The organism is Sphingorhabdus sp. EL138 (genome assembly GCF_945890115.1).
In the GTDB taxonomy this organism is placed as follows: domain Bacteria; phylum Pseudomonadota; class Alphaproteobacteria; order Sphingomonadales; family Sphingomonadaceae; genus Sphingorhabdus_B.
The window spans coordinates 1-56,848 of the sequence record NZ_CAMDCK010000018.1 but is presented as its reverse complement, the minus strand read 5'-3'; the positions used below and the strand labels follow the sequence as shown (position 1 = coordinate 56,848).

Here is a 56,848-nt window from a genome sequence, read left to right as displayed (position 1 = left end):
TGCTGTGGAAGACAGAATTTCGAGCTGCAGCGCGATGCGGAATAGGCTTTACCCCGTCATGCCGTTTGTGCCAATTGCCGCAGCGATGCAGAACCTATTGCAATTCAACAAGCTGGGGCTTCGGCCAAGTCGCGGCGTAGAAGCCATAACAGGCGTTACGTTCTATAAGGGATTTGCCCATAACGGATGGGCGAATGCTCTGCTTGGTTTGTACTCAAGCGATGCCACCTCGGTTTCGGGATGGGCCGTCCGCACGCGCATGCCGCTTGCCGTGACGGCGCTTGCTATACTTAGGGCATGCGTCACGGTGATTTCTGCGTTAAAGAAGATGTTATGATCAGTCGCTTCATCTCTTGCATATTGTTGGTCTGGATGCTGGGCTTTGCATGGTTTGCGTTGCTGTTGCCGCAGCCAGCGTCCATATCGCCAACCGATGGCGTTGTCGTGCTAACGGGTGGCGCCAACAGAATTGATCGCGGGCTGGAAATATTGGAATCGGGCAAGTCCAAAAAATTGCTGATTTCCGGTGTGGACCGCGATGTGAAACCGCCCGAGCTTGAGGCGCAATATCCAAAATCTGCCCGATATTTTCAATGCTGCATCGCGCTGGGTTTCCAATCGGTGGATACGCGTTCCAACGCGTTGGAAACGGCAGCATGGGTAAAGCGGAACAATATGCGCAGTATTCGACTTGTTACCCATGATTGGCACATGCGCCGTGCGCGCTTTGAACTTGACCGGACCTTGCCCGACGGCATCACCGTCACCAATGACGCGGTGTCGACGCAGCCGTCCTTTGGCGGCTTATTCAAAGAATATAATAAATATTGGTTGCGCGCGGTCGCGTCGCTTCTTGGGCTTTAAGCCATGATCGCAGTCATCCGGTCTGCTGTCTACGTCGTGATATTTTACACTGGTTCGGTATTTTTCGTCGTGACCGCGTTCTTGGCGCAATGGTTCTCCATCCCGCTGATGCAATGGGCCGTGCGCGGCTGGTCGCGCTGGCAATATAGTTGCTACCGTGGGATATTGGGCATCAACATCAAGATTGAGGGCGAATTACCCCAAAAACCTGTGCTTTATGCCATCAAGCATGAAAGCATGTTTGAAACCATCGACATGCCCCGCATGTTTCGCAAACCCGCGGTGGTGACGAAGAAAGAGCTGTTTGATATCCCTTTATGGGGTCCCGCCGCGCGGGCCTATGGCATGATCCCTGTGGACCGCAATGGCGGCGCGGCGGCGTTACGGGCCATGCTGGTTCTGGCCAAAAAAATGATCGCCGACGGACGGCCAATTGTGATCTTCCCCGAAGGAACCCGTGTTGCCCCCGGCGATCAGCCGCCATTGCAGTCGGGCTTTGCGGGTCTGTATAAACTCATCAACCTCCCCGTCGTGCCGATTGCAGTGGACAGCGGCACTTTAAGCCCGCGCAGAGCGGGTATTTGGAAATCAGGGACGATTACTTATAAGGTGGGGGAAGAGCTTCCCACAGGCTTGCCACGCGCCGAAATTGAGGCGCGGGTGCATGCCGCCATCAATGCGCTGAACGTTTAACGGCTTAAGTTGTGGCTTAATGTTTGCGCCCAAAATCGGGCGCGTCATCATCCTGACCCTGTTCCACAATCGACCGCCGGATATTGCGGGTGCGGGCAAATAATGCCTCTAGCTCGTCGCCTTTGTCATACCGGATCGCGCGCTGCAGCGCGCTTAAGTCCTCGGAAAAACGCTGCAGCATTTCAAGGACAGCGTCCTTGTTGGACAAAAACACATCGCGCCACATCACTGGGTCGGAGGCGGCGATACGGGTGAAATCACGGAAACCACCAGCCGAATATTTGATCACTTCGCTTTGTGTCACGCCTTCCAAATCATCCGCCGTGCCAACGATGGTGTAAGCAATTAAGTGCGGCAAATGGCTGGTGACGGCCAGAACCATGTCATGATGACGCGCGTCCATAATCTCGACATCGGCGCCAAGCTGCTGCCAAAAAATGCGCAAGCGCTCAACAGCGGCCTCCGGCGCATTTTCGGGCGGCGTCAATATGCACCAGCGGCCCTTGAACAAGGTCGCAAAACCAGCGTCTGGCCCGCTTTTTTCGGTACCCGCTACTGGATGGGCCGGAATGATGATCGCGTCAGGCAGCACCGCAGAAAGCGCCTCTACCACGCTTTGCTTGCAGGACCCCACATCGCTGACAATCGCATCGGCAGACAGGTCCGCCGCGAATTGTGCCGCTACCGCGCCCATTGCACCCACAGGCACGCACAGGATCACGAGATCCGCATCCATCACTGCCGCGCCAGCGGTGGCCGTCACATCATCGCAGATACCAAGCGCAGCCGCGCGTTCGCGCACAGCCGGATCGGCGTCATGCCCGATGATGCGTACTGACGGCATCTGCGCCCGAGCCGCGCGCGCGACCGATGAGCCGATGAGCCCAAGGCCAATGATCGTGAGGTGCGCAAAGGGCAACATTAGGCATGCGCATCCAAAATCTGGCGCAAGGCAGACATAACGCCCCGATTTTCGTCTTCCGTGCCGATGGTGATCCGCAAGCCATTGCCAAGCCCCTGGCCCGGCAACCAGCGGACGATATAGCCTTCGGCCATCAACGCATGATAAGCGGTCTCTGCGCTGCATGCGCCTTCAAACAAGACCATCAGGAAATTTGCCCAAGATGGAATGACCTTCAATCCGTGGTTGGACAATGCCGCAAACTCCGCCGCCATCCAGTCGCGCCATACGGCATTATGCTGACGGCTACGCGTCACAAAATCTGTGTCCGCAAGCGCAGCAATAGCCGCCGCCTGTCCCGCGGCCGTCACGTTGAACGGCGCACGCACGCGGTTGAGCGTCGCGATAAGGCCCGCATGGCCATAGCACCAGCCAATGCGTTCTGCCGCGAGGCCGTAAATTTTAGAGAAGGTCCGCGTGATCAGGACATTGTCATGGCGGCGCGCCAGTTCCAATGCGGCGGGACCGTCATCGTCAAGATATTCGCCATAAGCTTGGTCCAGCACAAGCACACAATTTCCGGGCAAGCCCGCATGCAGCCGCGCAATTTCGCTGTCGTCGGCAAAAGTGCCCGTCGGATTATTTGGGTTCGCCACAAAAACCACGCGCGTCTTGTCGGTCACCAGCGCCAGCAGGGCATCGACATCCGTGCCATAATCCTTGTCCGGCGCGACAATCACATTGGCCGCCGCTTTGCGGGCCGCAATGTCATAGACCGAGAAACCATAACGGACATAAATGATATCATCGCCTGCACCCGCATAGCCCATGGCGATAAGGTTCAGCAGTTCATCCGAACCCGTGCCGCAGACGATCTGGTCGCTATTAACATCATATGCCGCGCCCAATGCTGCGCGCAAAGCGGTGCAGGCGGGGTCAGGATATCGGGCCAAAGACGCGCTTTTATCCACCAGCGCCGCCGCAGCGTCGGCACTACACCCCAAGGGGTTTTCGTTCGCCGATAATTTAATCATCACGCGGCCATCGTCCGACTTTGCTTTGCCGGGTGTATAGGCGCTGATAGCTTCAATCCATGGTTTGGCGATGGGTGTGTTCATGCCCGCGGCTATAGCGGTGGCGTCTGCGAAGCGCAACGTGTCGCCAAACCGCCAATGCTTCTTTTACGACTTTGGGTTGTTTCGCGCGAAACCGCTGATATGGCGGTCGTCATGCATCAGGATACGCGTTTCGGTCTGGATAAAAAAACACAGTTGCTTGGGCCAGTGCAGCTCGACAGCGGTGCACAGTTTGCGCCTGTCGAATGTGCGTATGAAACTTATGGTGCATTGAACGCCGACAAATCCAACGCCATCCTGATTTGCCACGCGCTTACCGGCGACCAATATTTGGCGTCGAACCACCCCGTTACCGGCAAGGCAGGCTGGTGGACGCGGATGGTTGGCCCCGGCAAGCCAATCGACCCCGCGCGCCATTGCATCATCAGCATAAATGTTCTGGGCAGCTGCATGGGATCATCTGGCCCCGCCAGCATCGATCCGGTAACGGGCGCGCCTTATGCCATGGCTTTTCCAGTCATCACCATCGCCGACATGGTCCGTGCGCAAGCGCTTTTGCTGAACCATCTGGGCATTGAAACATTGGAGGCCGTGGTCGGCGGATCCATGGGCGGGATGCAGGCATTAAGCTGGGCCGCTTTATACCCGGAACGCGTGCGCTCTGCGGTTATCATCGCATCGACCGCGCGACATTCGGCGCAGAACATCGCCTTTCACGAGGTTGGGCGTCAGGCGATTATGGCGGACCCACGCTGGAACAATGGCGCATATTATGGGCATGAGGCACCATCGGCTGGCCTTGCCGTTGCCCGCATGGCGGCGCACATCACCTATTTGTCCGAAGCAGGCCTTACCGAGAAATTCGGCCGTCGTTTGCAAAATCGCGATGCCAAAAGCTTTGGCTTTGACGCCGATTTTCAGGTCGAGAGCTATTTGCGCCATCAGGGCCTTAGCTTTGTCGACCGCTTTGATGCCAACAGCTATCTCTACATCACCCGCGCGATGGACTATTTTGACTTGGCCGAACCGCATGACGGCATACTTGCCAAGGCCTTTGCGGGCACCAAAACGCGTTTCTGCCTGATCAGTTTTGACAGCGACTGGTTGTATCCAACGGCGGAGTCGCGGCGCATTGTGCATGCCCTGAACGCTGCGGGCGCGGCGGCGAGCTTTGTGGAACTCTCAAGCCCCTTTGGCCATGACGCTTTCTTGTTGGAGGCACCCGAAATGAACCGCATCGTCGATGGCTTTTTGCGCGCAGGGGAAAGCCGGTGACAGCGCTGCGCTCCGACCTTGCGATTATCGCCCGCGAGGTGCGCGCCAACGCGCGTATCTTGGATGTCGGCTGCGGCGATGGCCTGTTGCTGGCGGCCTTGCGCGACACCAAAGATGCCGACGCACGCGGGATGGAGCTTGATGCCCGCGACGTTGCCACGGCGGTCGCGCGCGGCCTATCCGTGGTTCAGGGCGATGCAGATACCGACTTGGCCGATTATCCCGATGGCAGCTTTGACTATGCGATTTTAAGCCAGACATTGCAGACCACCAAAAGGCCTGATCTGGTGCTGGACCATCTTGTGCGAGTCGGACGGCAGGCCTTTGTCTCCTTCCCCAATTTTGCGCAATGGCGCATGCGTTTGGCCCATATGTTTGGCGGACGCATGCCCGTGACGGAGCAGCTTCCCCATACATGGTATGACACGCCCAACATCCACCATGTGACCATTGACGATTTTCGCAGTTTCCTCAACGAACGGAATATCCGGATAGAAGGCCAATGGTTTTTGTCCGGCGATAAACCGCGCAATGAACGATTTGCCAATCTGTTGGCGGAACATGCGGTGTTCCTGCTGCGGCGCGATTGATAATGCCTGTTGCGCCTGCCTACACGCTTTGCTAGTGGCCGCCTCCTACCTGTCTAGGCGCGTGCGGCCATGGCGGAATTGGTAGACGCGCAACGTTGAGGTCGTTGTGGGCGAAAGCCCGTGGAAGTTCGAGTCTTCTTGGCCGCACCATTTTTTAGGCAATTGATGTAAGGCAAAGCCAGCGCCTCAAGGTGCTGCCCCAAGGCGGCGATCGCCAAATATCCCTTTGGTATCTTCTAAATCCTATCACTCTGCTGCGCGCAGCAGCTTTGCGATTTCGGCGTCATCCCATGCGACGCCGCCCGCAATCCGCCAGACCTCTTTGCCTGCGCTGTCATATAATATGGTCGTGGGCAAAGCGATGGCGTTGTTGAATGCGGCCAATATGGCGTTATCGGCGTCGGTATAGGGCTCCAAATTCTTGACCTTAGTCTCCTTGAAAAAGGCCAAGACGGGCGCGCGGCCTTCAAGATCTTGGGATACTGCAATTACCGCCATCCGGTCCTTTTCCAGCTTTGCCAGCGCGTCCAGCGTTGGCATTTCGGCCTTGCATGGCGCGCACCAAGTCGCCCAAATGTTGAGCAGCAACGGCTTGCCTTCAAAATCTGCCAACGTCACATCCTGTCCGTCGGCGTCCGCAAAGGGTGCGGTCGGTGCCTTTTGGCCCGCAAATGCGTAACTGAGCGTCGCGCGCGCGCCATGGGCCGTTTCCAATAGGATGTCGGCCTTGCCCGTGGCACCAGAGTTTGCAGCTAATGCGGGTTGCGCTTGCCCCTCGGCTGGGGTTTCTTTATCGCACCCCGTTAACACCAGAAGGATTAGGGCAATTACAAAACGCATGTCGGATTCCAATAGCATGTGGGGCGGCCGGTTCGGCGAAGGCCCCGGCGCAATCATGCGCGAGATAAATGCCTCCATCCCATTCGACAAGCGTCTTTGGCAAGAGGATATTGCGGGCAGCAAAGCGCATGCCGATATGCTGGCTGCGAACGGCATTATTTCCGATGCGGACAATGCTGGGATTCAACAGGGACTCGATACGATCCACGCCGAATATCACGCCAATGGCGTGCCCGTTGATCTGACGCTTGAAGATATTCACATGGTCACTGAAACGCGGCTGCGGGAGCTTATCGGCGAACCTGCCGCGCGCTTGCACACCGCCCGATCCCGCAATGATCAGGTCGCGACCGATTTTCGTCTATGGGTGCGTAACGCCACGCAGGAAATCGATAGTGGCCTGCGCGCGTTCCAATTGGCGCTGGTTGCCCGCGCCGACGAACATGTGGGCAGCATCATGCCCGGCTTCACCCATTTGCAAGTGGCGCAGCCAGTGACGCTTGGGCATCATTTGATGGCTTATTATGAAATGGCGAAACGCGACCGCAGCCGCTTTACCGATTGCCGCAGCCGCCTGAACCTCTCGCCTTTGGGGGCCGCCGCTTTGGCGGGTACATCCTTCCCGATTGATCGCGCCGCCACCGCCTCCGCGCTTGGCTTTGACGGTCCGATGGGCAACAGTCTGGACGCCGTATCCGACCGCGATTTCGCGTTGGAGTTTCTGACGGCGGCGGCGCAAACCGCCTTGCATCTATCGCGTCTGGCCGAGGAAATGATTCTTTGGGCATCGCAGCCCTTTGGCTTCATCGCTTTGCCCGATGCTTGGTCAACGGGCAGCTCGATCATGCCGCAAAAGCGCAACCCCGACGCCGCCGAACTGGTGCGTGGCCACAGCGGGCGGATCATTGGGTGCATGAACAGCCTGATGATCACCATGAAGGGTCTGCCCTTGGCCTATTCCAAGGATATGCAGGACGACAAACCTCCGGTGTTTGAGGCCTATGACCTGCTCGCTTTATCGATTGCGGCGATGACGGGCATGGTTGCCAATGTGACGTTCAACACAGACCGCATGCGCGCAGTCGCCGATACCGGATTTTCCACCGCAACCGATTTGGCCGATTGGCTGGTGCGCGCATTTGCCATGCCCTTTCGTGAGGCGCATCATGTGACGGGCAGCATCGTCAAAAACTGCGAGGCGCGGGGCATTGGCCTTTCGGATATCAGCTCTGAGGATTTGGTAGCGATCAACCCGATGCTCGCAGGATGTACTTTGCCTGACCTGTCGATTGATGGCTCCGTCGCCAGTCGCACCAGTGCTGGCGGCACTGCGCCCGTGCGTGTACAAGAAGCGATAGCGGCGGCAAAAAAGGAACTTGAGGCATGAAATTGCAACGCGCCCTGTTGGTGATTTGCGTCGCATTGGCCGCCACCGCATGCGGTAAGGTCGGCGACTTGGAACCGCGTTCGGGCAATGCCTTGCCACCAAAAGCGTATGGCCAGACCGCTGACCAATCGGCGCGCATATTGACGACGCCACCGGTGCAGGCGCGGCCCGGGCGTGCCGATGAATTGCTGAAACGTTCGGAACGGCGTGAGGATGACCCCTTTGATGTCGCCCCGGGGGCCGAGCCCAAACCGTTGACCGCCCAAGACGCGACGCCACCTGCCAGAACCAATCCAGAATAAGTATCTATCATGAACCATTTTGATCTTATCGATGGCGTCTTGCACGCCGAAAACGTGTCGCTGTCCGATATTGCGGAGGCGGTCGGTACCCCTGTTTATGTCTATTCGCGGGCAACGTTTGAACGCCATGCAATGGTGTTTCGTGCGGCTTTGTCAGGGCTTGATAACCCGCATCTTGCCTTTGCGGTAAAATCGAACCCAAATCTTGCCGTGTTGAAAGTTTTGGCGCGGCAGGGCTATGGCGCAGATGTCGTCTCGGGCGGCGAAATGGACCGCGCGCTGGCCGCCGGCATGGCAGCGAAAGATATTGTTTTTTCCGGCGTTGGCAAAACCGCCGAAGAAATGACCCGCGCATTGAAGATCGGCATTGGCCAGTTCAACATTGAATCGGAAGAAGAAGGTCAGGAGCTGGCGGCGCTGGCCGCTGCGCTTGGCCTGACCGCGCAAGCCGTGTTACGCATCAATCCCGATGTCGACGCTGGTACCCATGGCAAGATTTCAACGGGCAAAGCGGACAATAAATTCGGCGTCGGCATTCACCGCGCGCCGGGCATTTACGCACGGCTAAGCATTTTGCCGCACCTGCACTTGCGCGGTGTCGCGCTGCATATTGGCAGTCAGTTAACAAGCCTCGAGCCGCTGGAAACAGCCTTTCAAAAGGTGGGCGTCCTCCTGCAGGAATTGCGGGCGGCAGGGCATGAGGTCACGCATGTCGACTTGGGCGGTGGCCTTGGCGTGCGCTATCGGGAAGGCGACAATCCTCCGGAGCCTGCCGAATATGGCGCAATGGTCGCGCGTGTGACCAAGGATTGGGGCGTGCGGTTAATGTTTGAACCCGGCCGTGTGATCGCGGGCAATGCGGGCGTCTTGCTGACGCGCGTCATTCGGGTCAAGCCCGGTGCGGGCAACGCGCCGTTTGTCATTGTTGATGCGGCGATGAACGACCTCGCCCGCCCTGCGCTCTATGATGCATGGCATGATTTTGAAGCGGTTGTGCCCAATGGGCAAAGGATGATGGCCAATATTGTCGGCCCCGTGTGCGAAACTGGCGACACTTTCGCCATGGGCCGCGACATTGACCCCGTTGTCGCCAATGACCTTGCCATTTTCCGCACCGCTGGCGCCTATGGGGCGACGATGGCGAGCACATATAACAGCCGTGGATTAGTGCCCGAAGTCCTCGTCGATGGCGACAAATTCGCGGTCGTGGCGGAACGGATTGCGCCTGAGACGATATTGGCGGCAGAGCATGTGCCCGACTGGCTGAAATAGGAAATCGCGTTGGATCAGCTACCGATTTTTGTGAATTTGAAAGGCCGGAATGTCATTTTGGTCGGCGAAGGTGAAATGGCCGATGCCAAAAGGCGCCTGATAGAACGCGCGGGCGGACTATGCGTCGATGCTGGCCATACAGACGCACGGATCGCTTTTGTCGCCATCGCGGACGAAGACGAAGCCTGCGCCGCCGCCGATGCATTGAAAGCACGCGGCCTGCTCGTCAATGTCGTGGATAGGCCTGAAATATGCGACTTCACCACGCCAGCGATTGTGGACCGAACGCCCGTTTTGGTGGCGGTCGGCACTGGCGGCGCGTCCGCAGGCATGGCCAAGGCCATTCGCCAGCGCATTGAAACCCTGCTGCCCGAAACCTTAGGCCCGCTGGCCAATGCGATATCTGGCGCGCGCGTTGCCATCCGCGAACGCTGGCCTGCGGGGCCGCAGCGCCGCCGCGCATTGGACCAAGGCTTTGCCGCTGGTGGCTTGCTGGACCCTTTCGGCAATCACGCGCCCGACGCCGTTGAAATTTGGTTGGAAGCGGCAGAAGAACCCAAAAGCGACCGGGTCATTGAAATCAATTTGCTGTCGGATAATCCCGATGACCTGACCTTGCTAACCGCGCGTTTATTGGGTGAGGCGGACCATGTTTTTCATGAAGCTTGCGTCCCGCCTGCCATCCTTAATCGGGCACGCGCAGATGCTGTACGTCATGCAGGTGCGCCTTCCTTGCCAGCGCCAGAGGGCGTGTCATTGTTCCTAAGGTTGCCGTCCACGATTGGATAGGGCATGAGGTTGGCTTGAACAATATCAAGGTCGCCATGTCCGCTTTTCCATCGAAAATCTGTTTCTACGGCTGCGGCAATATGGGCAGCGCAATGCTGCGCGGATGGGTGGCCGCTGGCGTGTCGCCTGACACTTTCCATGTTGTTGACCCTGTGGCCGAAAACCTACCCGCAGGTGTTGCGGTATCGCGATCGACGCAAGACGTTACGCAGCAGTTTGACATAGTCCTTTTGGGTATCAAGCCGCAGCTTTTGGCATCGCTCGCGCCGCAGATCGCGCCCTTGCTTGCCCCGGACGCATTGGTCATTTCAATACTCGCTGGCACCACAACACAGACCTTGTCAGAAGCCTTTCCTACCGCGCGAATTGTTCGGCTGATGCCCAATTTGGCTGCCGCTATCGGCAAATCCCCTCTTGGCGTGTTTGCGCCAAAGGACACGGCATTGTCCAAGGCGGATATGGCCGCTTGGCTCGCGCCATTGGGGGCAGTCATTTGGATCGACGACGAAGCTTATATGGATGCCGTAACCGCGCTGGCGGGGTCAGGCCCTGCCTTTATCTACCGCGTCATTGATGCGCTGACCAAAGGCGGGGAGGCAGCAGGACTGCCGCACGCAGTCGCCGCACAACTGGCCATAAAGATGACCGAAGGCGCAGCCATGCTGGCCGCGACGTCGCCCGAAACGCCGGAGACACTCGCCGCGCGCGTCACCAGCCCGGGCGGCACGACAGCCGCTGGCCTTGCGGTGCTGGACGCCGATAATGCGTTGGACAATTTGATGACGCAGACCCTGCGCGCCGCACGCGACCGGGGGGCGGCATTGGCCAAGGGAGACGTCAAATGAAATTGACATTCCTTTTGGCCTTATCTTGCGCCTTGGCACAGCCAGCCGCCGCAGCGCCAACCACCGCGCCATCAACTGCACAGGCCAGCCTCCATCTTGCCAAAGCGGGTCCGATGGAAAATCTGGACCTGTCGCAACTGGCCGACGGCATTGATAACGGCGCGTTCAATAGCGAAGCGATAACCGCCGCGTATCTCGCGCGGATCGCGGCCATTGATGACAGTGGGCCAAAACTAAACGCGGTCATTGCCACATTCCCCGACGCGCTCGACCAAGCCCGCAGCCTGGACGCCGAATATCGCGCGGGCCGATATCGTGGCCCCATGCACGGCATCCCCATTTTGGTGAAGGACAATGTTGAGGTTGCAGGCCCGCTACCAACGACCGCCGGATCACTGGCGCTTGCGGACAACATCACCAACCGCGATGCACCGTTCATTGCGCGCTTACGTGCGGCAGGCGCCGTGATATTGGGCAAAACCAACTTAAGCGAATGGGCCAACATCCGCTCTCGCAACTCTACAAGCGGCTGGAGCGCGGTTGGCGGTTTGACCAAGAACCCGCATGCACTTGACCGCAACAGTTGCGGCTCCTCCAGCGGCAGCGGCGCGGCAGCCGCAGCAGCTTTGGCGGCTGGCACGATTGGCACCGAAACCGATGGATCCATCACCTGCCCCGCTGGGGTCAATGGCGTGGTCGGGTTCAAACCGACCGTCGGCTTAGTCTCGCGTCGTTTTGTCGTCCCAATCAGCCACAGTCAGGACACCGCAGGGCCAATGACGCGTTCGGTGCGTGATGCCGCCATCATGCTGACCGCCATGGCCGGAAGCGACCCGCAAGACGCGGCCACGGCAGAAGCGGACCGTTGGCGCGGCGATTACAGCAACGGTCTTTCCATTGACGGCCTGAAAGGAATGCGCATTGGCGTCATGCGCGCACCCAATGCCGACGCAGCCTTATTGGACGCTGCCATTGCCACGTTGAAGGCTGGCGGCGCGCAAGTCGTCCTGCTCGACACCAGCAAGATTGACCGACAAAAAATCGGACAGGGCGAATTTAAGATATTGCTCGCAGAACTTAAGGCCGACCTCGCATCTTATTTGCAAGGCCTGCCTGACGGTCTAGTCCGGCACAAAACGCTCGCAGATATCATCGCGTTCAATAAGGCGCATGCAAACACAGAATTGCACTATTTCGGCCAAGACATTTTCGAAGCAGCAGACAAGGAAAAGGGGTTGGATGACCCCGCTTATCGGGACGCCTTGGCCACGTCACGCGGGCTGGCGACGAACGCGCTGAACCAGATGTTTGCCAGCAACAAGGTCGATGTCATCATCGCGCAGACTAATGGCGCAGCATGGGTGTCGACATTGGGCAAGGGCGATGCCTTTTCCGGGCCAAGCGCCAGCCAATTGCCCGCCGTTGCTGGCTTTCCGCATTTGACGGTGCCCATGGGCCTGTCTGGTGGACTGCCAATTGGCCTTAGCTTCATTGGCCCCAAATGGCATGACCATGCGATACTCAAAGCAGGCTTTGCCTATGAACAGCTTTCAAAGGCGCGCGTGGCCCCAGAATTTCGTACACAAATAGAGAGCAATTAAATGACGAGCGGCACAACCGACATTGGAACCTTGGCCCCGAAAGGCGGCGGCTTTGACCCAGAATTGGTGAACAAGTTCATGGGCAAGCACGGCCATAGCGGGTTTCTCGCAATGGAATATATTGGCCATGGCGAAAATTGGGTCGAACTCGCGATTGATTGGCGCGAAGATCTGGTCGCTGACCCCGAAACGGGCATATTGGCCTCTGCGGTGATCATCAGCCTTATGGATAATGCCACCAGCATGTCGATTTGGACCAAGCTGAATGAATTCCGGCCGCAAGCCACGATGGACCTGCGCATCGATTATCTTCGTCCGTCACCGTCTGGACAGCGCGTATATGGCCGTGGCATCTGCTATCATTTGACCAACAGCATCGGTTTTGTGCGCGGCTATGCCCATAATGGCAATCCTGACCAGCCATTGGCCCATGCCAGCGGCACGTTCATCAGGACCGGCGGGCAAACCGCATGAGCGCATTATATACCACTTTACCGCCTTATGCACGGGCGCTGGATATGACCGTCGTTGACGAAATCGATGGTGCGCCCGTCATCGGCATGCCCTTTGCCAACCGCGTGCAAGGCCGTCCCGGCTTCCTACATGGCGGGGCGATTTCAGGCCTGCTCGAAATTGCAGCTATCGCCGCCGTGCATCAGGCGCTGCGGGCCAAAGGCAGCGATGCCAATATTAAACAGGTCAACGTTACCGTCGATTTCATGCGCGGCGGCTTAAGCCAAATGACCTTTGCCGTTGGCGAAGTCACGCGCCTTGGCCGGACGATGGCCAATGTTGAGGCGCGGGCATGGCAGGAAGACCGGGATAAGCCCATCGCCATGGGCTATATGCATTATCTGATTAAGGCAAAGCGCGAAGGTTAAGCGCGCTTAAGCCTCGCCATGCGTTTCGATCATGGCGCTGGCAATCGCCTCTTCAGGCGTTTTGTCGCCCCAGATGATGAACTGGAACACTGGATAGAAACGCTCACATTCGTCAATCGCGACGTCGATGATGGTCTGCGCCTGGTCGACACCCAACAAGCCGTTGGACGCCATCAGGCTGCCATGGCGGAACAACAATATGCCATTGGCTGACCACATGTCAAAATGGCCAAGCCACAATTGTTCATTGATGAGGCCAAGCGCCGTATACACGCTCTGCCGCTTGTCTGTCGGTACAGTGATATCCGGCAATATGATCAGTTGGAGCGCATTATCTTCTTCACGCCAGATGGCGCGCAACTGATAGCTGGCCCAACTACCCTTATATTCAGCGGTGATTTCGTCTTCACCATCCAGTTCAAATGACCAACCGCGCGCTTCGAACAAAGCGGCAAGCATGTCTACGGGCGCGCATTCATCGCGCTCGAATTGCTCATATTGTTCGTCTGCGTCGTGCATGATGATTGCGCCTGTCGTGTTGACGTGGGTCTGCCCGCTGACGGACTCGCACGCAAGGGGCTTGCGTCAACGTGCAACACAAGGCTGTGGGCCGACTGTGGAAAAGTTTAGGCGGAACCCTTTGCCGACTTGGTCGCAGGCTTCGCCTTAGCAGGGGCGGCGCCACCTTTTGCGAGCAAAGCGGCTTCTAAAGCGGCGACCCGCTTACCAAGTGCATCGGCTTCAGCGCGGGCGTTGGCAGCAAGGGTTTTGACGGCGTCAAATTCTTCGCGTGACACAAGGTCAAGGCCGCCAGCCCATTCGCGCGCGCGTTCGCGCACACTCGCCTCGGCCTCACGGCCCATGCCCGCCACGGTTCCGGCAACGCCGTTCAAAACCTTGGCCAAATCGTCAAAAATGCGCTTTTCGCTTTGCATGTCATTCACTCCATTGCGGTCGGGGGATGGACCGATATCACCCTATTTGGGAAGTCGCAGCCGGAACGTAAAGACTTTCCGCATCAGGATTGAGCTGATCGATCTGAAAATTTAGAATGGCCGCGAAGCTGATCCATATCAAATAGGGCACCATCAGCCAAGCCGCAGCCTTGCGCACCCGCGCAAATGCGAAGGTCGTAGCGATCGCAATAGCAAGCATGATGAGGATGATGAAGAATGCGGCTGTCACCTGATGATAATGGAAAAAAACTGGCGACCAAGTGAGGTTGATCACGAATTGGGACAAAAACAGGATGATTGCCACATTCCGGTCCCGCGCGCCGCGCGCGTTCAACACCATCGCAAATGCCAAGCCCAGCATGAGATATAAAGTGGGCCAGACGACGCCAAACACCCAGCCCGGCGGCTGAATATCGGGCTTAAGCAATGTTTGATACCATATGTTTTCGGCCGTCGATCCCGACATAGTGCCTGAAAGAAAGCCAAGAAACATGATCGTCGGAATCACAAACAGCGCCAAACGCACCAAGGACATGCGCGACTGCGACGGAGGGACAAGATGGTTCATGCAGTGGCTCCAATCTTGATCATCGCGATTCGGAGGAAACGCGCTCATATTTAACATAAGCATTGACGACACATAGAACAAGGCCGCCTACCCACTCGGATAGACGGCCTTGCATTCGCGTGTCAGCGCACAACGCGCGCTGAAGCTTTTACTTGCGTGTGCCAGTCAAGCCCATTGAACCAAAGGCACCCGCCTTTACTTCGCCAGTCATGGCATCGCCCGACACCGTTGCTGTGGCGTCCAAATGCATCGGCATAGGCACCGTGATATCCATGCCCCAGCTCAACGTATCGCCATCGACAGTGCCATTGGCAATGTCCATGGCACCAAGTCCACCGGACATCTGGCCTGAAAAGCTGCCGCCGTCGCTGTTGACGGTCAAAACTGCTTTTTGGTCACCCATTGGGCTTTTGATTATTACGTCCCAATCACCATCAACTGCTGCCATATCCTTGCTCCTTATTTAGCATTGTTGCTTGCACTGGTGTTAGCAGCTTCGGTCACCATTTCAATTGGCAATCCCAGTGCTTCTAACTGCGGTTTCACCTTCGCCGCGTCACCGCCAATGAGCCATGTGATCTTGGATGGATCCACCTTAACCCGCATTGCGTCATTCAATGCGGCAGCGGTCAGCGCATTATATCTGCCCGCCAATGTTTCGGCATAGTTGAAAGGCCGTTTGTTCAGGCGATCTGCCTGCATTTGCCCCAGCACAGCCGACGATTGTTCATAATTGCCTGGCAGTTTGAGGACATTGCCCTTGATGGTCTTTTCTAGTTCCGCCGCCGTGACTGGCTTTGCGCCGTTAAAGTCCTTCAACTGGTCGATTAGGACTTTGACCGATGGTCCAGTCTGGTTGGTCTGCACTGGCGCGAACATGTAAAATGGCACGCGGTCTTCGGCGCCATTGATTTGGCTGCGTACGCCATAAGACCAGCCCTTGGTTTCCCGCAGGTCCATGTTGATACGCGACAGGAAGTCACCGCCGAAAATCTCGTTCGCTGCGCGCAGGGTCAGCAAATCGTCCGATCCCTTTGCATCCAGAACAAGGCCAGCCAGCACCAGAGATTGCGGTGAATTTGGACGGTCAATCAGCCAAATTTTTGCTTCGGGCGCTGGCAACGCAACGCCGAAATTCTTAGCGGGCGCAGGCGCGGCGGCGGGCGTCCACTTGCCGAAACGCTGCTCAAGCATGGGCTTGATTTCTTTCAGGCTGGTGTCACCCACGACAAAGATTTCCGCTTTCGATGGATGCATCCATGCCTGATGGAAATTGGCGACATCCGTCCGGCTGATTGTCGCCACGGTCTCTGCATATCCGCTGCCCGTCTGTGGTCCGCCATAAGGATGCGCTGGGCCATATAATAATGGCGGCAGACGGCGCACGGCAATGCCCTGTGGCTGACTATTTTCCGACTTGATCCGAGTCAGTTGCTGAACGCGGACGCGTTCCAACTCATTGGTCGCAAAGGCCGGATTTTTGATCACATCCGCAAGCAGATCGAGCGAAAGGCCAAGATTTGGCTTTACCGCGCGCAAGCTCGCTACCGTCCGGTCGAGTGAAGACCCCACATTGACGTCAGCGCCCAATTTCTCTTCGGTTTCGGCAATTTTTGTCGAGGTCAGCGACGTTGTGCCTTCCATCAACATGGTCGACATCATCGACGCTATGCCGCGTTTGTCGGCTGGGTCCGCCGCATAGCCCGCATTGAAGCTGACCGCGACGCGGACGGTTGGCACCGCGGCGCGGCGCGCAAAGAACACTTTAATGCCATTGCTTAAGGTTGTTTCTTCAACCGTCGGGAAATCGAGCGCAGGCGTGCTTGTCGGTTCAGGAAATTTGCTGCGATCCTGAAAAGAAATTGGCGCAGATACCGATACATCGTCTGCGCCTGGAGGCGCATAAAATGCAGGCGCAGTTAGCGTGCCTGTGCGGCTGCCCGATCCCGCAGCGACTTCTTTATAGGCTTCACGCTCACCGGGTTCGACACGGATTTCAAGCACTGGGCGCGTCAGCCATTTCTGCATCGCGGCCTTCACCGCTTCTGGTTTTGCCGACGCAAGCCGCTCCAATTCCTTTTTATAGAAGGACGAATCGCCGACATATAATTCGCCTTCGGCCAAAGCGACGGCCTTGCCGCCAAAGCCGCCGACTTGTTCAAGACCATCGATTTGCTGAGCAATGTAGCTGGTGGCAACGCGCTGTACTTCTTCGGCGGTTGGGCCGGTTTTGATATAATCGGCCAAGATTTCATCCAGACGCTTGGCCACCGCATCGGCATCACCGCCGGGCTTTACGTCCGCTTGAATGTTGACCAAGCTGGCATGCACGAAGGGAATGAGATAGGCAGAAACGCCCACCGCGCTCTGTTCCTGACGCACTAAAATATTATCCAGACGCGAACTCGACAGGCCGCCAAGGGCGCTCATCGCGATGAACAATGCATTGGCATCGGGGTCGGCAAGGCCTGGCACCACCCAATTGCGATAGATGCGCGTGGTCGGCACCTTGTCCTTCATGACGATTTTGATGTCTTTTTCGAGCGTTGGCACGGGCGCATTCACCGGCGCAACTTGCTTGCCGCGCTTTATGCTGCCGAACCATTTTTCCACCAAAGGCTTTGCTTGGACCGCATTGATGTCGCCGGCCAGAACCAAAATCGCATTATTTGGGCCATAATGGTCGATGAACCAGTTTTTCATATCATCGAGCGAAGCCGCCGACAGGTCTTCAAGGCTGCCGATCGTGCTATGATGATAAGGGTGGCCAACGGGGAACAATGTCCCTGATTGCTTGTAACTGACCAAGCCAAATGGCTGATTGTCGCCCTGACGCTTTTCGTTGGAAACAACGCCAATCTGGTTATCCAGCTTTTCCTTCGTCACGGCATTGAGCAAAAAGCCCATACGGTCGCTTTCGAGGAACAATGCAGATTCCAGCGCCGTGGTCGGCACGGTCTGGAAATAATTGGTGCGGTCCAACCAAGTGGTCCCGTTCAGGTCGGTCGCGCCGATTTTCTTGGTATATTCAAAATAATCGCCCGGCGCATTTTCGCTGCCGTTGAACATGATATGTTCGAACAAATGGGCATAGCCCGTTTTGCCCTTTGGCTCATTCTTGGATCCGACGCCATACCAGATGGACACAGCAACAATGGGGGCCTTGCGGTCTTCATGCACCAAAACGGTCAAGCCGTTGTCGAGGGTGAATTTCTCATGCGGAATATTGACCGCCTCCACCAATTTCGAAACGGGCGCTGCGGACTGTGCAAAGGCGGGTGTCTGCGCCGCGAGCACCGAGCCCGACATCATAAGGGCGAGCGTTAATTTACGGATCATATTCTGCTCCTGTACTTAAATATCACTGCCGCTAAAGATAGCGACGACATGGGCAAACACAATGTAATACCGAAGAATTTTCGACAAACGGCGTTTAGGGTCGATAACGGCGCTTTGCGTTCTGGACGGCGTCAGCCCATTCAAAATGTACTGGCTTGTACCCGCCTGCAACGAACAATTTCATCTGGTCGGTATAATGCGGAGATTTGGGGCGTGTCGTCGCCGAACCATAAGGTTGGATCGATTCCGATTGCACCTTGCCATCCTTGTCCCATCGCATCAGCATGATGTAACTATCGCCATGGCGGACGCGCATTTTGCCATCGGCTTGCTCTGATTCCCACATTGTTGTGGCGCGCAAGGCGTCACTGCCGCCCAGCATCGGCAAATCGACTTCGCCGCGCCGTAGGCGCTGAATGTCACCCAATGGCGGGTCGATGCGGCCAAAGCGCTCCTTAAACTCTGTGACCGCCTCCTGCAGCGTACTGCGGGCATCGGGCATCTTGTCACCGCGCCAGTTTGGCCGCGCGCCAAAGCGGATGATGCGTTCGGCCAAGGCGTCCGCACGGCCTTTGCCATCGCTTGACCAATCCCAGCTTGCCAGCAGCTTTTGTGCTTCGGCAAGCTCCGGCGCGTCTTTCAAATCCAGCGCAGCAAAGGACGCCATCCACGCCCCGACCCAGCTTTTTTTGCTGTAGATCATGTCCATCTTAATCGCGAGCAGCTCTTGCGGCGTGATGGAAGTATCAGCGGCCAACAACTCTGTTGCGCGCAAGCCGCGATTGGTCATGCCACGTTCAATGCCCAAATAAGGCGAATAGGCCGCAGGATCCATTTCCGACCCCGGCCCTGCAGCCAGAAATGGCGTGTTATTGGCGTTTTGGACAAAGCCAGATGCAGGATCGACAATCTTGGGATAACGGTCAAAGCCAACTGGCCCTTTCCACAGGGCCGCCGATGTGTCGCCCGGAAGCAGCTTGGTATAATCATAGCCCGGCTTACGGTCGGGGAAGAGGGCATTGTAAATATAAGCAACGCGGCCGGTCTTGTCGGCATAAATGAAATTTGTCGCAGGAATGCCGCCAATCGCCATCGATTGGGTCCATTCCTCCCAATTCGTCGCTTTGGTGTTACGATAATATTGCTCAACAACTTTTACATTGTCGATGCCGGCATAGCGGATCGCGAAATAGCCCGTGTCATTTTTGATGACCGGTCCGTGGAGGGAGCGATATATCGTCTGTGGTACGGGCAGATTGAACGGACCTATTTTCACCGGCAACCAAACCCGCTTCGATGACAAAGGCATCCATTTGCCATCATAACGATATTGATCGCCCGCCTTGTTCATCACCAATTTATAGACATCAATAAGGTCGGGGCGGTTGACGGTATTGGTCCAACCCAAATGACGGTTGTGGCCAAGCAGGACGAAGGGCGATCCGGGGAACAAGGCGCCAGCCATATCCAGCCCCTCGCCCGAATGGGTTACGGCTTCATACCACGCCACCTGACCTTCATAAGGCTGGTGCGAATTGGAAATCAGCCATGTCTTGCCATCGGCCATACGCTTTGGCGCAATCGCAAAGGCGTTCGAACCGTTCATTTCCGGATCACGCCCGATGGGCGTCATCGGCGCGGCATTTTCCTTCGGCAGCGGCTTGCCTTCGGTCAACGCGCCAATTGCGCTATCAAGGCCATAGAAAAACGGCGCGCGCAGTACGAAGCCTGTGACAATATCCTGTCCGGTTACAGGAAATAGCTTCGACAGGCGGACTTCTTCGGGATGTTTTGCGGCATAATGGTTCAAGCCAGCGGCATAGGCCTCTGCCACGGCGCGGACTTCGGGCGACAATTCCAGATAGCGCGTCTCGGCAGTCTCCCGCGCGCCCAACAGATGCATCACATAATCGACCTTGGCCCCATCGGAGCCTGCAAGCGCGCCATAGCGCCCGCGCGTCATGGCAACGACATCTTCGATTGTCGAAAAATCATCTTCGGCATGGGCAAAGGCCAAGCCATAAGCGGTGTCGGCATCGGTCTTGCCGTTGATGTGCGGCACGCCAAATTCATCGCGCACAATCTCCACATCATAAGCGCGTTTTGGCATGTCATATCCGGTGGCCGCCAACGGCTCCCACAGCGCGCCTGCACCCGCAACCACACCCACAAGCGCCAAGGACGCCCACAAAAATTTCCGCATAACATTCTCCCCTTGCAATGAGACCTTGTCACATCGGTCCATTTGCGTACATATCCGGCATAACCATGATTTACGGAAAGGAAAGTCCCCCTATGCATCGCAGCCTCTTTGCCCTTGCACTTGCAACCACCACAATCACGCCTGCATTTGCGCAGGCCGATGTCGTTGGATCGGGCATTTCGCCATCGACAGCGGCGCATTCGCAGACTCGGCCAATCAATTTCGAAGCGACAGCGCCAACATCGGGCGCTTTGGTCATCATGATGCGCGATGCGACGCTGCCAACCAATGTTGTTGATGCGGCAACGGCGCAAGCATTGAACGCGGCCATCGCTTCGGCAAAATTTGAAGGCAAAGAGGGCAGTTCCTTGTCGCTACGCGGCATCGGCAATTATGCGCGCATTGTGCTGAGCGGGGTTGGCGAAGAAGGCGACCGCGTCACCCATATCCGCAACGCATCGGGCAAGGCTGCACAGGATTTGCGCGATGAAGCGCAACCAGTCACCATCACAGGCGGCCTTAACCAAGACGAAGCGGCGGCCGCAGCTTTGGGCTATGCCATGGGGCAATATCGGTTTGACCGCTATAAAACCGTGGACCGCAAAACGCCGCCTACGAACCCCGTAACTATTATCAGCAGCGATGCGGGTAGCGCAGAGGCTTTATGGAAGTCGCGCCATGCGGCCTTGGCCGAGGGCGTTTCCTTGTCCCGCGATCTGGCGGCTGAGCCAGCCAATGTCATCTACCCAGAAACCTTTGTGGAGCGGGTCCGCGCTGCCTTCGGCAACACCGCAAACGTCAAGATTGAAGTGCTCGACGAACCGATGATGCGCAAATTGGGTATGGGCTCACTTGTCGGCGTTGGCCAAGGTTCACGCCGCCCATCGCGCCTGATGATCGTCGAATATCGCGGCGCTGGTGATAGCGCGCCATTGGCGATGGTCGGCAAGGGCATTACCTTTGACTCCGGCGGCACATCGCTCAAGCCCGGTGCGGGCATGTGGGAGATGAAGGCAGACATGTCCGGCGCAGCCAGCATCATGGGCGCTGTGTTATCGCTCGCAAAGTCAAAGGCGTCGGTTAACGTCATCGGCGTTGCCGCGCTGTCGGAAAATATGCCCGGCGGCAATGCGCAGCGTCCCGGCGACGTTGTGCGCACAATGAGCGGCAAAACCATTGAGATACTGAACACCGACGCGGAAGGCCGTTTGGTAATGGCCGACGCCAATGAATATGTCGTCGCCAATAAAAAACCCGGCGCTTTGGTGAACATGACGACGCTGACAGGATCCATCGTTGGCGCATTGAACGACGAATATGCAGGCCTATTCAGCCGGGACGAACGGTTGGCTGCAGCGGTTACCGCAGCGGGCACCGCAACGGGTGAAGATGTATGGCGGATGCCGCTCCACAAAAACTATCTCAATGATATGAAATCCGACATTGCCGACATTAAAAACGTTGCTGAGGGCAGCGGCCCCGGCGCAGGTCTTGGCGCGACCTTTGTTGGCTTCTTCGTCGATAAAGATGTTCCTTGGGCGCATCTTGATATTGCCGGCGTTAACTGGGCGGACAAAGCTGGGCCAGTGACGCCAAAGGGCGCATCGGGCTGGGGCGTCCAATTGTTGGATGCGCTTGCCCGCAGTTGGAAATAATATCGGGGTCATCGCATTTTCGGGGAATGGCCCTCGCACTTGTGTTGCGAAAATGCCGCACTACATTCTGAATAGGCATGGAGCCTTTGTGTACAAAGGCTCCATCGGCAATTTAGGAAATAGCGCATGAACCTCGAAAAATTCACGGACCGCGCCAAGGGTTTTCTGCAAAGCGCGCAGACCGTCGCCATTCGCATGAGCCATCAGCGGATTGGACCTGAACATCTCCTGAAAGCGTTGCTCGAGGATGAGCAAGGCATGGCGTCTGGCCTCATAAAGGCTGCTGGCGGCGACGCGGCGACGGCTTTGCGTGAGACCGATGCCACGCTCGCGAAGGTGCCTGCCGTGTCCGGTGGCGGCGCGCAGCAGACCCCCGGCCTCGATAATGACGCCGTGCGCGTGCTCGACGCCGCCGAACAGGTCGCGCAAAAGGCTGGCGACAGCTATGTCACCGTAGAGCGCCTCTTGCTCGCGCTGGCGCTCGCCAAGACCAGCACAGCAGGCAAGGCACTGGCCGCAGCAGCCGTCACGGCCGAAGGGTTGAATGCGGCTATCAATGCATTGCGGGGTGGCCGCAGTGCCGACACTGCGGGCGCAGAGGACCGTTATGACGCGCTGAAAAAATTTGCGCGTGACCTGACTGAAGTGGCGCGCGCAGGAAAGTTGGACCCCGTCATTGGCCGCGACGAAGAAATCCGCCGCACCATCCAAATCCTTGCGCGCCGCACAAAGAATAACCCCGTGCTGATCGGTGAACCGGGTGTCGGCAAAACGGCTATTGCCGAGGGGTTGGCGTTGCGTATCGCCAATGGCGACGTGCCCGATAGCCTGAAGCATCGCAAATTGCTGTCGCTCGACATGGGCGCGTTGATCGCGGGCGCGAAATATCGCGGCGAATTTGAAGAACGACTTAAAGGCGTGCTGGACGAGGTCAAGCAGGCCGAGGGTGACATCATCTTGTTCATCGACGAAATGCATACGCTTGTCGGCGCGGGCAAAGGCGAAGGTGCAATGGACGCCGCCAACCTGATCAAGCCAGCCTTGTCGCGCGGGGAGCTGCACTGCATTGGTGCAACGACGCTCGATGAATATCAAAAACATGTCGAAAAAGACCCAGCGCTGCAACGCCGCTTTCAGCCGATTTTTGTCGGCGAACCCACGGTCGAGGATACAATCTCCATCCTACGCGGGTTGAAGGAGAAATATGAACTGCACCATGGTGTGCGGATTACCGACGGCGCTTTGGTAAGTGCCGCCACTTTGTCGCATCGCTATATCTCCGACCGTTTCCTGCCCGATAAGGCCATTGACCTGATGGACGAGGCTGCGTCGCGTCTGCGCATGGAGGTGGAATCCAAGCCGGAAGAGATTGAAACGCTTGATCGCCGGATCATTCAGTTAAAAATTGAACGTGAAGCGCTGAGCAAGGAAAGCGATGCGGCGTCGAAGGACCGTCTGGCCAATCTGGAGGGCGAGCTTGCCAATCTGGAACAGCAATCGCTGGAACTGACGCAGCGTTGGCAGGCGGAAAAGGACAAGATTTCTGCTGAAGCCAAAATCAAAGAATTGCTCGATGGCGCGCGTATCGAGTTAGAACAGGCGCAGCGGTCTGGCGATCTCGCCAAGGCAGGCGAGCTGCAATATGGCACGATACCCGGGTTGGAAAAGCAATTGGCGGACGCGGAGGCCGCTGCGGGCAATGCGATGTTGCGCGAAGAAGTGACGGCGCAAGATATTGCCAGCGTCGTCAGCCGCTGGACGGGCATCCCCGTCGACAAAATGCTTGAGGGTGAACGCGATAAGTTGCTCAACATGGAACAGCTTATCGGCGCGCGCGTCATTGGCCAGAAGGACGCGGTGGAAGCGGTTTCCAAGGCAGTCCGCCGTTCACGTGCGGGGCTTCAAGACCCGAACCGCCCGCTGGGTTCCTTCTTATTCCTTGGGCCAACAGGTGTCGGCAAGACCGAGCTGACCAAGGCGCTCGCCTCTTTCTTATTCGACGACGACAATGCGATGGTTCGTATCGACATGTCCGAATATATGGAAAAGCACAGCGTCGCACGGCTGGTCGGCGCGCCTCCGGGCTATGTCGGTTATGAAGAAGGCGGCGTGCTGACCGAAGCCGTTCGCCGCAGGCCTTATCAAGTCGTCTTGTTTGATGAAGTCGAAAAGGCCCATTCAGACGTTTTCAATATCCTGTTGCAGGTATTGGATGATGGCCGCTTGACCGATGGCCAAGGCCGCACGGTAGACTTTTCCAACACGCTTATCATCCTGACCTCCAATCTGGGCAGCCAGCATATGGCCGCGTTGGACGACGGGCAGGATGTGAAAGACGTTGAACCGCAAGTCATGGAAATTGTGCGTGGCCATTTCCGGCCCGAATTCCTAAACCGCCTGGACGAGGTCATATTGTTCCATCGCTTGGGCGCCGACCATATGGCCCCGATCGTCGAGATTCAGGTGCAGCGCGTCCAAAATCTGCTCAAGGATCGCAAGATCACTCTGTCCTTGTCAGACGAAGCCAAAGCATGGCTCGGCCGCGTGGGTTATGACCCTGTCTATGGCGCACGCCCGCTGAAGCGCGCGATCCAGCGTTATGTGCAAGACCCGCTGGCCGACATGCTCCTACGCGGCGGCATTCCCGATGGTTCCACGGTGACAGTGGAGGAGGGCGATGGGGGGTTGAAGTTCACGGTATAGGCGGCGCTTGGCCATGCAGCCGGACCAAGCAGCGTTACTGACCGCCTGGGCGTGAAGTTCCATCCTCGACCAAGCGGCGGGCGAGATCATTGCCAGAATCTGTCATCTGGCGCCACTGCGCGAGCGTCTTACATACCTTCCCTTTTTTCACCAGTGAACCCGTCACCCTGACGGTGCGACACCGCATGGCTTGGTCTGGATCGGAAGCTTTGTCGGAGGCTTTGGCCAATTTGCCATCCTGCGATATCGGAGCCGTGACAGGCGCGGAAGTGGGTGCTTGGGCCAAAGCCGACGTCATGATGCCAATGGTTAAGGTGGTGCATAGGATTGGTCGCATGTGCAAATTTCTCCGTTGAGAGGCGACGAGCAAAATATCACAGACATTTTTCAGTGCAAGTAAAGAGGAGAAAAATGCAATAAATCAATGCGTAATTTTAAAACCTGTTGCGTCAGCCGCCGTATAATAACGGGCGATGATCCCTTGTTCGGCGACAGTTAAATGCGGGTTCCACACGTCAAAGATAAGAACGGCACGATATTTATCGCTATCATTCCACGCTTCATGTTCGATGGTATCATCAAAGGCAAAAGCCTCCCCCATTTGCCATTCGCGGGTTTCGCCGCCAACGCGAAAGCCGCAATTCTCCGGCACGATCAGCGGTAGATGCACAATCGCCCGGGTATTGGTCACGCCGGTATGTGGCGGAATTCGGGTATGCGGCTTCAATATGGAGAAAAATGCGCTGGGGGCACGACCTGGAAGCATTGTCGTCGGTAAGCTGGCCAAGGCCGCTGCCGTACGCGGGCAGCGGTCTAAAACAGCCTGATTGGGTTGCCCATATTCCCATAAAAAGCATGCACCCCAGTCAAGGGAATGGTCGAGAGATGACCATTTATTTTCAGGGATGCCCGAATCCATTTTAACATAAGGGCGCAACGCGTCGCCCGGATCGGCCAGCAACGTCTCTAATTCTGCGCGTATATCGTCGGTCGCAGCTTCAATCGCTGGCATCCAAGGGAAATGATGGCGGTCGAAAAATTCATCCGCCGGAAGGAAGGGATAATATAGACCTTCGCATATGTTCGTATAGGTCCGTCTGCGGCCCAGCGCGCTATCGACAAATGCCTTACTACGGCGCAGTTCTGCTGCATCCATGGCGGCGGATAATGGCGCTAATTCCGTGCTAACCGCATCGGCGATCTGGCGCGTCGCTTGCGACACAAATGCCTGGCCCTTCTGCAATGCAGCAGCAATATCTGGCGATAGGTCTGGTGCAACTGCCGCCATTTGAAGGACGCCGCTCCATGCGGCCAGCGCTTGCGCCTTTTCACCTATACGTTCATGCAATTCGGCCTTGCGGAGCCAACCCATAAAGTCCCGGCGGTCGATGTTAATGGCCGCATCCAGCGCCTGCATTTCCCCGTTGTCATCGCCTTGCGCGCGCCGTGCGGTGGCAACATTTCGCCACAGCGCGCTGGACATAGTGTCATGCATAATGGCCGCCACGAACAGGCGCTCTGCCTCGGCATAGCTTCCGGCCCGCAGGGCAAGCATGCCTTGGCTGTTTAATCGGGCCGCTTCGGGTGGTGGTGCGCTCTCGTTCATAAGGCCAAAGCTTGCCATTTACCGTTAGAAACGGCAAGGTCGATGACGTTATGGCGAACAATAATAGCGAAATTTGGAACGACGGGGCTTGGCTTGCGCATCGGTATGATCCGGCCGCAGACGCCTTTCATCTGCGTCCTGTAAGCCGCGCTGCACATAATGCGGCGACTTTCCTCACCGATGAATATCTTGGTGTGGAAGCAAGTCCGCTCGTCCTATCGCGGCACGAGGCCAAAGCGCGCTGCGCCGAGAATGCCGGCCTGCATTTTATTTTGCATTCCGCCTTTTGCGCATCGACCATGTTCGCCAACGGGTTTGATCTGCCGGGGCTATCGATGGGTTTGAAGGAGCCCGTTTTGCTGAACGACATTGTCGGTTTTCGCCGTCGCGGCGCGCCACCTGTGGCGGTCGGCGAACGCTTGGGCGATGCACTAGATATGCTCGCGCGTCCCTTTGGCGACGATTTGGCTGTTGTTGTGAAACCGTCCAATATCTTCAATGCGCTTGCCTCCGCATCGCTTACCATGCGGCCGACAAGCAAGGCCATTCTTCTGCATGCCCCACTTTCGGTGTTTCTTTTGTCCGTGGCCCGCAAGGGGCTATGGTGCCGGCTATGGTGTCGCGAATTGTTGGAGGGGCAGATAGCCGACGGCATAGTTGATCTTGGTTTTGAACCGGGTGATTTTTTCCGGCAAACCGATTTGCAAGTCGCGGCTGTGGGTTGGCTGGCGCAGCAAAAGCTGTTTCATGACATGGCGCGAAAATACGGGCCGGAACGTATCGCAACGCTGGACAGCGAACGACTGACCGCAAATCCCGGCAAGGCTTTGTTGTCTGCAGCCGCGCACTTTGGATTGGGCGATCATGCCGCTGCAAACGACACACATCCCGCCTTTGGCACGCATAGCAAGTTTGGCGGTAGTTTTCGGACAGAGGACCGGCGCGCCGAATATGCGTTGGCGCAAACGGCGCATGGCGACGAAATTGAGAAGGTTCTGATTTGGGCCGAAGCGGTTGCCCAATCTGCCAACATCCCGCTGACGTTGGGGCATCCGCTGCGCTTTTGATGCGGCGCGCCAGCCAAATGCTGGCGCGACCATTTCCACCTAAAATGGGCCGCCATACAAAAGGGGCGGACATCGCTGCCCGCCCCCTTGTTTCCTTATATGCTCTTCAAATTAGAAGCGCAGCTTTGCCGTTACAGCATAGCGACGTCCCAGCGCATCATATGTCGATGGGAAGGTGTTACCGCTGTTGAACGTTGTCGAACCAGCATTGTTGCCGGTCAATGGCGGAGCCTTATCCAACAAATTCTGCACCGACATCGTGATGGTCAGATTTTCGCTGGCATTAAGACGGGTTGAGAGATCAAAGTAATTATATGACTTGATCTTGCCCATGTTAACCGTCCGGCCACCAACGCCCAAGACTGATGCGCCAATGGTTCCGCTGAAGAAGGCACCACCGTCAATCACGTCAAGTGGCTCTTGCTCCATCGCAGACAGATGACGCCACAACAATGACACATCGATCTTGTCGTACGACACTGTTGTACGCTGCGACCATGAATATTCTGGCTGCAACGAACCACAGTTGGTGCTGAAATAACCGGTACAATCACGATTGACCGAATCCGGGTTGAGCACGAACGCGTTGAACGTCGATTTGAACGTGTAGTTACCGTTGAACGACAAGGCCAAACCGATTTTGTCGGTAAGATCGGTCTTGTAGTTCAAGATCAAGTCGATGCCGTCAGTTTCAATGGCACCCGCGTTCGACAGAGCCGAAGGCAGGCCAGTGAATACGTTCGGATCACCGCTCAGACCGCCATCGGCCGGGCTACGGCGAATGCTGGTACAAGCTGCTGTGGCCGATGCTCCAGCCGCTGGGCTGAATACGTTCGATCCAAAGCAAGCCGCAATTACGTCACCAGGGGTCGGGGTCGAAATCGACTCGGTTACCTTGATGCTGTAATAATCAACCGATGCACTGAAACCAGGAATGATCGCAGGCTGGAAGATCGCACCAACAGTGAAGCTGTCCGATTTTTCAGGCTTAATGTTGATGTTACCACCACCAGTCGAGTTCACTTGGCCTGCGTTAGGCTGAGGAATCGAGTTGATGTTACCCAAGCTTGCACCTTGCGCCAAGCAGACGGCACGAAGTTCACCACTTGGACCAGTTGCCGGACGTCCTGGCAACACTGCACCAGCCGTCGTCAACGTCGCACATGGATCTGTACCAAGGTTGGTCAATCCCGTGTTCACTGGTGAGAATAGTTCACCAATGTTCGGCGCACGAACGGCACGGGCGAAGTTACCACGAACAGCAAGTCCTTCGATTGGTTCCCAAGTACCACCGGCCTTAAAGGTTGTGGTGTTGAACGATGGGTTACCTGTTGCGTCGACAGTGTATGACGAATAACGAAGGCCGCCTTCAACAGTCAGGCTGTTAAAGAATGGCTTGTCGCTGACCACTGGTACAACAACTTCACCAAAGGCTTCATACACGTTGAAGCCACCTTTGATATCTGGCGTCGCACCGCCGGCACCGCCAAGATCGCCGCCTTTGGCAAGCGCGTCAGCGCCCTGACGGGCGGTGTATTTACGGAACTCACCACCGACTGCGAATGCCACGGGATCTTCAGCAAATGGGCTGGTAACGCCCGCATCGCCGTTAATTGTTCCCTTGACCTGTGCAAGCGAGGTCTTCGTAAAGCTGGTGCTTTCCTGAACCAAGAACGGGATCGCTGCTGGCTGAATGGTACCGAACACATTTGCCGCAACGCATCCATTGGAAGTGTCGAAGCAGACGGGTGCTGCTGCTGTTCCGCCTGCACGAAGCGACTGACGGAAACGCGAGTTCAAGGTATAGCCCTTAATCGTCTGAATATTTTCACTTTCGCCATAGGCACCTGTGATATCCCAGTCGATTGAGTCGGTGATCGAACCACGGGCACCCAAACGGTAATCGAATACGGTCGTGACATATTCCGAAATACGGGGGCCAGCTTCCGTTGCGCGACGGGCAAAGGTTGTCTGCGGGTTAGGGTTGAAACCTTCACCAGCTTCGATCACACCATTATTGTTGAGATCGAATGGTTGCCATGCTTGCGCTACTGCAAGTCCGTTGCCGGATGTCGTAGCAGTTGCAGACGCGCCGCCAGTTCCGACTTCAAGATAACCGGCCGATCCAGGACGCAGGCTGGGGTTAGCAGCGGCATCGCACTGCGCTTGCGAAAAGCGCGGTGTATAGATATCAGGACGTGGGTTAACGTCAAATGCGCAGAACTGGTTACGTGCAGTAGCTGGCAAGAACGGGTTGTTCAAAGGAATGTTCACGCCGATGCTGAACGCGCCCGATGGTGCGATGATCGTGTTTACAGTGTTCTTTGAGAACAAACCGCGCGTGTAGACTTCGACCGCATCGCTCACTTCGTAACGTGCCTGACCGAACATGTTGTAACGTTCGAACGGCGTCTGGAAGACGTTATATGGGTTGAAGTTGAACGTCGAGAAGGTGGGAACGATCTGACCAGCGTCGTTGATCTGGTTAGTTCCGCCATTGACGCCGCCTGCAGGGTTCGCCTCATAAATGGGACGGCCAAGGAGGAATCCTGCGGTGATGTCGGCCGCAGTTGGAGGAGTCCGACCGGTAAACAACGATTCGGGTGCTGCTGCGCCGGTTGCGCCGGTGCGGCGTGTGCCCGAGAAGCGCGACGGGAATGCCGTGCCTGAACCAAGCGCTGTACCGCTGTAAGTTTCAATGGTGGTGAGCGATACATCGCGCGCACCTTGATACACAGGGTCAGCTTGCTGATAACCGATGCCAAACACTGCGTTACCGCGGCCATCGTCGAAGTTTGCACCGATGGTCACGTCAGCGCGGAAAACATTGCCGTCACCTTCTTCGGTCAGCTGCTGCGAAACTTGTGCTTCTAAACCGGAGAAATCATTCTTCAGGATGAAGTTAACAACACCACCAACAGCGTCAGCGCCATAAGTTGTGGATGCACCACCGGTAAGAACGTCAACGCGCTCAACCAAAGCGAGCGGAACGTTGTTCAAATCGACCTGACCACCGAAACCGGCAGGAACGATGCGATCACCGTCCAACAAGACGATGTTACGGTTTGAACCGATTCCACGCAGGTTAACGTAGGACGCGCCGCCGTTGCCGTTATTGACCGCAGAACCGATCGACGCAACAACGCCTGGGATTTCGCGCAATACTTCTTCTGCCAAGTTGGACTGAAGCAGTTCCATTTCTTCGGAGGTGGTTACGTTCACCGGAGCCGAACGCTCAAGGTTCGGATTGGTAATGAGTGAGCCGGTAACGATAATTTCGCCGGCTGGTTCTTCTTCGGCTGCCGCATCCTGGGCGAACGAAGGCGTTGAGATCAACGCCAAGCCCAATGCCAGCGGTGCCGCTGCATATTTCAAATTGCTGATACGTGTTTTTTTCACGGTATAGCCCCTTTTAAAAGGCCAAAGATGGACGGTTTCCCGGCAACCAATGGCTGTTCAACTCCCCAGCTTATCCATCATCACAGCACGCGTTATACACACGCGAAGCGCGAAGTAGTCCCTCTGGGTTGGTGTCGCTTTGCCGGAAATCCAGTATTTGCGCAACAAATTGGGTATTGGTGTCAATAATATTGCAATAGTGTGTCATTCACGCAACAGTGTCGTGGCGGGCCACCGTCTGAATTAATAGGCGCTGCGTCGCAGTCACAAAAATCGTTCATGACAGCGACAGCGTCGTTCGTTAAGGAGGCATCATCCGGTTTTCAGAGGCACGTCTTTAATGTCCCTACGCTCTTTCTTCTCCAAGCTCAGTTTGCTCTTGTCCGCCATTTTTGCCTTTGTCGTGTCGCCAGCCTTCGCGCAGACGGCGGCGCTGGGCCCTGCCGTGCCAGACCTTGAGAATATCTTGGTCTTAGATCTGTCCACAGGCGGCCGTGTCACGATTCAAATGTTTCCAATCGACGCCCCTGCCCATGTTGAGCGTATCAAAACGCTGACCCGGCAAGGCTTTTATAACAATGTCATTTTTCACCGCGTGATCGATGGATTCATGGCGCAGACGGGGGACCCAAAGGGCACGGGCCAAGGCGGGTCTGAACTTCCCGACCTGAAGGCCGAATTTAACAGAATTCCGCATTTGCGCGGCACGGTGTCCATGGCGCGCACGAACGAGCCTGATACCGCCAACAGCCAATTCTTCATCTGCTTTCAACCGCGCTTTAACCTGGATAACAAATATACGGTCTTTGGCCGCGTGACATCGGGCATGCAGTTTGTGGACGCCATCGAGCGTGGCGAGCCGCCTTTGAACCCCGCCAAGGTGCTGCAGGCCTCTATCGCGGCCGATAATGTACCACCCCCTGCCTTTGCGCCGCCACCAGAGCAAGCGCCCGCAGCCGAAGCAACGATAACTGTCGACCCGTTAAGCGCTGGATAAGCGTAAAGCGTTCACCCATGCGTGTTGATCTATTTGATTTCGAGCTTCCGCCCGAGCGGATTGCGTTGCGCCCCGTCGCGCCACGGGATTCCGCGCGCATGTTATGCGTAAGCGGTGATGCTGCACTGGCGGATCATGTGGTACGCGACCTGCCGCAGATGTTGCGCAAGGGTGATTGCCTGATCTTCAATGACACGCGGGTCATTCCGGCCCAGCTTCAGGGCACGCGCGGCGATGCATCCATCGGCGCGACCTTGCACAAACGGATCGACCCGCGCCGTTGGCAGGCGTTTATCCGCAACGCCAAACGCCTGCATCCCGGCGATGTGATTGATTTCGGCCAAGGCGTCACGGCCATATCCGAAGAACGCCATGACGACGGCAGCTTCACGTTGTTTTTCGAAGGGGATGAGCCTGTCGAAATCCTGCTACACCGTGCAGGCACCATGCCCCTGCCACCTTATATCGCGGGCAAGCGGCCAACCGACGAACGCGATGCGCAGGATTATCAGACGATGTTCGCGCAAAAGGATGGCGCAGTGGCCGCGCCCACCGCGTCGTTGCATTTCACGCCAGAATTGATGGCCGCGGTGCAGGCAGCGGGCATCGAAACCGCAACCCTGACGCTGCATGTCGGCGCGGGCACATTCCTGCCCATGAAGGTCGATGACACCACCGAGCACCATATGCACAGCGAATGGGGCAGCATTGATGCGGTCACAGCGGACAGGCTTAATAGCATACGCAAGGCAGGCGGGCGGTTGATTGCAGTCGGCACAACGTCACTACGCCTTGTGGAAAGCGCGGCGGACGACTTTGGCATCGTCCATCCGTTTGAAGGCGATACCGATATCTTCATCACACCCGGTTATCAATTTAAGGCGATTGGCGGCCTGATGACCAATTTCCATTTGCCTAAATCAACGTTGTTCATGCTCGTCAGCGCCTTAATGGGGCGCGAGACCATGCAAGCCGCTTATGCGCATGCCATCGCCCAGGAATATCGTTTCTACAGCTATGGCGACAGCAGCTTGCTTCTGCCCTGATGTCGCCGCTGGCGCTGTGGGTCCGGACCTAATGCCCCTTCAACTCGTCACCCGTCAGGCGGACGATATGCAGCACATTGGTTGGTCCCGGCGTCCCAAATGGCACACCGGCCATGATGATGATCCGGCTACCTGCAACGCCCAGATGGTACCGCAACGCCATACGCTTGCCCTTGGCGACCATTTCTTCGAACGAGCCAATGTCCCGCGTCCGCACGGCAAAGGCACCCCATAATAGACCCAAGCGACGCGCGGTCGTCTGACTGGCGGTCAGGACCAACAAGGGCACGGCAGGACGTTCGCGCGAAATGCGGCGCGCGGTCGATCCAGACGATGTGAAGCAGACGATAGCGCTGGTTTCCACGGTGTCGACAATATGTCCGCTGGCCTCAGCCAAGGCGTCGGCGGTCGTGCCGTCTGCGGGGGTTTCGGTGAAATGGATGCGTTTGAAGAAATCCGGATCGCCCTCCACCTGTTGCGCAATGCGGTCCATGATCGACACCGCCTCAATCGGCCACGCCCCAGCCGCGGTTTCCGCCGATAACATCACGGCGTCCGCGCCATCGTAAATCGCGGTGGCCACGTCCGAAACCTCGGCCCGTGTCGGGGATGGTGAAACGATCATCGATTCGAGCATTTGGGTTGCCACCACGACGGGCTTGCCCATGCGCCGTGCGGTCGACACAATCTTCTTTTGCAGCGGCGGCACTTGTTCGGGCGGCAATTCCACGCCCAAGTCGCCGCGTGCAACCATAACGCCATCGGCAAGCTCAAGGATCTCCTCCAACCGTCCGATGGCGGCAGGCTTTTCAATTTTGGCCAGCAAAGCCGCCTTATTACCAATCAGCTTCTTGCCTTCGGCCACATCCTCAGGTCGCTGCACGAAGGACATCGCGATCCAGTCCACACCTTGCGCCAGCGCAAAGGCAAGGTCCGAAAGGTCCTTCTCGGTCAACGCAGCAATCGGCACCACAACATCAGGGACATTTAACCCCTTGCGGTTCGACAGCATCCCGCCGACTTCGATCTTTGTGTTGATATGTTCAGGGCAAATTTCGGTGACGCGCAAGACCAGCTTGCCATCGTCGAGCAGCAACCGTGCGCCGACTTCAAGCGCCGCAAAAACTTCCGGATGCGGCAAATGGACACGATGCGCGTCGCCCGGTGCCGTGTCGGTGTCGAGCCGGAAATTGTGGCCATGGTGCAATTCGACCTTGTCATCGGCAAATGTTCCGACGCGTAATTTCGGACCTTGCAGGTCAACCAATATCGTCGTTGGCCGGTTATAGGCTTTCTCCAGTGCGCGGATATGGGCAATCAACTGCGCCTTTTCGGCCTGCTCGCCATGGCTCATGTTGACGCGGAAAGCATCCGCACCGGCCCGAAACAGTTTTTCGATCATCTCGGGCGTATCGCTCGCGGGGCCCAATGTCGCCAAAATGCGAACCTTGCGCATGCGCGGTTTATGATATTGCATGAAATTGGCTCCGCGATATGGATTTTAAACGTCGACCTCCCCATAACGCGGCAATTCAGCAACGAAAAGGGCGCATGCTTATGCAACGGGACACACATATTTCAGACGCCGCCGCCGCCGCCGCATTTCGCCGCCTCGTCGCGCATTTGCAGCACCGGCATGATGCGCAGAATATCGACCTCATGGGCCTTGCGGGCTTTTGCCGTAATTGCTTGGCCGATTGGGTGATGGAGGCAGACGGGCAATTGACGAAAGACGAAGCGCGGCGGATGATCCACGGCATGCCCGCCGCAGAGTGGAAGGCAAATTATCAAAGCGAGGCAACGCCGGAGCAATTGGAACGGATGCAGGAAAGCGTGGCGAAGAACGCCCCTTCACATTAAGGCGCTGTCATCTTGATTCGGGGGCTCCTGCCCCTTCAACAGATAAGGGAAAATATCATGTCCGAAGGCAATATCGCCGCCGATCAACTGCGTCTGTTCATTGAACGCATCGAACGTTTGGAAGAAGAGAAAAAAGGCATAGCCGACGACATTCGTGACGTATATTCGGAAGCGAAGAGCCAAGGCTATGACGCGAAAATCATGCGTCAGATCGTCCGCTTGCGCAAAATGACCCAAGACGACCGTCAGGAAATGGAAGCGATTTTAGATACTTACAAATCGGCGCTCGGTCTGGCGTAAGGCGACGGCCTGCCCAAGTCGCGATGACGCGGCATTAAAGCACATGACTTGCCCAATGGCGCGTGCGTGATGTATGGGCGCTGCTTCATATCCTTTAGCCAGAGAAGAGTAGAGCCATGGCAGGCCATAGCAAATTCAAGAATATCCAGCATCGCAAAGGTGCGCAGGACAAGAAGCGTTCGGCGCAATTTTCCAAACTTTCGCGCGAAATTACCGTTGCGGCAAAGATGGGCATGCCCGATCCGGACATGAACCCGCGCCTGCGCCTTGCGGTCAATGCTGCCAAGGCGCAGTCGGTGCCCAAGGATAATATTCAGCGCGCCATCGACAAGGCAATTGGCGGCGACGCCGAAAGCTATGATGAAATGCGGTATGAAGGCTATGGCCCCGGCGGCGTTTCGATCATCGTTGAGGCACTGACCGACAATCGCAACCGCACCGCGACCAATGTGCGCACCGCATTCAGTAAAAATGGCGGCAATTTAGCTGCTTCAGGCGCGGTGAGCCACGGGTTCGACCGCAGGGGCCTGATCACTTATCCCGCCAGCGCGGGTGATGCCGACAGCGTGTTCGAGGCTGCATTGGAAGCGGGCGCCGAAGATGTGGAATCGAGCGAAGACGAACACAGCATCTGGACCAGCATGGACGCGCTGCACGAAGTGGCCAAAGCACTTGAAGCCACGCTTGGCGCTGCGGAAAGCGCAAAGCTCGCATGGAAACCCCAGCTTTTGGTCGAAGTTGACGAAGCCAATGCTGCAACCTTGCTGAAGATGATCGATGCGTTGGAAGACGATGACGACGTCCAGACCGTCTGGGGCAATTACGACGTGTCGGATGAGGTCATGGCGAAATTGGGATGATCATATCGTGATGATTATATTGGGATTAGACCCCGGCCTGGGGACCACCGGCTGGGGCGTTATCCGTAAGGAAGGCAATCGTCTTTCCCATATCGACAATGGCGAGATTGTAACCGACGCCAAATTGCCTTTGGCCAACCGCCTTGTGCTTTTGGATGAAAAATTGAGCGCAGTGCTCGATCACTTCCGTCCCGATTATGCGGCGGTCGAAGAGGTGTTCGTCAACAAAAACCCGCAATCGACGTTAAAGCTTGGCCAAGCACGCGGCGTGGTGCTGTTGGGTGCGGCGCGCAACCGCACGCCCGTGACCGAATATGCGACGCGGTTGGTAAAAAAATCCGTCGTCGGCACTGGCAAAGCCGAAAAGGAGCAGGTTCAGGCCATGCTGCGCATCCTGTTGCCGGGCTTGAAGCTCGCCGGACCAGACGCTGCCGATGCGTTGGCGGTCGCCATCACCCATGCGCACCATATGCGCGGTTGATGGGTGCACGCAGAGGCGCAAAGGGCGCAGAGTATCTGGCCCATAAAGTTACCTATTTTAATCTCTGCGCACTCTGCGCCTCTGCGTGAAAAAATTCTGCCCTGTTCCCGCGATGTTCTCTTTTACTTGCCGATTTGAAATCGAGCGGCTAACCCACAAACATGATTGCAAAGCTATATGGCCGCATTGATGAAACCGGCGTTGACCATCTGGTGATTGACGTCAACGGCGTCGGCTATCTGGTGCAGGCCAGCGCGCGGACGCTATCGGCCTTGGGCAAGACCGACGATTTCGAGACTGTCTTCACCGAAATGCAAGTGTCGGAAAATGACATGCGCCTGATCGGCTTTGCCACGCGCGAAGAACGCGACTGGTTCCGCCTGTTAACGGGCGTGCAGGGCGTCGGCGGCAAGGTTGGCCTCGCCATATTATCCGCGATTGAACCCGCCGATCTGGCGCTTGCGATCGGCAGCGGCGACGCCGCGATGGTCGCGCGCGCCAATGGCGTCGGGCCAAAGCTTGCCAGCCGCATCGTCAATGAATTGAAGGACAAGGTCGGCGCTTTGGCGGGCATTGGCAGCGGCGCCAAGTTGATGGCGACGGGCGCCGCGAACGGCAACCACGCACAAGACGCGATGTCCGCACTCGGCAATCTAGGCTTCAAGCCCGGTGAGGCAGGCAGCGCCGTGGCGCAAGCCGTCGAGGAACTTGGCCCCGATGCGACCTTGGATGCGCTCGTGCGGCTGGCGTTGAAGCGGGCTTCGCGGTGATTAGTATTTGGAACTCAGCGGCAGGCCTTCAATCGATGAGCGCAATCTTACTTTGGGTTGCGGCAATATCAGGTGGAATATCTGTTGTGACGTCCCTCATTGCCTCTGTAGCTTCCAACCGCGCCTCAGGAATACTACAGCGCGAAGCAGACACCAAAATCGCCCAGGCAAATGCTCTAGCGGCGGCAGCCGGTCTCGAAACTTTAAAACTAAGAGAGAAGATGTCTTGGCGACGGATAAATCCAGAACAGCAAACTAAGTTGATAACTTCTTTAGAAGGCAATAGCTTCGAGGTTTGGACGAGTTGGGTTGGGAATGATCCAGAAGCGACAATTTACCGCAACGAGTTAGATGAAGCGCTTAGAAACGCTGGACTTAAAACCAAGCATTTTTCTGGAATGGCAATGGCAATTGGGTTAAAAGTGGTAGGGCCAGAATCTAAGCATAAGTCCCAGCTAATTAAAGCGTTTGAGGCAGCAAATTTGCAGTTTTCAATAGAAGGCCCGGGCAGTTTCGCAAAAGACGATTTGGTAGTTATCGTTGGCACAAAGCCGGAACCATTATGACTGACGAAGACCGCCTCACCACCCCCGACAAACGGCCTGAAGATATTGACGCCGCGCTTCGTCCTAAAACGCTTGCTGAGTTTATCGGGCAGGCGGCGGCGCGGGATAATTTGCGGGTGTTTATTGAGGCGGCGAAGGGGCGGGGGCAGCCGTTGGACCATGTGCTGTTCTTTGGCCCGCCGGGTCTTGGCAAGACCACGCTGGCGCAGATTGTCGCAAAGGAAATGGGCGTGGGTTTTCGCGCCACCTCCGGCCCTGTCATCGCCAAATCCGGCGACCTGGCCGCTTTGCTCACCAATTTGGAAGATGGCGACGTCTTGTTCATTGACGAAATCCACCGCCTAAGCCCCGTCGTCGAAGAAATCCTCTATCCCGCGATGGAGGACCGTGCGCTCGATATCATGATTGGCGAAGGGCCGTCGGCGCGGTCGGTGCGGATTGATTTGCCTGCGTTCACGCTTGTCGGCGCGACCACGCGGCAGGGGTTATTGACCACGCCTTTGCGCGACCGTTTTGGCATTCCGGTGCGGTTGAATTTCTATACGCATAGTGAGCTGGAGCTGGTCGTCACCCGCGCTGCCCGATTGCTGGACCTGGGCATTGCCCCCGATGGTGCGAATGAGATTGCCAAGCGGGCGCGCGGCACACCGCGTATCGCCGGACGCTTGCTGCGCCGTGTGCGCGATTTTGCCAATGTCGCTGGCGAGCCGGTTGTCACCGCCAAAATCGCCGATAATGCGCTCAACCGGTTGGAGGTCGATGCGCTTGGCCTTGATGCGATGGACCGGCGTTATCTGTATATGATCGCCGACATTTATCGCGGCGGGCCCGTGGGCGTGGAGGCGCTGGCCGCGGGCCTGTCCGAGCCGCGCGACACGATTGAGGATGTGGTCGAGCCCTATCTGCTGCAACTGGGCCTGATCGCGCGCACCGCGCGTGGCCGCTGCCTCAATGCGCCGGGGTGGAAACATCTTGGCCTCAACCCGCCCGCCGGGTCCCAAGACGGATTGTTTGATACATAAAGACATTCCGAGTGTCTCGGGCGATTAATTGCGGCCGCTTTTGCTAAAAACCCTTCCCGCTGGACTCGACAAAGGTTAAGCAAAAAGCGCAATGTCCATACCTCAACCCTATCAAGGCCATTTTGACGGCACGCGCCACTATTTTGCTGTGCGCGTATATTTTGAAGACACCGATTTTTCCGGCGTGGTCTATCATGCGCGCTATCTGCATTTCATGGAACGGGCGCGTTCGGACATGCTGGCCTGTGTCGGCATTGATCAGCGCCGTGTACATGCCGAGGGTCAGGGCGCCTATGCCGTGACCGAGATGCAGATCAAATATCGCCGCGCCGCGCATTTTGACGATGCGTTGGTGGTCGTCAGCACCGTTGAAGCCGTCCGCGCGGCCAGTTGCGACATTCATCAAACCGTCATGCGCGGCGACGACATACTCACCGAGGCGCGGGTAACCGCCGCCTTTGTTTCACCCGACGGCAAGGCGCGCCGACAACCTGCGATTTGGGTTGCCGCGTTCCAGCCGATACTCCACCGACCCGCAGAATAGGATATCCATGAACCTGCTTACCGCGACCCAAAATATGGGCTTTTCACCCGTTGATTTGTTTATGGACGCCGACCTGGTGGTCAAATCGGTCATTGTCGGCCTTGCATTGTCGAGCGTCTGGGTATGGATGATCGTCATCAGCTTCACGGTGAAAATGTCCGGCATCAACCGGAAAAGCACAGCGTTTGAACGTGAATTTTGGGCCAGCTCGGATATTGCTGCTTTTTCCAAGGCGCATGCCCAAAATGAGCTGCCCGTGGCGAAGGTCTTTGCCGCTGGCATGGCCGAATGGCGGCTGTCAACCAAAGGCAAAAACATTGACCGCGCCGGAACGCGGGAACGGCTGGCCACGGCGATGGATGCCACAATCGCTGCGGAAACTGACCGGCTTGCCAATCGCCTGAACTTTCTGGCCACCACGGGTTCGGTTGCGCCATTCATTGGCCTGTTCGGCACAGTATGGGGCATTATGCGCAGCTTTGCCGCGATTGCAGCCGAGCAAAATTCCAGCCTCGCGGTCGTCGCGCCGGGGATTGCGGAGGCATTATTTGCCACCGCCATTGGCCTGTTCGCCGCCATTCCAGCGGTCATCGCCTATAACCGTTTCTCCCACCGGCTGAACCAATATGAAGCACGCATGGGGCGCTTTGCCGATGGCTTCCATGGCACGTTGAGCCGAGAATTGGAGCTTGAGGTTTAAGCATGGCCATGAACACTTCATCCCGCAGTAGTGGCGGCGGACGTGGGCGGCGGCGTGGGGGCCGACGCGCGCCGATGGCGGACATCAACGTCACGCCCTTTGTCGACGTCATGCTCGTTCTGCTCATCATCTTCATGGTCACCGCGCCGTTGCTGGTAACGGGCGTGCCCGTCGAGCTGCCGGAAAGCCGCGCCAACGCGCTGGATCAAAAGGATGAGCCTATAGAAATCGCCATTGACCGCGACGGCGTGACCTTCATCGATGGCACCGAGGTTGCGCCTGCTGACCTTGCCGCACGACTGGGCGAAATCGCCGCTACACAAACACGCGACAAGCCGCGCCAGATCATGCTGCGCGGGGATACCGCGATCAGCTACGGCCAAATGATGCGGGTCATGGGCGAACTAAACCGTGCTGGGTTGAACAGCGTAAGCTTAGTCACCACCGGTTCAGCAAACGACAGCTAAGCAGATGGCAATGGATCGGGCGGAGATATTAGGATTTGGCGCAGCACTTGGCGGCCATGCCCTTTTACTGGGTGTGTTCGCGCTTGGGCTGATGGCATCTACAAAAACTGCACCCAAGCCGGAGTCCATCTCCGTTTCCCTTATCGGTGAAATTGCCGATGTGTCGAGCGCGCCCGATGCTATCCAAGAAGAATCCGCGCCGCCCGCCGCAGGTGCAACCGCGCCTGCCGAACCGCCGCCTGCCCCGACGCCTGTGATGAAGGTCGAAAAGCCGCAGCCCAAGCCACTGCCGAAACCCGCGAAAGCAGAGACGGCTCCAACTGTTACCAAGGCCGCAGCCAAGCCGGTAAAAACCGCCGCCGCGCCGCCCAAAACCACCAATGCTGCGACCGCCAGTGGCAAAGGCGCCACGCCGGCCAAACCGGGCGGCCTCAGCCGCAGCTTTGAAGACAGCATTAACAATATCGGCAAGGCCCCCGGCACGGGCAAAGCCGTGGGCACGCCAGCCACCAAAACCGCCACGGAAGTGCGTCGCTCCGTGGGTGTCAGCATCGCCGGCCAAATCCGCGGGCGCGTGCGTGCCTGCGCGCCAACGGGTGTCGACATCAACAAGATAGAGACGTTCGTGACGTTAAGCTTGGATATATCGGGTAAATTAACGTCTGTACGTTTTGACAAGCAAACCGGCCAAAATGACAGCAACCAGCCGCAGGCAGGTCTGTTGAAAGATTGCATCCTGCAAGCGGTGCGCGCAGCATCACCTTATGACGGACTTGATCCTGAATATCATGACGTTTGGAAAAACCACGCGCTGCGTTTGCGCGCCACGGGATAAAGGAATGAGATATATGTCACTCTTCGCGTTCAACCGGAAACTGGCGTCTTTCCTGCTTTTAATCTTAGGCGCGCAAGCTGCGATGGCGCAAACCCCTGCCCCTGCGCCGCCTGCGTCGGATGAGCCGGAATTGGTCGAATTTGACACTGCCAAAACCCGCTCCATCGCGGTCCCTGCTTTGGTTGCGCCGTCGCCCGCCGACACGCCAGCGGGCAATAGCGCGGCGCTGGGCCGCCAAATTGCGGAGGTTATCTCCTCCAACCTGCGCGCATCGGGCGTCTTTGAAACCCAAGGGCCAAATGGCCTGCGCATGATTGGCTTGGCGGAAGTTACGGCGCCGCAATTTGGCTATTGGAAAGCGCGTCCGGTCGAACAATTGGTGCAAGGCTTTGTCCGCGTGGGCGGCGATGGCAATTTGACCGTTGGCTGTTATCTTTACGATGTTGGCTTTGGCAGTGAAACCACGCGACTTGGTTTTAACGTGCCGCCGCGCGACTGGCGCAGGGCCGCGCATAAATGCGCCGATGCGATCTATTCACGGCTGACCGGCGAACTGCCCTTTTTCGACAGCCGCATTGCCTATATCGCCGAAAGCGGTCCCAAGAATAAACGGATAAAGCGACTTGCGATTATGGATTCGGATGGCGCAAACCATCGCTTCATCACCAATGGCCAATCGACCGCGCTGACGCCGCGTTTCTCGCCCAATTATAAATCCATTCTGTATTTATCCTATGTCGACGGGAACCCGCGTATTTATGTCTATGACATTGATGCCGGGCGTCAGCGTCTGATTACGGAATCCAAAAGCCCCACCTTCGCCCCGCGCTGGTCCCCCGATGGCCAGACGATATTATATTCGATGGCGGTGTCGGGAAATACCGACGTCTACAAGATTTCGGCGAGCGGCAATGGCGCGCCGGTGAAGCTCACCAGCTCGCCCGGCATTGATGTCGGCGGCAGCTTTTCCCCCGATGGCCGCCAGATCGTGTTTGAAAGCGACCGTTCGGGCAGCCAGCAAATCTATGTCATGAACGCCGACGGCAGCAACCAACGCCGGATCAGCTTTGGCGGGGGCCGTTTCGCTACGCCCGAATGGAGCCCGCGCGCGGACTTGATTGCCTTTACGCGCATCGCAGGCGATTTCCGCGTCGGCACGATGCGCCCGGACGGTTCGGGCGAACGGCTGCTGACCAATAGCTGGCAAGACGAGGCGCCGACATGGGCACCCAATGGCCGTGTTATCCAATTCTTCCGCACGGCCAAAGGCAGTGGTAAAACCAGTATCTGGCAAGTTGACCTAACCGGTTCCAACGAACGCCAATTGCCCACGCCTGTCGATGGTTCCGACCCGGCATGGGGACCTGTATTGCCCTAATGAAGTTTCACACTCGTTCATATCCCGACCGGATGTCGGGCAAAACCCAAGGAGAAGACCATGACGAAAAATAGGATCAAAATGGCAGCCCTTTTGTTGGTATCTACCGCGCTTGTTGCTGGCTGCGCCAAGAAGGCGGTCGATGTGCTGCCACCCGCCGCCGAGGGCACCGATTATGGCCAGACACCGCCCGTGGACCCGAATGCGGGCGCGAACAAGATTGTGCCCGGCAGCCAGGAAGATTTCCTGCAACAGGTTGGCCAATATGGCGACCGTATCTTGTTTGAAACCGACCGCTTCAACGTCGATGCCGAAGATCAAGACGTGTTGCAGCGTCAGGCGCAATGGTTGGCGCAACATCCAAATACGCGCATCACCGTCGAAGGCCATGCCGATGAACGCGGCACCCGCGATTATAACTTGGCCTTGGGTGAACGCCGCGCGAACTCCGCCAAAAATTTCCTCGTTTCCATTGGTGTCGATGCCAGCCGTATTCAGACCGTCAGCTATGGCAAAGAACGACCATCGGCCCTGGGATCGGACGAGCAAGCTTGGGCGCAGAACCGCCGCGCGGTGACCGTCACCGTTCGATAAAAATAACAAGCCTATCTGGTATGCGTCGGTTGGCTGTCGTCAGCCGCCGACGCGCTTCCCTTTTTCGTCGCCATTGTCGTTCGCGCAACGCTGGGTTCGCTTTGTCGAACGGGTGATGCAGGCTTGCAGTCTGTCGCTAGGCGTGACAGCTTGTCACCCAACAATAATGGCAGGGGAGCCAGTTCGTGAAAAATTACATCAAGTCGATTTTGCTACTGAGCGCGGCGATCCTGCCGACCAGCGCATTTGCCCAAGCGGCGGCCGATGACAAAGCCCCGAAATGGGATGTTGCTGCGCCTCCGGGCTTGAAAGTGCGCCAGATCAGCATCGATACTGATGAAGGTTCATGGATGAACCTTGATGTCAGCCCCGATGGCAAGACCATTGCGTTCGATCTGCTTGGCGATATCTACATCATTCCTGTAACTGGTGGGACGCCAACGCGCATATCCGAAGGTCTGCCCTTTGAAACACAGCCGCGTTTTTCGCCGGACGGAAACCGCATTGCCTTTACCTCTGACCGGGGTGGCGGCGACAATATCTGGATCATGAACCGCGACGGTTCGGACAAAAGGCAATTGAGCAAAGAGGATTTCCGCTTGCTCAATCAACCAAGCTGGAGCCCCGATGGCCGCTTCATTGCCGCCAAGAAGCATTTCACCACGGGGCGTTCGCTGGGAACAGGCGAAATCTGGCTCTACCATGTCTCGGGCGGCGCTGGCGTCTTGTTGGTCAAGCGGCCCAATGAGCAGCACCAGAAGGAACTGGGCGAGCCCATTTTTGCGCCAGACGGTAAGCATGTTTATTATACGCGCAACATCACGCCGGGCCCCATTTTCCAATATGCGCAGGATTCCAACGGCCAGATTTTCGATATTGAAAGCTATGACATCGAAACCGGAAAAACCGAAACAGCGGTATCAGGCGTCGGCGGATCGGTCCGCCCAACTCCTTCGCCCGACGGCCAAAAAATCGCCTTTGTTCGCCGCGAGCGGACGCAGTCCAAATTATATGTGAAGGACCTCAGCACGGGCGAGGAGCGCAAGATTTACGATGCGCTGGATCAAGATGTGCAGGAAACCTGGGCCGTCACGGGCGTCTATCCCAATATGGATTGGTCGCCCGATAGCAAGACCATCTATTTCTGGGCCGGCGGCAAAATCCGCAAGGTTGATTGGCCAAGCGGCGCGTCGAGCGTCATCCCGTTCCGCGTTTCGGACACGCGCGACATGATTGACCCGCCGCTGCCGCAAATTGAAGTCGCGCCGACCAGCTTCGAAACCAAAATGCCGCGTGGTCCGGTTACCGCGCCAGATGGCCGGACTATCCTGTTCGAAACCATGGGCAAATTATGGGTCAAGTCCGCAGCAGGTGGCACGGCACGACGCCTGACCGCGTCCGACACCGGCATGGAGGCCTATCCCACTTGGTCGCGCGACGGCAAAAGCATCGCTTATGTCCATTGGACCGATAAGGGCCTTGGCAACATCCACATCATCAGCGCAAGCGGCGGCACGCCCAAAAAGGCAACGGCGCAGCCCGGCCATTATGCCCGCCCGCGTTTCTCGCCCGATGGCAAAACGATTGTCTTTGAAAAGCAGGAAGGCGGCAGGCTAACCTCCCCCTTGCGTTCGGACCAACCGGGCATTTACCGTATGCCCGCGACGGGCGGCGCAGCGACGCGCGTCACCTCGGCGGGAACCACACCGCATTTCGGCGCGTCCAACGACCGGATGTTTTACACAGAATCGGGCGCGAACAAACGCATGCTCGTCAGCGTGGATATGAACGGCGAAGCCAAGCGCAACCATGCCAGCGGCGAGCTGACGACGATTTACGAAGTGTCGCCCGATGGCAATAATTTCGCCTTCCGCCAAAATTACGAAGCCTTTGTCATGCCCCTGATGCCGGGCACGCAGGACGTAACCGCTTCGGCATCAGGCAGTGCGCTTCCTGTCGTAAAGGTTAGCAATGGCGGCGCGGATTATATGCATTGGAGCCGCAATGGCGACGCCTTGCATTGGGCAATTGGGCCAACGCTGTACACAGCGCAGACCAATGCTTTCTACCCCAATGGCCCGCTGGCCAAGGACGCCAAGCCCGTCAAATTTGCCCCACCGAAGGAAGGCGTATCGCTGTCCATGACGGTCAGCTCGGACCGCCCAAGTGGCGTCGTTGCCTTCACCGGCGCGCGCGTCGTCACCATGGCGGACAAGAGCGGCGGAATAATCAACAATGCCGTGATCTTGGTCGAAAATGACCGGATTAAGGCCGTTGGCAAAATGGGCGACTTCGCCATTCCTGCGGGCGCAAAGACCGTTGATGTCGCTGGCAAGACGATCATTCCCGGCCTTGTCGATGCCCATGCCCATGGCCCTTATGGCGTGGACGAAATGACCCCGCAGCAAAATTGGGTGAATATGCTCAACCTTGCCATGGGCATTACCACGCGCCATGACCCGTCGAGCAGCGCCGCCACCGTGTTCCCCGCGTTGGAGATGCAGCGGGCTGGCCTGTTGCTTGGGCCACGCTCCTTCTCAACGGGCGAGATCGTCTATGGTGCCAAGGCTGCGGACGTCTACGCCGAAATCAACGGTCTGGATGATGCGCTGGCGCATGTCCGGCGGTTGAAAGCGCAAGGCGCGCATAGCGTCAAAAACTACAACCAGCCGCGCCGTGAGCAGCGTCAGCAAGTGGTGGCCGCCGCGCTGCAGGAGAATATGCGCTCGGTCGCCGAAGGGGGTTCGCTGTTCGGTATGGACATGAACCTGATCGCCGATGGCAACACCACCGTTGAACATAATATCCCGCTCGACATCTTCTATGATGATGTGCTGCAATTCTTCTCCAAGTCGAAAGTGGGTTATACGCCCACGCTTGTGGTGACTTATGGCGGCCCAGCGGGCGACCCTTATTGGCGGTCACATACCGATGTGTTCCGGCATCCGTTGATGGCGAAGCATTATCCGCCGACCGATCTTACGGCCAATAATGCCCGCCGCGAAATTGCGCCGGAAGAGGATTATGTCGACGACAACAGCGCGCGGGAGGCACATAAGCTGGCCAAGCTGGGCGTCCCTGTATCCATCGGCGCACATGGCCAAGAGGCTGGTATTGCCGCGCATTGGGAGCTTTGGTCCTTCGTCCGTGGCGGCATGTCACCGATTGAGGCGCTCGCCGCTGGCACCATCGAGTCTGCACGTTCGCTGGGCTATGACAAGGATGTGGGCTCCATCGCCGCAGGCAAGCTGGCTGATCTCGTCATCTTGGATGCCGACCCAAGCGTTGACATCCGCAATTCGGACAAGGTCGCAAAGGTCATGATCGGTGGCCGCCTATATGACGCCGCCACTTTGCATGAAGAAGTCACCGGAACGCGCAAGCGACTGCCTTATTATTGGGAGTAAGCTTCATCCGACGCGCAACATTTTCTGGCCTGGGTGCATAGTCCCGGGCTGGGAAATGGTGCGCCAATCGCGCCCGTGCATTCCGGTCGCCATGTGACGATATGCCAAATCATTTCAGGCGCAAAAAAGCAGACTCCACATTGCTGCAAAATGCAGTATAGAACAAAACATGAACATAAAGGCGATTCTACCAACAGCGACTTTTCCTTCTGTGCAGAATGCATGGAAGCAATATCAGCCAAATGCATCACCCCCCTTATTGCCCATCGGCGCGCCCCAAGTCGACGAACGCTTGCGCGGCGGCATAGTCCAAGCCGGGCTGCATGAATTTTTTGGCGGGGCAAAGGCCGACTCTTATGCCGCTGCTGCGTTCGCATTGTTGCTGGCATGGCGCTTGCCGGAGAATGACGCAGGGATCTTCTGGATAACAGGCGACAAGGAACGTCAGACGTCGGGCCGGCTATACCCGCTTGGGCTATCGGCCATGGGCGGCAATCCATCGCGGATATTGCTGGTCCAAACAGCAGATTTGCGCGACGCCCTTCGGGCCGCAGCCGACACTATCCGGTCAAAGGCAGCGCGCGCGGTCATCTTGGAAACGCATGGCAATGCCCGCTTGGTGGACCTGACATCGACGCGGCGTTTGGCGCTCGCGGCGGCGGAAAGTGGCGTATTGGCGTTGCTGGTGCGCGGCGATGCTGTGCCGATGCCCAGCGCGGCCAGCACACGCTGGCAGATATGTTCTGCACCATCGGTGCCCTTAATGGGCAATGCGCCCGGCCTTCCAACCTTTGACCTCCGCCTTCTGCGCCATCGCGGCGGCACAGCGCCCTTTGCGGCAAGAGTAACTTGGGATCATGCAACACGAAGCTTTTTTGACACGCCTTTATCTGGCGGTCTTTCTGCCCCTATTACCGACGCAGCGGCTGATCCGCAGCACAGGTTCCGCGCCTGACACGCCCTTTGCGATGGTTGAAAAGCAAAGCGGGGCGATGCGGTTGGCGGCTTGTGATACAGCCGCGCTTGCGCTTGGTTTAAGCGCGGGCATGGCCTTGGCCGATGCCCGTGCCCGCGTGCCTGACCTTGCGGTATTTGACTATGACCCGGCGGCGGACATCGCATTGCTTGGCTGGCTGGCCGACGGGTGCGAACGCTATAGCCCGGCCTGCATGCTTGACCCGCCGCAAGGGCTGTTGATCGACATCACGGGCTGCACCCACCCCTTTGGCGATGATGCGGGGCGCTTGGCCAAGGACCTGAAGCAACGCTTGCGCCGCCAGGGTCTTACGGGCCAAATTGCCTTGGGCGCGACCCCAGACAGCGCACGGGCCAAGGCACTTTATGCCACATCAGCGATTCACACTTTGCCCGTCGAGGCATTGGACGCAGGCGACAAGGTGCATCAGGCACTGCGCCGTGCTGGCCTGAAAACATTGAAGGACTTGGCCTGCCGCCCGCGCAAGCCCTTTGCCGCCCGCTTTGGCAAGGCGACCGTCGTTAAACTGGCACGCCTGCTGGAGGAAGAGGATGCACGCATCACCCCGCGCCGCCATGTGCCCGTCATCACCGTCACGCAAAATTTTGCCGAGCCTGTTTCGCGCAATAATGACGTTCTCGACACCATCGCGACGCTGACCCACCAAGCCGCTGCGCAGTTGAATGACCGCAGCCAAGGTGGCCGCCGGTTTGAGGTCAGCCTGTTTCGAAGCGATGGCCATGTTGCGCGGCTGGCGGTTGATACAGGCACACCGACGCGGGATTCCGCCTTGTTAATGCGGTTGATCCGCGAACGGATTGACACGCTGTCCGACCCGCTTGACCCCGGTTTTGGTTATGACCGCATGCAACTCAGCGTGCCGACGGCGGATATTTTGCTGCCATCGCAGGCGGGGTTGGAAACAAAGGTTGACCGGTCGGCGCAAACCGCAGCACTGATTGACCGGCTAAGCGTTCGGCTGGGCAGCGACCGCGTGCGCTATTTTGCAGAACGCAACAGCCATATCCCCGAACGCGCCGTCGTCGAATGCGCCGCGCAATCGGGCCAGCCGCAAAAGGATTGGCCGCAAGCAACTGAGGCCGGACCGCCCATGCGCCCCTTTCGCTTGTTCGAAACACCGCAGCGGGTGGAGGCGCTGGTATCGATCCCCGATGGCCCGCCGCGCCAGTTTCGTTGGCGCAAAAATCTGCACCATATTGTCGCCTATGAAGGGCCCGAACGTATTGCCGCCGAATGGTGGCGGCGCAAGGCGGGGCATGAACCGGGCAAAGGCGGGCCAACGCGCGATTATTACCGCGTGGAGGACAGCGAGGGGCGGCGTTTCTGGCTGTTTCGCCATGGCCTATATTCCGAAACCGACGCGCCCATTTGGTATCTGCACGGGCTGTTCGCATGACGCACGGCTTTGTCTATGCAGAGCTGGTTGCGGCGACCAATTATTCTTTCCTGCGCGGGGCGTCACATCCCGCCGATATGGTGTTGCAGGCCGCCGCGCTTGGCTTGAACGCCATTGGCATAGCTGACCGGAACAGCGTGGCCGGCGTCGTCCGCGCGTGGGTCGCGGTCAAAAAGGCAAAGGCCGAAAATGCGCTTCCACACAGCTTCCGGCTGGTCACGGGTAGCCGCTTAGTCTTTGCCGATGGCACGCCCGACATTGTTGTCTATCCCAAAAACCGCAAGGGATGGGGGCGGCTGACACGGTTGCTGACGGTCGGCAATATGCGTTCCAACAAGGGCGGGTGCATATTGCACTTTGATGATCTGGCCGGATATTTGGAGGATTTGCTGCTGATCATATTGCCGCAGTCGACCGCCGAAGAGACCAACCCGCATAAAAATCCCGTCGCATATAGCCATGCCGATGGCGACGAGAAATTGCGTTTGGTGGAAACCACACCCGCCGATTTGGAAGCGGTGATACGCCGGCTGACAAAGCTTGCGCCGGACAGGGTCTGGCTTGGCATCATGATGCATGGACGGGGCAAGGACCGACGTAGGCTGGAGGAACAGCGCGCCTTGGCCACGCAATGCGGAGTGCCGATCCTTGCCGTCAATGACGCGCTTTATGCCGATAGCGCCGCACGGCCATTGCATGATGTGCTGACTGCGATCCGCTTAGGCGTGTCAGTAGATCAGGCTGGCACGCGGCTGGAGGTCAATGCCGAACGCTATCTCAAATCACCCGCAGAAATGACGCGGCTATTCGCGGGTGCGCCCGAAGCGATTGCAGAGACTCAGAAGCTGCTCGACCAAATCGCATTTGACCTCAACCAGTTGAAATATGAATATCCCAATGAGCCTGTGCCGAACGGGTGGGCGCCGCAGGACTGGCTGGAGCATCTGGTGCGCAGCGAAGCCGAGCGGCGGCACCCCGATGGCCTACCGCCCAAATGGGTCCGCGCGCTGGACGAAGAATTTACGTTGGTGCGCCAGAAAAATTACGCCTGCTATTTCCTGACGGTCCATGACATTGTCCAGTTTGCGCGGTCGCAAGACCCGCCGATCCTGTGTCAGGGTCGTGGCTCCGCCGCCAATTCGGTGATTTGCTATTTATTGGGCATCACATCGGTGGACCCTGTGGCCAACAATCTTTTATTCTCACGCTTTTTGTCCGAAGAGCGTGACGAACCCCCCGATATCGACGTCGATTTCGAACATGAACGGCGTGAGGAGGTGATGCAATATGTCTATCGCCGGTTTAAGCGGCACCGCGCGGGCATTGCCGCGACGGTCATCCATTATCGCCCGCGCAGCACTGTGCGCGAGGTGGGCAAGGCCATTGGCCTGACCGAAGATGTCACCGCGCGGCTGGCGGGCACGGTCTGGGGCAGCTTTGGCAGGGACTTGTCCGAGGCGCGCTTGATTGAGGCAGGGTTTGACCCCGACAACCCGCAAATCGCCCGGCTACACGCCTTTGTCGGCCAATTGCTCGACTTTCCACGCCATTTGTCGCAACATGTCGGCGGCTATGTCCTCACCGAAAATCGTCTGGATGAAACCGTGCCGATCCACAATGGCGCGATGGCCGAACGGACCTTCATCGAATGGGACAAGGATGATATCGACGCGCTGAACCTGTTGAAGGTTGATATCTTGGCATTGGGCATGCTGACCTGCATCCGCAAAAGCTTCGAAATGTTGCGGCAGACAGGCGGCGGAGATTACACCTTGGACAGCGTTCCAGCCGAGGACCCAGCGGTCTATGCCATGCTGCAAAAGGGCGACAGCATCGGCACATTCCAAGTCGAAAGCCGCGCGCAAATCAACATGCTGCCGCGCCTGAAGCCCAAGGAATTTTACGACCTTGTCATCCAGATCGCGATTGTGCGCCCCGGCCCGATTGAGGGCGACATGGTTCACCCTTATTTACGGCGGCGCAATGGAGAGGAGACAGTTGAATATCCCTCCCCCGCGCCGCCGCATGACCCCCATGAACTGCACGATATTTTGTACCGCACTTATGGTGTGCCGTTGTTTCAGGAACAAGCGATGAAGCTGGCGATGGTCGCCGCCGCATTTACCCCGGATGAGGCCAATGGCCTGCGCCGCGCAATGGCGACCTTCCGCAATTCGGGCACTATGCCACAATATAAGGACAAGATGATCCATGGCATGGTGCAGCGCGGATATCAGCAGGATTTCGCCGAGCGTTGTTACAAACAGATTGAAGGTTTTGGCAGCTATGGTTTTCCCGAAAGCCATGCCCAGGCCTTTGCCCATTTGGTCTATATTTCATCCTGGCTGAAATGCCATCATCCGGCGATTTTTACCGCCGCCTTGCTCAATTCGCAGCCCATGGGTTTCTACGCCCCGGCGCAGCTTGTGCAGGATGCGCAGCGGCACAAGGTCGATGTCCGCGCCATTGATGTCAATTTCAGCGCTTGGGACAATAGCATCGAGGCCGGTGCCTTGCGCCTTGGTTTCCGGCAGATCAGCGGGTTCCAGCAAGATTGGGCTTTGGCCATTGCAGCCGCGCGGCCCTTTGCTTCGTTGGAAGAATTGGCACGCAAGGCAAAGTTACCGCCTCGCGCCTTGCATATGCTGGCGGATGCCGATGCCGTGCGCTCGCTTGGCTTGGACCGGCGCGAAGGTGGCTGGGAAGCGCGGCGCACGCCGTCGGATGAATTGCCTTTATTTGCAGCGGCAGATGCACGGGAATTGGCGAAGGAGGCCGAAATCGCCTTGCCCATCATGCCTATCAGCGAACATGTCGCGGCCGATTATCACATGACGCGCTTGTCGCTAAAGGGGCACCCGATGGCGTTCTTACGCGACCTGTTCGCCGCCGAGGGCATATTGACCTGCGCGCAGACCGATGCGGCAAAGCATGGCAGGCGCGTTAAAACCGCCGGTGTTGTGCTGACGCGGCAAAGGCCGGGGAAGGGCAATGCCATTTTCATCACGATTGAGGATGAAACCGGCACCACCAATGCGTTACTGTGGTCGCGCCTGTTCGAACGGCAACGCCGCGCCGTCATGGCGTCACGGTTGATGGTGATTGAAGGTGAGGTGCAACGCAGCAAGGAGGGCGTGGTGCACCTCATGGCGACAACGATAACCGACCGATCGCATGAGCTGGAACGCCTGTCGCAGGACCATGATGCCAATGTGCCGCTCAGCCGGTCGGACGAATTTGCCCAGCCCGTTTACCCGCGCCACGGCCATCCGCGTAATGTCCGCCTTTTGCCCAAGTCACGCGACTTTCATTAGGGTCAGGCCGCGTCCTTGGCGGCGCGGCGTGCGGCGAGTTCTTCCACTGACACCGCCCGCATGAACGGGTTGGTGGCGCGTTCCAGCGCAATCGTCGTCGGCACCGTCGCCACGCCACGTTCGCGCAAGGCAATGACATCGGCCAGACGCGCGGCAAGATCGGCATTGTCCGGTTCGACCGTCACCGCAAAGCGGGCATTGCTGAGCGTATATTCATGCGCGCAATAAATCGCGGTATCGTCGCCCAAAGCCTCCAGCTTACGCATATTGTCATACATTTGCGCGGCGGTGCCTTCGAACAATCGGCCACAGCCCATCGCGAATAAGGTATCGCCGACAAAGGCGGCTTGCGCGGTCGCGAAATAATACGCGATATGTCCAGCGGTATGGGCGGGCACATCAATCACCGCCGCGCGCACGTCGCCCAATTGGACAACATCCCCGCCGCGCACATGCACATCCAAGGTCGGTATCCGCGCCGCTTCATCCGCAGGCCCCGTGATGACGCAGCCCGTCGCTGCCTTAATCTCTGCATTGCCGCCGACATGGTCGGGATGCCAATGCGTGTTCCAAATCTGCGTGATCGTCCACCCACGCGCTTCGGCCGCTGCCAAGACAGGGGCTGCCACCGCCGGATCGACCACCAATGTCTCCCCGCTTTGCGCTTCATGCACCAGCCAGACATAATTGTCCGACAGCACAGGAATCCGAACGATCTCCAGCATATTCACCACGCCCCGACATTGGGCATGCTCGCCCATGGTTCCGCAGGGGGAAGATTACCGTCTTGCAGCAGCTCAATCGAAATGCCGTCTGGGGTCGGCACAAAGGCCATATGCCCGTCGCGTGGTGGGCGGTTGATCGTCACCCCTGCATCCATCAGCCGCTGACAGGTCGCGTAAATATCATCGACGCGATAGGCCAAATGGCCAAAATTGCGTCCGCCGTCATAAACCTCCGGCACGCTGCCATCTGCCGGCGGCCAATTGTGCGTCAACTCCACCTCGGCAAGGCCAGCCTGCCCGGGTGCCGCCAAAAAGATAAGCGTGAAGCGCCCCGCTTCACTGTCAAAACGGCGCACTTCCTCCAGCCCGATCAGCTTGAAAAAAGCGACCGTTGCATCGGGGTCGGTAACACGGATCATGCTGTGCAGATAGGTTATCGGCATTGTCATTCCATTCACAAAAGCGCGTTGTTTGCGACATAGCCATGAACCTTGGCCGCTGTCCATGCAAGGGGCACACGCAATCCGGCTATCTGGACTGAGGCTCGCTGGTCGGTGCAGGCGTCGCCGCCGCTAAAGCCGCAAGCTGTGCCGCTGCGGTGGCGGCTTGCCGACTATTGGGCCCAATCTTAATGGCCTGTTCCCATTGCTTGCGCGCGGTATCGTCGTCCCCTGCGGCAACCGCGATATTGCCTGCCTCCAACGCCACCGCCGGATCGCTGGGTAGTAACGCGGCGGAGGTTTGAATGAAAGCCAGCGCGTCGGGCAATTTGTTCAATCGCCGGGCCAAGGTCGCCGACAACAACCATGCCGCGCCATTTTCGGGCGCCAACTGCCGCGCCGTTGCCAAGGCGGCTTCGCCATCGGCGCTTTTGCCCAAAGCCACGAATGCCCGCGCACGGTCGACTTCGCTATCGGCGCGTTCCTTATTATCGAGAGACTTAGACGCCAGCGCCTTGCCAAGCGCGTCGATGGCGACATCTGCCTGTCCCGCCGCAATCGCGGCATTTCCCGCTTGTGCCCAGAAACGCGCAGCGCGGGGATCGCCCTTGGCTTGCGCCAACGTCGCCGCCTCGGTTAGCATTGGCACGGCAAGGTCAAATTTGAAATCGCTCGCCAGCGCAAAGCCGTGGCAGGCGCGCGCAAGATAGCCGCCCTTTTGCTGCGCCCATAGGCTAGCGCTGGATATCGCCGATGCAGGATCTTTGCTGGCCAGCGTCAGGCATTCGGTGAACTGCACCTCGTCCAAAGTCGGGAGCGGTTGCGCAGCGGCCAGCTGCAGCAGGAGTGGCAAGACATTCGACATGGTCGTTCCTGTAAAGTTCAGCAGGCCAACTTACCAACAACGTCAATCAGCAACGCAATATCCTGATCCCGTGAAAGCCGGTGATCGCCATCCTTTAACAATATCGTCTGCACATCGGATGAACGAAGCGCATCTGCAAGCTTCAACGACGTCTCCCATGGCACATCGGGGTCGCATTGCCCGTGGATCAACCGCACGGGGCAATCGATGCCAACCGTGCCGGTCAGCCGCAGGTTGCTTTGCCCCGATTGCCAAAAACCGCGCGTGATGACCATCGGGTCATAGCCATAATCGCTGGGCCGTTCGATGCGGCCCGTCGCGGCGATGGTCGCGCGGTCGGCGGCATCAAAATCCCAATCGGTGAAATCCGGCGCGGCGGCGATGCCGACCATCGCCGCGACTTGGTTCCCCAGCGCCTCTGCCACCAACAGCATAAGCCACCCGCCCATGGACGAGCCAATTAAGATAATAGGCCCAGGCTCGGCCTGCGCAAGCACGGTCAAAACATCGTCCCGCCAGATATCGAGCGTGCCATCCTCAAACGCGCCCTCGCTCTCGCCGCAGCCGGAATAATCCATCCGAAGCATGGCCATACCTTGCGCCGCCGCCCAAGCGGCCAAAGCCTGCGCCTTGCCGCCTTGCATGTCCGATTTATATCCGGGCAAGAAAACCAAAGTTGGCCCGCGCCCCGGCAAATGCCGATAGGCCAAGCGCACGCCATCGGCGCGCGTCACACATTGAGCAGCTGGCTCCAACAGCGTCAAATGACCCAGTCGACGGTCATCATTTGCGTCACATCCTGCCCCTTGGCCCGGCGTTGTTCGACCATGATTGTGTTCAACCGCTTCACCGTATCGCTGCCCGATGTGATGCACAGGCCGGGGATGACCGCATGCACCAGCGCCTTCATCCCGCCCCAGATCATTGTAAAGCCAAATCGGCTGGCGACGCGGAAATGTTCACCGTAATTTTCATCGACGCTTTTGGGATGATCGACAAACAGGCGGTTGAACATATTGGGTTTCCTTATCACATGATGCGGTGGGCGATTGGCCGTAGTGTAACGTGATCGTTACTTAAAATCAAAGCCCAAGCCCGATTTCGCCTTTCGGTCTTGCGCGCACATGGTTTTCAGCTCGGTCCATTCTGACGGTGTCGAAGTTGACGTCGGCGAGTTCGGCGTAGTCGGCGGGGGTGGTCCATGTGTGGGTCAATCTGCTGTTTCAATCTCTGGCCCTACTTTGGGCTTTCTAAAAAAGGCTGACCGGAGCATTTCGTGAAAAGGGCTGCCATGGTTCTCGTTTTCAACATAGCGGAGTGGTTCTTGCTCCAGTCGCGTAAGTGCCAATCCAAACAGTCGCGCAGTGAACGAGCCATCATAATTTGCAGCTTCACGTCGATACCCTTCATAGGCTTGGGCAACAGAGCTTTTAAAAGCGTAGTCCTCAGATAACCTAAATCGCTGCCCAATTTGCTTCGTAGCCACCCATGCAAACCAAACAGGCGCAGCTACAGAAAAGATGGTAACGACTACGTTAGCCCAAAGTTGGTTTAAACTGACAGCTGGATTTACTAGCAGCGCATTAAGCGTTTCAATACGTTCATGGGCAAGCCATGCGCCAAGCGCTAGTGAAGCGAGCAAACCCCCAACCCAAATCCACATTGAACTATTTAGAGCCGATGCGCGTCTCTCGAATGCACTGCCTAAACCCACCGTAGTCATAGCTGACGAATACTGACCGCATTTTTCAACAAGAACTTTTGCTTCGTTTTCGAGGTTCTCCAATATACTTTTATGGCTCTCAGAAGAGCTCAAAATAAGTCCGATCGCTTTGTGGTCAGCATTTGCGCTTTTTGCTACCTCCCTCAATTGCTCTAGTTCCGTAGGTAGAAGTTCAGCAGCCGTGTGGGCGTCGTTTATCCGGTCAATTTTTTCAGACAGATCCGAAGACTTGGTAATGACACTATTAACCTGTGTATCAACTGACTTGAGGCGCCTGAGCAGCGCGCGCGGCATCAGGTTCTGTTCCTCAACATCATTCCAATCAACTTCCGGCATCAGTAAAGGTGCAACCAGCGAGTGCGCCCATTCTAGGGTGCTTATAAGTGCTGGGAACGCTTGATGTCCGTTTCCGTTATAAAGTTGAGGAACTGTGTTGGACTGAAGACTAGCCATCCTTGATGGCAACAACCAGATCTTTTGGTCAAGCTCTGTATCAATCATGGCAGGAGATATCTCTCGCATCCGGGCTGCTAGCTTACGAATCTGATCCGCAATGTCGTGCCGGGAAACGGCAGGAAAATTCCATCCAAATGCCTCTTGTGTAGGACTGTACGGACTCGTGGGACATCTTTCATATTGCCGATAGGCAACCAGAAGGATGGATCCAATGACAAAGGAAGACCGCGATATTCAGCGCAAGCTCAAGGTGCTGCGCCATGCTGAGAAGATCAGTGACGTGGGCAAAACAT

54 protein-coding genes and 1 tRNA gene are annotated in these 56,848 nt (G+C 57.4%); 37 read left to right on the top strand and 18 right to left on the bottom strand.

From position 1 onward, the window contains the following. Positions 1 to 34: 34 nt before the first annotated feature. From Q0O07_RS09400 to Q0O07_RS09390, 3 genes are read left to right on the top strand one after another with little or no spacing between them, the layout of a single operon-like run. Complete coding sequence (locus Q0O07_RS09400; RefSeq protein WP_295492845.1) at positions 35 to 337, top strand: hypothetical protein; 303 nt, start codon at positions 35 to 37, stop codon at positions 335 to 337. Beyond that, positions 334 to 864 carry a YdcF family protein gene (locus Q0O07_RS09395; protein WP_295492843.1) on the top strand — a complete coding sequence of 177 codons (531 nt, stop codon included), beginning with the start codon at positions 334 to 336 and terminating at the stop codon, positions 862 to 864. The genes Q0O07_RS09400 and Q0O07_RS09395 overlap by 4 nt, the downstream gene beginning before the upstream one ends. A 3-nt stretch (positions 865 to 867) precedes the next feature. Further along, positions 868 to 1,557 carry a 1-acyl-sn-glycerol-3-phosphate acyltransferase gene (locus Q0O07_RS09390; protein ID WP_295492841.1) on the top strand — a complete coding sequence of 230 codons (690 nt, stop codon included), beginning with the start codon at positions 868 to 870 and terminating at the stop codon, positions 1,555 to 1,557. Positions 1,558 to 1,573: 16 nt separating this feature from the next. On the opposite strand, the gene Q0O07_RS09385 is transcribed toward Q0O07_RS09390, so the two are convergent. Continuing rightward, positions 1,574 to 2,479 carry a prephenate/arogenate dehydrogenase family protein gene (locus Q0O07_RS09385; RefSeq protein ID WP_295492839.1) on the bottom strand — a complete coding sequence of 302 codons (906 nt, stop codon included), beginning with the start codon at positions 2,477 to 2,479 and terminating at the stop codon, positions 1,574 to 1,576. Further along, entirely contained in the window at positions 2,479 to 3,576 is a 1,098-nt protein-coding gene (gene hisC, locus Q0O07_RS09380; RefSeq protein ID WP_295492838.1) for a histidinol-phosphate transaminase, read from the bottom strand. The genes Q0O07_RS09385 and hisC overlap by 1 nt, the downstream gene beginning before the upstream one ends. Positions 3,577 to 3,675: 99 nt before the next feature. Here hisC and Q0O07_RS09375 point away from each other — a divergent pair, with 99 nt between their 5' ends. The 3 genes from Q0O07_RS09375 to Q0O07_RS09365 all read left to right on the top strand — a co-directional run bounded on the left by Q0O07_RS09375 (position 3,676) and on the right by Q0O07_RS09365 (position 5,549). Further along, positions 3,676 to 4,809 (top strand): homoserine O-acetyltransferase, encoded by a 1,134-nt coding sequence (locus tag Q0O07_RS09375; protein ID WP_295492836.1) that lies wholly within the window; start codon positions 3,676 to 3,678, stop codon positions 4,807 to 4,809. After that, positions 4,806 to 5,399: a methionine biosynthesis protein MetW gene (gene metW / locus Q0O07_RS09370; protein WP_295492834.1), complete on the top strand. Its 594-nt coding sequence runs from the start codon at positions 4,806 to 4,808 to the stop codon at positions 5,397 to 5,399. Before Q0O07_RS09375 ends, metW begins: the two co-directional genes overlap by 4 nt. A gap of 63 nt (positions 5,400 to 5,462) precedes the next feature. After that, positions 5,463 to 5,549: transfer RNA gene (locus Q0O07_RS09365), tRNA-Leu, on the top strand. Between the two features lie 96 nt (positions 5,550 to 5,645). On the opposite strand, the gene Q0O07_RS09360 is transcribed toward Q0O07_RS09365, so the two are convergent. Next, entirely contained in the window at positions 5,646 to 6,239 is a 594-nt protein-coding gene (locus Q0O07_RS09360) for a TlpA disulfide reductase family protein (protein WP_295492832.1), read from the bottom strand. On the opposite strand from Q0O07_RS09360, the gene argH reads away from it, so the two are divergent. From argH to Q0O07_RS09320, 8 genes are read left to right on the top strand one after another with little or no spacing between them, the layout of a single operon-like run. Next, entirely contained in the window at positions 6,238 to 7,626 is a 1,389-nt protein-coding gene (gene argH / locus Q0O07_RS09355; RefSeq protein WP_295492830.1) for an argininosuccinate lyase, read from the top strand. The two genes, Q0O07_RS09360 and argH, sit on opposite strands and share 2 nt — an antisense overlap. Further along, complete coding sequence (locus Q0O07_RS09350; RefSeq protein ID WP_295492828.1) at positions 7,623 to 7,928, top strand: hypothetical protein; 306 nt, start codon at positions 7,623 to 7,625, stop codon at positions 7,926 to 7,928. The genes argH and Q0O07_RS09350 overlap by 4 nt, the downstream gene beginning before the upstream one ends. A gap of 9 nt (positions 7,929 to 7,937) precedes the next feature. Continuing rightward, on the top strand, positions 7,938 to 9,200 hold the full coding sequence (gene lysA, locus Q0O07_RS09345) for a diaminopimelate decarboxylase (RefSeq protein ID WP_295492826.1): 1,263 nt from the start codon (positions 7,938 to 7,940) through the stop codon (positions 9,198 to 9,200). Positions 9,201 to 9,209: 9 nt separating this feature from the next. Next, positions 9,210 to 9,989, top strand: coding sequence for an NAD(P)-dependent oxidoreductase (locus Q0O07_RS09340; protein ID WP_295492824.1), 780 nt, complete (start codon positions 9,210 to 9,212; stop codon positions 9,987 to 9,989). 14 nt (positions 9,990 to 10,003) lie between these two features. Continuing rightward, the gene (gene proC, locus Q0O07_RS09335; protein WP_295492821.1) at positions 10,004 to 10,834 is read left to right on the top strand and encodes a pyrroline-5-carboxylate reductase; all 831 of its coding nucleotides are present in this window, start codon (positions 10,004 to 10,006) and stop codon (positions 10,832 to 10,834) included. After that, entirely contained in the window at positions 10,831 to 12,435 is a 1,605-nt protein-coding gene (locus tag Q0O07_RS09330; protein ID WP_295492819.1) for an amidase, read from the top strand. The genes proC and Q0O07_RS09330 overlap by 4 nt, the downstream gene beginning before the upstream one ends. Next, positions 12,436 to 12,909, top strand: a complete 474-nt coding sequence (locus Q0O07_RS09325) for a PaaI family thioesterase (RefSeq protein WP_295492817.1) — start codon at positions 12,436 to 12,438, stop codon at positions 12,907 to 12,909. Further along, positions 12,906 to 13,316, top strand: coding sequence for a PaaI family thioesterase (locus Q0O07_RS09320; RefSeq protein ID WP_295492815.1), 411 nt, complete (start codon positions 12,906 to 12,908; stop codon positions 13,314 to 13,316). The genes Q0O07_RS09325 and Q0O07_RS09320 overlap by 4 nt, the downstream gene beginning before the upstream one ends. 6 nt (positions 13,317 to 13,322) lie before the next feature. On the opposite strand, the gene Q0O07_RS09315 is transcribed toward Q0O07_RS09320, so the two are convergent. The 6 genes from Q0O07_RS09315 to Q0O07_RS09290 form a co-directional block, all read right to left on the bottom strand. Then, on the bottom strand, positions 13,323 to 13,835 hold the full coding sequence (locus Q0O07_RS09315; RefSeq protein ID WP_295492813.1) for a YbjN domain-containing protein: 513 nt from the start codon (positions 13,833 to 13,835) through the stop codon (positions 13,323 to 13,325). Between the two features lie 107 nt (positions 13,836 to 13,942). After that, positions 13,943 to 14,251, bottom strand: coding sequence for an accessory factor UbiK family protein (locus tag Q0O07_RS09310; protein WP_295492811.1), 309 nt, complete (start codon positions 14,249 to 14,251; stop codon positions 13,943 to 13,945). A 37-nt stretch (positions 14,252 to 14,288) separates the two neighbouring features. Beyond that, positions 14,289 to 14,840 (bottom strand): TspO/MBR family protein, encoded by a 552-nt coding sequence (locus tag Q0O07_RS09305; RefSeq protein WP_295492809.1) that lies wholly within the window; start codon positions 14,838 to 14,840, stop codon positions 14,289 to 14,291. A gap of 148 nt (positions 14,841 to 14,988) precedes the next feature. Further along, positions 14,989 to 15,288 carry a hypothetical protein gene (locus Q0O07_RS09300; RefSeq protein ID WP_295492807.1) on the bottom strand — a complete coding sequence of 100 codons (300 nt, stop codon included), beginning with the start codon at positions 15,286 to 15,288 and terminating at the stop codon, positions 14,989 to 14,991. An 11-nt stretch (positions 15,289 to 15,299) separates the two neighbouring features. After that, entirely contained in the window at positions 15,300 to 18,179 is a 2,880-nt protein-coding gene (locus Q0O07_RS09295; protein ID WP_295492805.1) for a pitrilysin family protein, read from the bottom strand. A gap of 94 nt (positions 18,180 to 18,273) precedes the next feature. Further along, positions 18,274 to 20,382 (bottom strand): acylase, encoded by a 2,109-nt coding sequence (locus Q0O07_RS09290; RefSeq protein ID WP_295492803.1) that lies wholly within the window; start codon positions 20,380 to 20,382, stop codon positions 18,274 to 18,276. Positions 20,383 to 20,474: 92 nt separating this feature from the next. Here Q0O07_RS09290 and Q0O07_RS09285 point away from each other — a divergent pair, with 92 nt between their 5' ends. The 3 genes from Q0O07_RS09285 to Q0O07_RS09275 all read left to right on the top strand — a co-directional run bounded on the left by Q0O07_RS09285 (position 20,475) and on the right by Q0O07_RS09275 (position 25,096). Beyond that, positions 20,475 to 22,037, top strand: coding sequence for a leucyl aminopeptidase (locus Q0O07_RS09285; protein WP_295492801.1), 1,563 nt, complete (start codon positions 20,475 to 20,477; stop codon positions 22,035 to 22,037). Between the two features lie 126 nt (positions 22,038 to 22,163). Continuing rightward, complete coding sequence (clpB, locus tag Q0O07_RS09280; RefSeq protein ID WP_295492799.1) at positions 22,164 to 24,740, top strand: ATP-dependent chaperone ClpB; 2,577 nt, start codon at positions 22,164 to 22,166, stop codon at positions 24,738 to 24,740. A gap of 185 nt (positions 24,741 to 24,925) precedes the next feature. Continuing rightward, complete coding sequence (locus tag Q0O07_RS09275) at positions 24,926 to 25,096, top strand: hypothetical protein (RefSeq protein ID WP_295492797.1); 171 nt, start codon at positions 24,926 to 24,928, stop codon at positions 25,094 to 25,096. A gap of 65 nt (positions 25,097 to 25,161) precedes the next feature. Here Q0O07_RS09275 and Q0O07_RS09270 read toward each other — a convergent pair whose 3' ends face one another. Continuing rightward, complete coding sequence (locus Q0O07_RS09270; protein ID WP_295492795.1) at positions 25,162 to 26,346, bottom strand: aspartyl/asparaginyl beta-hydroxylase domain-containing protein; 1,185 nt, start codon at positions 26,344 to 26,346, stop codon at positions 25,162 to 25,164. 11 nt (positions 26,347 to 26,357) lie between these two features. Between Q0O07_RS09270 and Q0O07_RS09265 the strand changes: the two genes are divergently transcribed. Further along, positions 26,358 to 27,413: a hypothetical protein gene (locus Q0O07_RS09265; protein ID WP_295492793.1), complete on the top strand. Its 1,056-nt coding sequence runs from the start codon at positions 26,358 to 26,360 to the stop codon at positions 27,411 to 27,413. A gap of 111 nt (positions 27,414 to 27,524) precedes the next feature. On the opposite strand, the gene Q0O07_RS09260 is transcribed toward Q0O07_RS09265, so the two are convergent. Then, positions 27,525 to 30,812 carry a TonB-dependent receptor gene (locus Q0O07_RS09260; protein ID WP_295492791.1) on the bottom strand — a complete coding sequence of 1,096 codons (3,288 nt, stop codon included), beginning with the start codon at positions 30,810 to 30,812 and terminating at the stop codon, positions 27,525 to 27,527. A 340-nt stretch (positions 30,813 to 31,152) separates the two neighbouring features. Between Q0O07_RS09260 and Q0O07_RS09255 the strand changes: the two genes are divergently transcribed. Together Q0O07_RS09255 and queA are read left to right on the top strand one after the other, a co-directional pair. Beyond that, the gene (locus tag Q0O07_RS09255; RefSeq protein WP_295492789.1) at positions 31,153 to 31,809 is read left to right on the top strand and encodes a peptidylprolyl isomerase; all 657 of its coding nucleotides are present in this window, start codon (positions 31,153 to 31,155) and stop codon (positions 31,807 to 31,809) included. Positions 31,810 to 31,826: 17 nt separating this feature from the next. After that, positions 31,827 to 32,855, top strand: a complete 1,029-nt coding sequence (queA, locus tag Q0O07_RS09250) for a tRNA preQ1(34) S-adenosylmethionine ribosyltransferase-isomerase QueA (RefSeq protein WP_295492787.1) — start codon at positions 31,827 to 31,829, stop codon at positions 32,853 to 32,855. 28 nt (positions 32,856 to 32,883) lie between these two features. Here the strand turns inward: queA and pyk are convergent, their stop codons facing one another. Further along, positions 32,884 to 34,332, bottom strand: coding sequence for a pyruvate kinase (gene pyk, locus Q0O07_RS09245; RefSeq protein ID WP_295492785.1), 1,449 nt, complete (start codon positions 34,330 to 34,332; stop codon positions 32,884 to 32,886). Positions 34,333 to 34,406: 74 nt separating this feature from the next. On the opposite strand from pyk, the gene Q0O07_RS09240 reads away from it, so the two are divergent. The 17 genes from Q0O07_RS09240 to Q0O07_RS09160 all read left to right on the top strand — a co-directional run bounded on the left by Q0O07_RS09240 (position 34,407) and on the right by Q0O07_RS09160 (position 52,346). After that, entirely contained in the window at positions 34,407 to 34,715 is a 309-nt protein-coding gene (locus Q0O07_RS09240) for a DUF1244 domain-containing protein (RefSeq protein ID WP_295492783.1), read from the top strand. A 57-nt stretch (positions 34,716 to 34,772) separates the two neighbouring features. After that, positions 34,773 to 35,015: a DUF2312 domain-containing protein gene (locus Q0O07_RS09235; protein ID WP_295492781.1), complete on the top strand. Its 243-nt coding sequence runs from the start codon at positions 34,773 to 34,775 to the stop codon at positions 35,013 to 35,015. A 116-nt stretch (positions 35,016 to 35,131) separates the two neighbouring features. Further along, a complete protein-coding gene (locus Q0O07_RS09230) occupies positions 35,132 to 35,875 on the top strand; it encodes a YebC/PmpR family DNA-binding transcriptional regulator (protein WP_295492780.1) in 744 nt (247 codons plus the stop codon). Positions 35,876 to 35,885: 10 nt separating this feature from the next. After that, a complete protein-coding gene (ruvC, locus tag Q0O07_RS09225) occupies positions 35,886 to 36,356 on the top strand; it encodes a crossover junction endodeoxyribonuclease RuvC (RefSeq protein WP_295492853.1) in 471 nt (156 codons plus the stop codon). A gap of 161 nt (positions 36,357 to 36,517) precedes the next feature. Next, the gene (gene ruvA / locus Q0O07_RS09220; RefSeq protein ID WP_295492778.1) at positions 36,518 to 37,126 is read left to right on the top strand and encodes a Holliday junction branch migration protein RuvA; all 609 of its coding nucleotides are present in this window, start codon (positions 36,518 to 36,520) and stop codon (positions 37,124 to 37,126) included. Between the two features lie 35 nt (positions 37,127 to 37,161). Continuing rightward, positions 37,162 to 37,692 (top strand): hypothetical protein, encoded by a 531-nt coding sequence (locus Q0O07_RS09215; protein WP_295492776.1) that lies wholly within the window; start codon positions 37,162 to 37,164, stop codon positions 37,690 to 37,692. After that, positions 37,689 to 38,714, top strand: a complete 1,026-nt coding sequence (gene ruvB / locus Q0O07_RS09210; RefSeq protein ID WP_295492774.1) for a Holliday junction branch migration DNA helicase RuvB — start codon at positions 37,689 to 37,691, stop codon at positions 38,712 to 38,714. Before Q0O07_RS09215 ends, ruvB begins: the two co-directional genes overlap by 4 nt. A 91-nt stretch (positions 38,715 to 38,805) precedes the next feature. Further along, entirely contained in the window at positions 38,806 to 39,258 is a 453-nt protein-coding gene (locus Q0O07_RS09205) for a YbgC/FadM family acyl-CoA thioesterase (RefSeq protein ID WP_295492772.1), read from the top strand. A gap of 7 nt (positions 39,259 to 39,265) precedes the next feature. Beyond that, the gene (gene tolQ / locus Q0O07_RS09200) at positions 39,266 to 39,958 is read left to right on the top strand and encodes a protein TolQ (RefSeq protein ID WP_295492770.1); all 693 of its coding nucleotides are present in this window, start codon (positions 39,266 to 39,268) and stop codon (positions 39,956 to 39,958) included. Positions 39,959 to 39,960: 2 nt separating this feature from the next. Further along, the gene (gene tolR, locus Q0O07_RS09195; RefSeq protein WP_295492767.1) at positions 39,961 to 40,425 is read left to right on the top strand and encodes a protein TolR; all 465 of its coding nucleotides are present in this window, start codon (positions 39,961 to 39,963) and stop codon (positions 40,423 to 40,425) included. A 10-nt stretch (positions 40,426 to 40,435) separates the two neighbouring features. After that, the gene (locus Q0O07_RS09190; RefSeq protein WP_295492765.1) at positions 40,436 to 41,260 is read left to right on the top strand and encodes a hypothetical protein; all 825 of its coding nucleotides are present in this window, start codon (positions 40,436 to 40,438) and stop codon (positions 41,258 to 41,260) included. A gap of 13 nt (positions 41,261 to 41,273) precedes the next feature. After that, positions 41,274 to 42,638 (top strand): Tol-Pal system beta propeller repeat protein TolB, encoded by a 1,365-nt coding sequence (gene tolB / locus Q0O07_RS09185; protein WP_295492763.1) that lies wholly within the window; start codon positions 41,274 to 41,276, stop codon positions 42,636 to 42,638. A 60-nt stretch (positions 42,639 to 42,698) separates the two neighbouring features. After that, positions 42,699 to 43,232 carry a peptidoglycan-associated lipoprotein Pal gene (gene pal, locus Q0O07_RS09180; protein ID WP_295492762.1) on the top strand — a complete coding sequence of 178 codons (534 nt, stop codon included), beginning with the start codon at positions 42,699 to 42,701 and terminating at the stop codon, positions 43,230 to 43,232. A gap of 185 nt (positions 43,233 to 43,417) precedes the next feature. Continuing rightward, positions 43,418 to 46,639, top strand: coding sequence for an amidohydrolase family protein (locus tag Q0O07_RS09175; protein WP_295492760.1), 3,222 nt, complete (start codon positions 43,418 to 43,420; stop codon positions 46,637 to 46,639). Between the two features lie 169 nt (positions 46,640 to 46,808). Next, positions 46,809 to 47,594 carry a hypothetical protein gene (locus Q0O07_RS09170; RefSeq protein ID WP_295492758.1) on the top strand — a complete coding sequence of 262 codons (786 nt, stop codon included), beginning with the start codon at positions 46,809 to 46,811 and terminating at the stop codon, positions 47,592 to 47,594. Further along, positions 47,515 to 49,032, top strand: a complete 1,518-nt coding sequence (locus Q0O07_RS09165) for a DNA polymerase Y family protein (protein WP_295492756.1) — start codon at positions 47,515 to 47,517, stop codon at positions 49,030 to 49,032. Before Q0O07_RS09170 ends, Q0O07_RS09165 begins: the two co-directional genes overlap by 80 nt. Continuing rightward, positions 49,029 to 52,346 (top strand): error-prone DNA polymerase, encoded by a 3,318-nt coding sequence (locus Q0O07_RS09160; RefSeq protein WP_295492753.1) that lies wholly within the window; start codon positions 49,029 to 49,031, stop codon positions 52,344 to 52,346. Before Q0O07_RS09165 ends, Q0O07_RS09160 begins: the two co-directional genes overlap by 4 nt. 2 nt (positions 52,347 to 52,348) lie before the next feature. On the opposite strand, the gene gloB is transcribed toward Q0O07_RS09160, so the two are convergent. The 6 genes from gloB to Q0O07_RS09130 all read right to left on the bottom strand — a co-directional run bounded on the left by gloB (position 52,349) and on the right by Q0O07_RS09130 (position 56,600). Continuing rightward, on the bottom strand, positions 52,349 to 53,071 hold the full coding sequence (gene gloB, locus Q0O07_RS09155) for a hydroxyacylglutathione hydrolase (protein WP_295492751.1): 723 nt from the start codon (positions 53,069 to 53,071) through the stop codon (positions 52,349 to 52,351). Positions 53,072 to 53,073: 2 nt separating this feature from the next. Next, complete coding sequence (locus Q0O07_RS09150) at positions 53,074 to 53,514, bottom strand: VOC family protein (protein WP_295492749.1); 441 nt, start codon at positions 53,512 to 53,514, stop codon at positions 53,074 to 53,076. A gap of 85 nt (positions 53,515 to 53,599) precedes the next feature. Then, complete coding sequence (locus Q0O07_RS09145; protein WP_295492747.1) at positions 53,600 to 54,376, bottom strand: tetratricopeptide repeat protein; 777 nt, start codon at positions 54,374 to 54,376, stop codon at positions 53,600 to 53,602. A gap of 17 nt (positions 54,377 to 54,393) precedes the next feature. After that, positions 54,394 to 55,140: an alpha/beta hydrolase gene (locus Q0O07_RS09140; protein ID WP_295492745.1), complete on the bottom strand. Its 747-nt coding sequence runs from the start codon at positions 55,138 to 55,140 to the stop codon at positions 54,394 to 54,396. Continuing rightward, complete coding sequence (locus Q0O07_RS09135) at positions 55,137 to 55,391, bottom strand: DUF6356 family protein (protein WP_295492743.1); 255 nt, start codon at positions 55,389 to 55,391, stop codon at positions 55,137 to 55,139. The genes Q0O07_RS09140 and Q0O07_RS09135 overlap by 4 nt, the downstream gene beginning before the upstream one ends. Before the next feature lie 195 nt (positions 55,392 to 55,586). Next, entirely contained in the window at positions 55,587 to 56,600 is a 1,014-nt protein-coding gene (locus Q0O07_RS09130; RefSeq protein ID WP_295492741.1) for a hypothetical protein, read from the bottom strand. Positions 56,601 to 56,848 lie beyond the last annotated feature (248 nt).

What these genes read in the sequence shown, in the direction of transcription:
- Q0O07_RS09305 (WP_295492809.1), bottom strand. Translation starts at nt 14,840, where the DNA reads ATGAACCATCTTGTCCCTCCGTCGCAGTCGCGCATGTCCTTGGTGCGT.
- Q0O07_RS09215 (WP_295492776.1), top strand. Translation starts at nt 37,162, where the DNA reads ATGAGCGCAATCTTACTTTGGGTTGCGGCAATATCAGGTGGAATATCT.
- tolB (WP_295492763.1), top strand. Translation starts at nt 41,274, where the DNA reads ATGTCACTCTTCGCGTTCAACCGGAAACTGGCGTCTTTCCTGCTTTTA.
- Q0O07_RS09360 (WP_295492832.1), bottom strand. Translation starts at nt 6,239, where the DNA reads ATGCGTTTTGTAATTGCCCTAATCCTTCTGGTGTTAACGGGGTGCGAT.
- Q0O07_RS09230 (WP_295492780.1), top strand. Translation starts at nt 35,132, where the DNA reads ATGGCAGGCCATAGCAAATTCAAGAATATCCAGCATCGCAAAGGTGCG.
- Q0O07_RS09130 (WP_295492741.1), bottom strand. Translation starts at nt 56,600, where the DNA reads ATGATTGATACAGAGCTTGACCAAAAGATCTGGTTGTTGCCATCAAGG.
- Q0O07_RS09270 (WP_295492795.1), bottom strand. Translation starts at nt 26,346, where the DNA reads ATGAACGAGAGCGCACCACCACCCGAAGCGGCCCGATTAAACAGCCAA.
- gloB (WP_295492751.1), bottom strand. Translation starts at nt 53,071, where the DNA reads ATGCTGGAGATCGTTCGGATTCCTGTGCTGTCGGACAATTATGTCTGG.
- Q0O07_RS09150 (WP_295492749.1), bottom strand. Translation starts at nt 53,514, where the DNA reads ATGCCGATAACCTATCTGCACAGCATGATCCGTGTTACCGACCCCGAT.
- Q0O07_RS09315 (WP_295492813.1), bottom strand. Translation starts at nt 13,835, where the DNA reads ATGCACGACGCAGACGAACAATATGAGCAATTCGAGCGCGATGAATGC.
- Q0O07_RS09325 (WP_295492817.1), top strand. Translation starts at nt 12,436, where the DNA reads ATGACGAGCGGCACAACCGACATTGGAACCTTGGCCCCGAAAGGCGGC.
- Q0O07_RS09160 (WP_295492753.1), top strand. Translation starts at nt 49,029, where the DNA reads ATGACGCACGGCTTTGTCTATGCAGAGCTGGTTGCGGCGACCAATTAT.
- pal (WP_295492762.1), top strand. Translation starts at nt 42,699, where the DNA reads ATGACGAAAAATAGGATCAAAATGGCAGCCCTTTTGTTGGTATCTACC.
- Q0O07_RS09330 (WP_295492819.1), top strand. Translation starts at nt 10,831, where the DNA reads ATGAAATTGACATTCCTTTTGGCCTTATCTTGCGCCTTGGCACAGCCA.
- Q0O07_RS09390 (WP_295492841.1), top strand. Translation starts at nt 868, where the DNA reads ATGATCGCAGTCATCCGGTCTGCTGTCTACGTCGTGATATTTTACACT.
- lysA (WP_295492826.1), top strand. Translation starts at nt 7,938, where the DNA reads ATGAACCATTTTGATCTTATCGATGGCGTCTTGCACGCCGAAAACGTG.
- ruvB (WP_295492774.1), top strand. Translation starts at nt 37,689, where the DNA reads ATGACTGACGAAGACCGCCTCACCACCCCCGACAAACGGCCTGAAGAT.
- Q0O07_RS09275 (WP_295492797.1), top strand. Translation starts at nt 24,926, where the DNA reads ATGGCTTGGTCTGGATCGGAAGCTTTGTCGGAGGCTTTGGCCAATTTG.
- tolQ (WP_295492770.1), top strand. Translation starts at nt 39,266, where the DNA reads ATGAACCTGCTTACCGCGACCCAAAATATGGGCTTTTCACCCGTTGAT.
- Q0O07_RS09290 (WP_295492803.1), bottom strand. Translation starts at nt 20,382, where the DNA reads ATGCGGAAATTTTTGTGGGCGTCCTTGGCGCTTGTGGGTGTGGTTGCG.
- Q0O07_RS09385 (WP_295492839.1), bottom strand. Translation starts at nt 2,479, where the DNA reads ATGTTGCCCTTTGCGCACCTCACGATCATTGGCCTTGGGCTCATCGGC.
- hisC (WP_295492838.1), bottom strand. Translation starts at nt 3,576, where the DNA reads ATGAACACACCCATCGCCAAACCATGGATTGAAGCTATCAGCGCCTAT.
- Q0O07_RS09170 (WP_295492758.1), top strand. Translation starts at nt 46,809, where the DNA reads ATGAACATAAAGGCGATTCTACCAACAGCGACTTTTCCTTCTGTGCAG.
- Q0O07_RS09145 (WP_295492747.1), bottom strand. Translation starts at nt 54,376, where the DNA reads ATGTCGAATGTCTTGCCACTCCTGCTGCAGCTGGCCGCTGCGCAACCG.
- pyk (WP_295492785.1), bottom strand. Translation starts at nt 34,332, where the DNA reads ATGCAATATCATAAACCGCGCATGCGCAAGGTTCGCATTTTGGCGACA.
- Q0O07_RS09285 (WP_295492801.1), top strand. Translation starts at nt 20,475, where the DNA reads ATGCATCGCAGCCTCTTTGCCCTTGCACTTGCAACCACCACAATCACG.
- Q0O07_RS09400 (WP_295492845.1), top strand. Translation starts at nt 35, where the DNA reads ATGCGGAATAGGCTTTACCCCGTCATGCCGTTTGTGCCAATTGCCGCA.
- Q0O07_RS09375 (WP_295492836.1), top strand. Translation starts at nt 3,676, where the DNA reads ATGGCGGTCGTCATGCATCAGGATACGCGTTTCGGTCTGGATAAAAAA.
- tolR (WP_295492767.1), top strand. Translation starts at nt 39,961, where the DNA reads ATGGCCATGAACACTTCATCCCGCAGTAGTGGCGGCGGACGTGGGCGG.
- Q0O07_RS09240 (WP_295492783.1), top strand. Translation starts at nt 34,407, where the DNA reads ATGCTTATGCAACGGGACACACATATTTCAGACGCCGCCGCCGCCGCC.
- Q0O07_RS09310 (WP_295492811.1), bottom strand. Translation starts at nt 14,251, where the DNA reads ATGCAAAGCGAAAAGCGCATTTTTGACGATTTGGCCAAGGTTTTGAAC.
- clpB (WP_295492799.1), top strand. Translation starts at nt 22,164, where the DNA reads ATGAACCTCGAAAAATTCACGGACCGCGCCAAGGGTTTTCTGCAAAGC.
- queA (WP_295492787.1), top strand. Translation starts at nt 31,827, where the DNA reads ATGCGTGTTGATCTATTTGATTTCGAGCTTCCGCCCGAGCGGATTGCG.
- argH (WP_295492830.1), top strand. Translation starts at nt 6,238, where the DNA reads ATGTCGGATTCCAATAGCATGTGGGGCGGCCGGTTCGGCGAAGGCCCC.
- Q0O07_RS09395 (WP_295492843.1), top strand. Translation starts at nt 334, where the DNA reads ATGATCAGTCGCTTCATCTCTTGCATATTGTTGGTCTGGATGCTGGGC.
- ruvC (WP_295492853.1), top strand. Translation starts at nt 35,886, where the DNA reads ATGATTATATTGGGATTAGACCCCGGCCTGGGGACCACCGGCTGGGGC.
- ruvA (WP_295492778.1), top strand. Translation starts at nt 36,518, where the DNA reads ATGATTGCAAAGCTATATGGCCGCATTGATGAAACCGGCGTTGACCAT.
- Q0O07_RS09295 (WP_295492805.1), bottom strand. Translation starts at nt 18,179, where the DNA reads ATGATCCGTAAATTAACGCTCGCCCTTATGATGTCGGGCTCGGTGCTC.
- Q0O07_RS09320 (WP_295492815.1), top strand. Translation starts at nt 12,906, where the DNA reads ATGAGCGCATTATATACCACTTTACCGCCTTATGCACGGGCGCTGGAT.
- Q0O07_RS09205 (WP_295492772.1), top strand. Translation starts at nt 38,806, where the DNA reads ATGTCCATACCTCAACCCTATCAAGGCCATTTTGACGGCACGCGCCAC.
- Q0O07_RS09255 (WP_295492789.1), top strand. Translation starts at nt 31,153, where the DNA reads ATGTCCCTACGCTCTTTCTTCTCCAAGCTCAGTTTGCTCTTGTCCGCC.
- Q0O07_RS09190 (WP_295492765.1), top strand. Translation starts at nt 40,436, where the DNA reads ATGGATCGGGCGGAGATATTAGGATTTGGCGCAGCACTTGGCGGCCAT.
- Q0O07_RS09235 (WP_295492781.1), top strand. Translation starts at nt 34,773, where the DNA reads ATGTCCGAAGGCAATATCGCCGCCGATCAACTGCGTCTGTTCATTGAA.
- Q0O07_RS09135 (WP_295492743.1), bottom strand. Translation starts at nt 55,391, where the DNA reads ATGTTCAACCGCCTGTTTGTCGATCATCCCAAAAGCGTCGATGAAAAT.
- Q0O07_RS09350 (WP_295492828.1), top strand. Translation starts at nt 7,623, where the DNA reads ATGAAATTGCAACGCGCCCTGTTGGTGATTTGCGTCGCATTGGCCGCC.
- Q0O07_RS09300 (WP_295492807.1), bottom strand. Translation starts at nt 15,288, where the DNA reads ATGGCAGCAGTTGATGGTGATTGGGACGTAATAATCAAAAGCCCAATG.